The organism is Roseburia sp. AF12-17LB, assembly GCF_003479605.1.
In the GTDB taxonomy this organism is placed as follows: domain Bacteria; phylum Bacillota; class Clostridia; order Lachnospirales; family Lachnospiraceae; genus Roseburia_C; species Roseburia_C amylophila.
Genome location: NZ_QUHR01000003.1, coordinates 288,358 through 345,820, shown reverse-complemented (window position 1 = coordinate 345,820; position 57,463 = coordinate 288,358). Strand labels below are relative to the sequence as shown.

The 57,463-nt window shown below is 41.6% G+C and carries 65 protein-coding genes, 1 tRNA gene, 1 riboswitch and 1 other annotated feature (2 of these 68 running past the window's edge); of the genes, 58 read left to right on the top strand and 8 right to left on the bottom strand.

Annotated elements, in window-relative coordinates; genetic code table 11:
- From DWV68_RS06165 to DWV68_RS14370, 7 genes are all read left to right on the top strand, one after another.
- Positions 1-461: the end of a phage portal protein gene (locus DWV68_RS06165; protein ID WP_118087934.1), read on the top strand. 880 nt of this gene lie to the left of the window's left edge; 461 of the gene's 1,341 nt are visible here — the last part of the coding sequence; its start codon lies beyond the left edge, outside the window; it ends in the stop codon at positions 459-461.
- Positions 462-828: 367 nt separating this feature from the next.
- Positions 829-996 carry a hypothetical protein gene (locus tag DWV68_RS14375; protein WP_156454672.1) on the top strand — a complete coding sequence of 56 codons (168 nt, stop codon included), beginning with the start codon at positions 829-831 and terminating at the stop codon, positions 994-996.
- A 75-nt stretch (positions 997-1,071) separates the two neighbouring features.
- Positions 1,072-1,551, top strand: a complete 480-nt coding sequence (locus DWV68_RS06160; RefSeq protein WP_147326032.1) for a hypothetical protein — start codon at positions 1,072-1,074, stop codon at positions 1,549-1,551.
- An 84-nt stretch (positions 1,552-1,635) separates the two neighbouring features.
- A complete protein-coding gene (locus tag DWV68_RS06155; RefSeq protein WP_118665303.1) occupies positions 1,636-2,100 on the top strand; it encodes a GNAT family N-acetyltransferase in 465 nt (154 codons plus the stop codon).
- Between the two features lie 36 nt (positions 2,101-2,136).
- Positions 2,137-3,036 carry an NAD-dependent epimerase/dehydratase family protein gene (locus tag DWV68_RS06150; protein WP_118665301.1) on the top strand — a complete coding sequence of 300 codons (900 nt, stop codon included), beginning with the start codon at positions 2,137-2,139 and terminating at the stop codon, positions 3,034-3,036.
- A gap of 141 nt (positions 3,037-3,177) precedes the next feature.
- Positions 3,178-4,293, top strand: coding sequence for a 3-dehydroquinate synthase (gene aroB / locus DWV68_RS06145; RefSeq protein WP_118665299.1), 1,116 nt, complete (start codon positions 3,178-3,180; stop codon positions 4,291-4,293).
- A gap of 70 nt (positions 4,294-4,363) precedes the next feature.
- The gene (locus DWV68_RS14370; RefSeq protein WP_156454671.1) at positions 4,364-4,501 is read left to right on the top strand and encodes a hypothetical protein; all 138 of its coding nucleotides are present in this window, start codon (positions 4,364-4,366) and stop codon (positions 4,499-4,501) included.
- 96 nt (positions 4,502-4,597) lie between these two features.
- Here the strand turns inward: DWV68_RS14370 and DWV68_RS06140 are convergent, their stop codons facing one another.
- Positions 4,598-6,916 (bottom strand): GGDEF domain-containing protein, encoded by a 2,319-nt coding sequence (locus tag DWV68_RS06140; protein ID WP_118665297.1) that lies wholly within the window; start codon positions 6,914-6,916, stop codon positions 4,598-4,600.
- Between the two features lie 168 nt (positions 6,917-7,084).
- Here DWV68_RS06140 and DWV68_RS06135 point away from each other — a divergent pair.
- Both DWV68_RS06135 and DWV68_RS06130 read left to right on the top strand, forming a co-directional pair.
- Positions 7,085-7,158 (top strand) — tRNA-Pro (locus DWV68_RS06135).
- A 217-nt stretch (positions 7,159-7,375) separates the two neighbouring features.
- Positions 7,376-7,849: a methylglyoxal synthase gene (locus DWV68_RS06130; RefSeq protein WP_117842334.1), complete on the top strand. Its 474-nt coding sequence runs from the start codon at positions 7,376-7,378 to the stop codon at positions 7,847-7,849.
- Between the two features lie 104 nt (positions 7,850-7,953).
- Here the strand turns inward: DWV68_RS06130 and DWV68_RS06125 are convergent, their stop codons facing one another.
- From DWV68_RS06125 to DWV68_RS06120, 3 genes are read right to left on the bottom strand one after another with little or no spacing between them, the layout of a single operon-like run.
- The gene (locus tag DWV68_RS06125; protein WP_118087929.1) at positions 7,954-8,394 is read right to left on the bottom strand and encodes an Hsp20/alpha crystallin family protein; all 441 of its coding nucleotides are present in this window, start codon (positions 8,392-8,394) and stop codon (positions 7,954-7,956) included.
- 31 nt (positions 8,395-8,425) lie between these two features.
- Positions 8,426-8,551, bottom strand: a complete 126-nt coding sequence (locus DWV68_RS14865; protein WP_279222409.1) for a hypothetical protein — start codon at positions 8,549-8,551, stop codon at positions 8,426-8,428.
- A 56-nt stretch (positions 8,552-8,607) separates the two neighbouring features.
- Positions 8,608-9,075, bottom strand: a complete 468-nt coding sequence (locus DWV68_RS06120; protein ID WP_117842324.1) for an Hsp20/alpha crystallin family protein — start codon at positions 9,073-9,075, stop codon at positions 8,608-8,610.
- A 383-nt stretch (positions 9,076-9,458) separates the two neighbouring features.
- Between DWV68_RS06120 and DWV68_RS06115 the strand changes: the two genes are divergently transcribed.
- Positions 9,459-10,832, top strand: a complete 1,374-nt coding sequence (locus DWV68_RS06115) for a sodium-dependent transporter (protein WP_118665295.1) — start codon at positions 9,459-9,461, stop codon at positions 10,830-10,832.
- 181 nt (positions 10,833-11,013) lie between these two features.
- Here DWV68_RS06115 and thiT read toward each other — a convergent pair whose 3' ends face one another.
- The gene (gene thiT, locus DWV68_RS06110) at positions 11,014-11,670 is read right to left on the bottom strand and encodes an energy-coupled thiamine transporter ThiT (RefSeq protein WP_118056963.1); all 657 of its coding nucleotides are present in this window, start codon (positions 11,668-11,670) and stop codon (positions 11,014-11,016) included.
- 35 nt (positions 11,671-11,705) lie between these two features.
- Positions 11,706-11,805: riboswitch (TPP riboswitch) on the bottom strand.
- Positions 11,806-12,061: 256 nt separating this feature from the next.
- Here thiT and DWV68_RS06105 point away from each other — a divergent pair.
- The 17 genes from DWV68_RS06105 to DWV68_RS06025 all read left to right on the top strand — a co-directional run bounded on the left by DWV68_RS06105 (position 12,062) and on the right by DWV68_RS06025 (position 36,519).
- A complete protein-coding gene (locus DWV68_RS06105) occupies positions 12,062-20,185 on the top strand; it encodes a GBS Bsp-like repeat-containing protein (RefSeq protein ID WP_197420821.1) in 8,124 nt (2,707 codons plus the stop codon).
- 296 nt (positions 20,186-20,481) lie between these two features.
- Positions 20,482-20,751, top strand: a complete 270-nt coding sequence (locus DWV68_RS06100) for a TM1266 family iron-only hydrogenase system putative regulator (protein WP_022242806.1) — start codon at positions 20,482-20,484, stop codon at positions 20,749-20,751.
- Positions 20,741-21,796 (top strand): [FeFe] hydrogenase H-cluster radical SAM maturase HydE, encoded by a 1,056-nt coding sequence (gene hydE, locus DWV68_RS06095; protein ID WP_118665291.1) that lies wholly within the window; start codon positions 20,741-20,743, stop codon positions 21,794-21,796. Before DWV68_RS06100 ends, hydE begins: the two co-directional genes overlap by 11 nt.
- 85 nt (positions 21,797-21,881) lie before the next feature.
- Positions 21,882-23,300 (top strand): [FeFe] hydrogenase H-cluster radical SAM maturase HydG, encoded by a 1,419-nt coding sequence (gene hydG, locus DWV68_RS06090; protein ID WP_118665289.1) that lies wholly within the window; start codon positions 21,882-21,884, stop codon positions 23,298-23,300.
- 13 nt (positions 23,301-23,313) lie between these two features.
- A complete protein-coding gene (gene hydF / locus DWV68_RS06085; RefSeq protein ID WP_118665287.1) occupies positions 23,314-24,504 on the top strand; it encodes a [FeFe] hydrogenase H-cluster maturation GTPase HydF in 1,191 nt (396 codons plus the stop codon).
- 23 nt (positions 24,505-24,527) lie between these two features.
- A complete protein-coding gene (locus DWV68_RS06080) occupies positions 24,528-25,004 on the top strand; it encodes a YbaK/EbsC family protein (RefSeq protein WP_117698332.1) in 477 nt (158 codons plus the stop codon).
- Positions 25,001-26,179 carry an MFS transporter gene (locus tag DWV68_RS06075; protein WP_118665285.1) on the top strand — a complete coding sequence of 393 codons (1,179 nt, stop codon included), beginning with the start codon at positions 25,001-25,003 and terminating at the stop codon, positions 26,177-26,179. The genes DWV68_RS06080 and DWV68_RS06075 overlap by 4 nt, the downstream gene beginning before the upstream one ends.
- 35 nt (positions 26,180-26,214) lie before the next feature.
- Positions 26,215-26,760: an RNA polymerase sigma factor gene (locus tag DWV68_RS06070; RefSeq protein WP_118056970.1), complete on the top strand. Its 546-nt coding sequence runs from the start codon at positions 26,215-26,217 to the stop codon at positions 26,758-26,760.
- Positions 26,757-27,506 (top strand): DUF4367 domain-containing protein, encoded by a 750-nt coding sequence (locus DWV68_RS06065; RefSeq protein WP_118056971.1) that lies wholly within the window; start codon positions 26,757-26,759, stop codon positions 27,504-27,506. The genes DWV68_RS06070 and DWV68_RS06065 overlap by 4 nt, the downstream gene beginning before the upstream one ends.
- 109 nt (positions 27,507-27,615) lie before the next feature.
- On the top strand, positions 27,616-28,047 hold the full coding sequence (locus tag DWV68_RS06060) for a hypothetical protein (protein WP_118056972.1): 432 nt from the start codon (positions 27,616-27,618) through the stop codon (positions 28,045-28,047).
- 119 nt (positions 28,048-28,166) lie between these two features.
- Positions 28,167-29,069: a TraX family protein gene (locus DWV68_RS06055; protein ID WP_118056973.1), complete on the top strand. Its 903-nt coding sequence runs from the start codon at positions 28,167-28,169 to the stop codon at positions 29,067-29,069.
- Between the two features lie 337 nt (positions 29,070-29,406).
- Positions 29,407-30,570 carry a starch-binding protein gene (locus DWV68_RS06050; protein ID WP_197420820.1) on the top strand — a complete coding sequence of 388 codons (1,164 nt, stop codon included), beginning with the start codon at positions 29,407-29,409 and terminating at the stop codon, positions 30,568-30,570.
- Between the two features lie 56 nt (positions 30,571-30,626).
- Entirely contained in the window at positions 30,627-31,853 is a 1,227-nt protein-coding gene (locus tag DWV68_RS06045; RefSeq protein WP_147339162.1) for an extracellular solute-binding protein, read from the top strand.
- 4 nt (positions 31,854-31,857) lie between these two features.
- Positions 31,858-32,757 (top strand): carbohydrate ABC transporter permease, encoded by a 900-nt coding sequence (locus DWV68_RS06040; RefSeq protein WP_117947383.1) that lies wholly within the window; start codon positions 31,858-31,860, stop codon positions 32,755-32,757.
- A 1-nt stretch (position 32,758) separates the two neighbouring features.
- Positions 32,759-33,601, top strand: a complete 843-nt coding sequence (locus DWV68_RS06035; RefSeq protein WP_117698341.1) for a sugar ABC transporter permease — start codon at positions 32,759-32,761, stop codon at positions 33,599-33,601.
- A gap of 17 nt (positions 33,602-33,618) precedes the next feature.
- The gene (locus DWV68_RS06030) at positions 33,619-35,427 is read left to right on the top strand and encodes a glycoside hydrolase family 13 protein (RefSeq protein ID WP_118665281.1); all 1,809 of its coding nucleotides are present in this window, start codon (positions 33,619-33,621) and stop codon (positions 35,425-35,427) included.
- Between the two features lie 66 nt (positions 35,428-35,493).
- Positions 35,494-36,519, top strand: coding sequence for a LacI family DNA-binding transcriptional regulator (locus tag DWV68_RS06025; RefSeq protein WP_117947381.1), 1,026 nt, complete (start codon positions 35,494-35,496; stop codon positions 36,517-36,519).
- A gap of 178 nt (positions 36,520-36,697) precedes the next feature.
- On the opposite strand, the gene DWV68_RS06020 is transcribed toward DWV68_RS06025, so the two are convergent.
- The 3 genes from DWV68_RS06020 to DWV68_RS06010 all read right to left on the bottom strand — a co-directional run bounded on the left by DWV68_RS06020 (position 36,698) and on the right by DWV68_RS06010 (position 40,793).
- The gene (locus DWV68_RS06020) at positions 36,698-38,692 is read right to left on the bottom strand and encodes a 2-isopropylmalate synthase (protein WP_117698344.1); all 1,995 of its coding nucleotides are present in this window, start codon (positions 38,690-38,692) and stop codon (positions 36,698-36,700) included.
- 86 nt (positions 38,693-38,778) lie between these two features.
- Positions 38,779-39,009 (bottom strand) — a binding site (T-box leader).
- 76 nt (positions 39,010-39,085) lie between these two features.
- Positions 39,086-39,781, bottom strand: a complete 696-nt coding sequence (locus DWV68_RS06015) for a zinc ribbon domain-containing protein (RefSeq protein WP_118665279.1) — start codon at positions 39,779-39,781, stop codon at positions 39,086-39,088.
- A gap of 193 nt (positions 39,782-39,974) precedes the next feature.
- Complete coding sequence (locus DWV68_RS06010) at positions 39,975-40,793, bottom strand: hypothetical protein (RefSeq protein WP_118665277.1); 819 nt, start codon at positions 40,791-40,793, stop codon at positions 39,975-39,977.
- 159 nt (positions 40,794-40,952) lie between these two features.
- On the opposite strand from DWV68_RS06010, the gene putP reads away from it, so the two are divergent.
- From putP to rpsD, 31 genes are all read left to right on the top strand, one after another.
- Complete coding sequence (putP, locus tag DWV68_RS06005; protein ID WP_117947379.1) at positions 40,953-42,524, top strand: sodium/proline symporter PutP; 1,572 nt, start codon at positions 40,953-40,955, stop codon at positions 42,522-42,524.
- A gap of 410 nt (positions 42,525-42,934) precedes the next feature.
- A complete protein-coding gene (gene rpsJ, locus DWV68_RS06000; RefSeq protein WP_117698348.1) occupies positions 42,935-43,246 on the top strand; it encodes a 30S ribosomal protein S10 in 312 nt (103 codons plus the stop codon).
- Positions 43,247-43,337: 91 nt separating this feature from the next.
- The gene (rplC, locus tag DWV68_RS05995; RefSeq protein WP_022242791.1) at positions 43,338-44,021 is read left to right on the top strand and encodes a 50S ribosomal protein L3; all 684 of its coding nucleotides are present in this window, start codon (positions 43,338-43,340) and stop codon (positions 44,019-44,021) included.
- A 27-nt stretch (positions 44,022-44,048) separates the two neighbouring features.
- Positions 44,049-44,669, top strand: a complete 621-nt coding sequence (gene rplD / locus DWV68_RS05990; RefSeq protein ID WP_022242790.1) for a 50S ribosomal protein L4 — start codon at positions 44,049-44,051, stop codon at positions 44,667-44,669.
- Positions 44,669-44,968, top strand: a complete 300-nt coding sequence (gene rplW / locus DWV68_RS05985; RefSeq protein WP_022242789.1) for a 50S ribosomal protein L23 — start codon at positions 44,669-44,671, stop codon at positions 44,966-44,968. Before rplD ends, rplW begins: the two co-directional genes overlap by 1 nt.
- Before the next feature lie 68 nt (positions 44,969-45,036).
- Positions 45,037-45,879, top strand: a complete 843-nt coding sequence (rplB, locus tag DWV68_RS05980; protein WP_022242788.1) for a 50S ribosomal protein L2 — start codon at positions 45,037-45,039, stop codon at positions 45,877-45,879.
- Between the two features lie 18 nt (positions 45,880-45,897).
- Positions 45,898-46,179, top strand: coding sequence for a 30S ribosomal protein S19 (rpsS, locus tag DWV68_RS05975; RefSeq protein WP_022242787.1), 282 nt, complete (start codon positions 45,898-45,900; stop codon positions 46,177-46,179).
- Positions 46,180-46,206: 27 nt separating this feature from the next.
- On the top strand, positions 46,207-46,593 hold the full coding sequence (gene rplV / locus DWV68_RS05970) for a 50S ribosomal protein L22 (RefSeq protein ID WP_022242786.1): 387 nt from the start codon (positions 46,207-46,209) through the stop codon (positions 46,591-46,593).
- A 10-nt stretch (positions 46,594-46,603) separates the two neighbouring features.
- Positions 46,604-47,260 carry a 30S ribosomal protein S3 gene (rpsC, locus tag DWV68_RS05965; RefSeq protein ID WP_117698349.1) on the top strand — a complete coding sequence of 219 codons (657 nt, stop codon included), beginning with the start codon at positions 46,604-46,606 and terminating at the stop codon, positions 47,258-47,260.
- A complete protein-coding gene (gene rplP, locus DWV68_RS05960) occupies positions 47,260-47,697 on the top strand; it encodes a 50S ribosomal protein L16 (RefSeq protein WP_022242784.1) in 438 nt (145 codons plus the stop codon). Before rpsC ends, rplP begins: the two co-directional genes overlap by 1 nt.
- Positions 47,687-47,896, top strand: a complete 210-nt coding sequence (gene rpmC / locus DWV68_RS05955) for a 50S ribosomal protein L29 (protein ID WP_022242783.1) — start codon at positions 47,687-47,689, stop codon at positions 47,894-47,896. The genes rplP and rpmC overlap by 11 nt, the downstream gene beginning before the upstream one ends.
- A gap of 64 nt (positions 47,897-47,960) precedes the next feature.
- On the top strand, positions 47,961-48,218 hold the full coding sequence (rpsQ, locus tag DWV68_RS05950) for a 30S ribosomal protein S17 (RefSeq protein ID WP_022242782.1): 258 nt from the start codon (positions 47,961-47,963) through the stop codon (positions 48,216-48,218).
- Positions 48,219-48,236: 18 nt separating this feature from the next.
- Positions 48,237-48,605 carry a 50S ribosomal protein L14 gene (gene rplN / locus DWV68_RS05945; protein ID WP_022242781.1) on the top strand — a complete coding sequence of 123 codons (369 nt, stop codon included), beginning with the start codon at positions 48,237-48,239 and terminating at the stop codon, positions 48,603-48,605.
- A 13-nt stretch (positions 48,606-48,618) separates the two neighbouring features.
- Positions 48,619-48,930, top strand: a complete 312-nt coding sequence (gene rplX, locus DWV68_RS05940) for a 50S ribosomal protein L24 (RefSeq protein ID WP_022242780.1) — start codon at positions 48,619-48,621, stop codon at positions 48,928-48,930.
- Positions 48,931-48,954: 24 nt separating this feature from the next.
- Positions 48,955-49,494 (top strand): 50S ribosomal protein L5, encoded by a 540-nt coding sequence (gene rplE / locus DWV68_RS05935; RefSeq protein WP_022242779.1) that lies wholly within the window; start codon positions 48,955-48,957, stop codon positions 49,492-49,494.
- A gap of 17 nt (positions 49,495-49,511) precedes the next feature.
- Positions 49,512-49,697: a type Z 30S ribosomal protein S14 gene (locus DWV68_RS05930; protein ID WP_022242778.1), complete on the top strand. Its 186-nt coding sequence runs from the start codon at positions 49,512-49,514 to the stop codon at positions 49,695-49,697.
- Positions 49,698-49,812: 115 nt separating this feature from the next.
- On the top strand, positions 49,813-50,217 hold the full coding sequence (gene rpsH / locus DWV68_RS05925) for a 30S ribosomal protein S8 (protein WP_117698350.1): 405 nt from the start codon (positions 49,813-49,815) through the stop codon (positions 50,215-50,217).
- Positions 50,218-50,407: 190 nt separating this feature from the next.
- A complete protein-coding gene (gene rplF / locus DWV68_RS05920) occupies positions 50,408-50,947 on the top strand; it encodes a 50S ribosomal protein L6 (protein WP_022242776.1) in 540 nt (179 codons plus the stop codon).
- Between the two features lie 18 nt (positions 50,948-50,965).
- Complete coding sequence (rplR, locus tag DWV68_RS05915; RefSeq protein ID WP_117698351.1) at positions 50,966-51,334, top strand: 50S ribosomal protein L18; 369 nt, start codon at positions 50,966-50,968, stop codon at positions 51,332-51,334.
- An 18-nt stretch (positions 51,335-51,352) separates the two neighbouring features.
- Complete coding sequence (gene rpsE, locus DWV68_RS05910) at positions 51,353-51,862, top strand: 30S ribosomal protein S5 (RefSeq protein WP_022242774.1); 510 nt, start codon at positions 51,353-51,355, stop codon at positions 51,860-51,862.
- 13 nt (positions 51,863-51,875) lie between these two features.
- A complete protein-coding gene (gene rpmD, locus DWV68_RS05905) occupies positions 51,876-52,055 on the top strand; it encodes a 50S ribosomal protein L30 (protein WP_022242773.1) in 180 nt (59 codons plus the stop codon).
- Between the two features lie 25 nt (positions 52,056-52,080).
- The gene (gene rplO, locus DWV68_RS05900; protein WP_022242772.1) at positions 52,081-52,521 is read left to right on the top strand and encodes a 50S ribosomal protein L15; all 441 of its coding nucleotides are present in this window, start codon (positions 52,081-52,083) and stop codon (positions 52,519-52,521) included.
- Positions 52,521-53,837 (top strand): preprotein translocase subunit SecY, encoded by a 1,317-nt coding sequence (gene secY, locus DWV68_RS05895; protein ID WP_117698352.1) that lies wholly within the window; start codon positions 52,521-52,523, stop codon positions 53,835-53,837. Before rplO ends, secY begins: the two co-directional genes overlap by 1 nt.
- A 117-nt stretch (positions 53,838-53,954) precedes the next feature.
- Complete coding sequence (locus DWV68_RS05890; protein WP_022242770.1) at positions 53,955-54,599, top strand: adenylate kinase; 645 nt, start codon at positions 53,955-53,957, stop codon at positions 54,597-54,599.
- Positions 54,600-54,602: 3 nt separating this feature from the next.
- Entirely contained in the window at positions 54,603-55,385 is a 783-nt protein-coding gene (gene map / locus DWV68_RS05885) for a type I methionyl aminopeptidase (RefSeq protein WP_022242769.1), read from the top strand.
- Entirely contained in the window at positions 55,367-55,633 is a 267-nt protein-coding gene (locus DWV68_RS05880; RefSeq protein WP_117698353.1) for a KOW domain-containing RNA-binding protein, read from the top strand. The genes map and DWV68_RS05880 overlap by 19 nt, the downstream gene beginning before the upstream one ends.
- Positions 55,634-55,652: 19 nt before the next feature.
- The gene (infA, locus tag DWV68_RS05875; RefSeq protein ID WP_022242767.1) at positions 55,653-55,871 is read left to right on the top strand and encodes a translation initiation factor IF-1; all 219 of its coding nucleotides are present in this window, start codon (positions 55,653-55,655) and stop codon (positions 55,869-55,871) included.
- A 170-nt stretch (positions 55,872-56,041) separates the two neighbouring features.
- Positions 56,042-56,155 carry a 50S ribosomal protein L36 gene (gene rpmJ / locus DWV68_RS05870; RefSeq protein WP_003022746.1) on the top strand — a complete coding sequence of 38 codons (114 nt, stop codon included), beginning with the start codon at positions 56,042-56,044 and terminating at the stop codon, positions 56,153-56,155.
- Positions 56,156-56,417: 262 nt separating this feature from the next.
- On the top strand, positions 56,418-56,786 hold the full coding sequence (gene rpsM, locus DWV68_RS05865; RefSeq protein ID WP_022242766.1) for a 30S ribosomal protein S13: 369 nt from the start codon (positions 56,418-56,420) through the stop codon (positions 56,784-56,786).
- A 50-nt stretch (positions 56,787-56,836) separates the two neighbouring features.
- The gene (rpsK, locus tag DWV68_RS05860) at positions 56,837-57,229 is read left to right on the top strand and encodes a 30S ribosomal protein S11 (protein ID WP_022242765.1); all 393 of its coding nucleotides are present in this window, start codon (positions 56,837-56,839) and stop codon (positions 57,227-57,229) included.
- Positions 57,230-57,247: 18 nt separating this feature from the next.
- A protein-coding gene (gene rpsD, locus DWV68_RS05855) for a 30S ribosomal protein S4 (protein WP_022242764.1) crosses the window boundary here: on the top strand, positions 57,248-57,463 show its beginning. 378 nt of this gene lie beyond the right edge of the window; 216 of the gene's 594 nt are visible here — the first part of the coding sequence; the start codon lies at positions 57,248-57,250; its stop codon lies beyond the right edge, outside the window.

Below are 57,463 nucleotides of genomic sequence, written 5' to 3'. Positions count from 1 at the left end.
ATTTTAACGAGGAAAAGGACTCGTATGAATCAGAAATAGAGTTATTGATAACAAATGTTTCTCCTAAATATGGATTTATGAATACTGATATATATTCTGAGCTGAATTCATTAATCGGGACGACTATCAATAAAGAAGTAAAATTTTACACTTTTTACGAAGATTGGTCGAATGTAACAGAAGAAGAACTTAATGAATATGAGATAGAGGTGCATGAAGAGGTAAATATAAGTATTGGGGGAGAAATTACAATGAGTGGATTCATATACTATGATGAACCGATTTTGAGCAAAGGTTATCCGATGACTTGTGGATGGTTGTCACAATCTGATGATGAACAACTATATACAGGATATTCACGAACTAAAACGAAAAACACATTGAATTTAAATAAGAAAGAGAAAAAAGGAGTATGGCTATATGATGTGACACCGCAAGAAGAGGTTGAAACAACAGAATAAATGTATAGAGAAAAAGGAATGACTGCATTTTTTAATTGTAGCATTTCTTTTTCTCAGCTTTTGTTTCAATAGTTATTGTATTAAAAATTATGACATGGAGGAAAGAAACATGGGAATAACGTTTAAAAGTGTTCGGCAAAACAACATCGTGGAGTTGATATTTTGGCGTTCATCTATTTTTAACAGCATTTTTGAATCCCTTCGTCTTTATTTCATTAAAAAAAGAAAGTCAAAAAGTAATTCATAAAAGAAAGCTAAAGATAAGCTATATACATGCGAAACAATAATAAGTATAATATGATATGTAAATTGTTGTGGGCAAATAGAAGTTAAAAACAAGAAGAGCGCAAAAAACGGAGGTATTTTTATGAGAAAATTTAAAGCAGTGGATGCAGTTTGTATTATGGTACTTGCGGGAATTGTAGGTTTCTTTATGGGGGATTTTTTGGACAATTCAATGGGAGGAGCTATTTTATTTTCGATGGTTGCGGGATTTGCCTGCGTTGTTCATGCAATCGGTGATAGAGAAGAGTGAATGAAGAGGAAGAGTGAACGGAAAAGAAGAGAGAACGCAAAGGAAGTGTAAATGAAAAGGAAGATTAAAAATAGAATGAAAAACAAGATTACAGGGAAAATGAAAAGATTTGGCATAGTATGTATTTTAGTTATGGGGCTATTGCTTACTGGCTGTAATAATAAATTTGCAAAAGAGCAGTACGATTCAGATATTCAGATAGCAGAGGGTGGGGACCGGTATGCTAAAACAAATAGTGTATTGAATAATTATGGAAATAATGTGACATACACCGTTGGAAAATTTGATGGCAGGGAGACACTCTGGGAAGCGAATTGCAGCAGCGCGACGTGGGTAGATATAACGCTTGTGTTTACGCTGGATGAAGGAAAAGCAAAGCTGGTGCAGATTGATGAGGATGGAAATGTGTCAACGGTGGTGGAATGTACGCCGGATTCTGAAGTGAATGAACTGACTACCTATTCTATTCAGTTGAAAGAGGGAAAAAATCGACTGAAGTTCGTAGGATATGATTGTAAGAATGTGACATTTTATATGGAAATCAAAGAATCATAAAAAATTAAGTATTATTTCCTCCGTTCTGTGATATGATACTGCTGTACGAAGAAGACAGAAAAAATGCGACCTGGAGGAATGATTATGATAACATATATGAATGCGTCACGAAGAGATATGGAGAATCTGATGAGTACCCGGCTGGAGATGCTTCGGGAAGTAAATGATTTGTCAGAGGATGATATATTTCCGGATAATCTGGTCGACAGCAGCAGATTGTATTTTGAAGATGGCAATCAGACGACAATTCTGGCAATGGATGGAAGAAAAGTAGTTGGCTGTGCATCGGTCAGCTATATTGAGGTCATGCCGACATTTGTCCATCCTACCGGAAAACGTGGACATATTATGAATGTATATACGAAGAAGGACTATCGTGGACAGGGAATTGCCCGCCACATGATGGAACTTCTGATAAATGAAGCCAAATTGCGTGGTGTGACAGAACTGAGTCTGGATACAACGGAGAGTGGCAGAGCCTTGTATCATGCCTGCGGATTTACCGAATCCAAAGAATGTATGGTTTTAACATTAGAGCGGGGAAAATAAAAATTTCATAAAAACCCATGCACAAGGAGGAGAAGTATGAGAAAAATCTTGGTAACTGGTGGCACTGTATTTGTGAGTCGGTTTATTGCAGAGCATTATGTGGCAAAAGGTGATGAGGTTTATGTGTTAAATCGAAACACCAGACCGCAGTCGGCGGCTGTAAAACTGATTCAGGCAGACCGGCATGCAATCGGTGATGCACTGCAGGGACTGCATTTTGACCTGGTAATTGATACCGCATATACCAGGGAAGATGTGGAGGATTTGCTGAATGCATTGGAAAGTTACAAAGATTATGTTCTTATAAGTTCAAGTGCCGTATATCCGGAATATGCGCCGGCACCATTTACGGAAGAAATACAGCTTGCAGAAAATGTGCACTGGGGTGCATATGGAACAAATAAAATAGCGGCTGAGACAGCACTGATGCAGAGAAATCCGAAGGCATATATCCTTAGACCGCCTTATTTATATGGACCGATGAATAATGTATACCGGGAAGCCTTTGTATTTGACTGTGCATTGGAAAACCGGAAATTTTATCTGCCACAGGAGGGCGGCATGAAGCTGCAATTTTTTCATGTGGAGGATTTGTGTAGATTTATAGATATTCTGGTGGAAAAACAACCAAAGCAGCATATTTTCAATGTTGGAAATAAAGAAAGCATATCCATTCGTGACTGGGTAACTCTGTGCTATCAGGCGGCAGGAAAGCAGCCGGAGTTTGTGGAAGTTCCAGCGGAGGAAGAACAGCGCAATTACTTCAGCTTTTATAATTATGAATATGCACTGGATGTCAGGAAACAGCTTGCACTTATGAAAGAAACAAAGCCATTGGCGGATGGGTTAAAAGAAGCTTATGACTGGTATGTGGCAAATCAGGATAAGGTAAATAAGAAGCCATATATTACATACATAGAGGAACATCTGACATGAAATAGGATATTTCACAAACTGGGAATTTCTTTCGATTAGAGTTTCGGTGGTTGCAGAGAAAAGAGCAAAATAGTATAATAAACGAAATAAAAATCTGAGACAGACGCAGATTTACAAGACACAGGATAGAACGGAGAAAACATGAGCGTATTTCAGGTAGAATTAAAAAAAGTAGTAGATGACAGCTATGAAATAGAGATTGGCTACCAGTTGCAGGAAAAATTAATTGATGATTTAAAAAATGGACTGGTTGGGAAGATTAAGAAGTTTGCGGTAATTACAGATAGCATTGTAAAGGAACTTTATGCAGAACACATTGCTGAACTGCTGCAGGAAGCAGGTTATCAGGCAAAGGAGTTTGTCTTTGCAGCAGGAGAAACCAGTAAGACCAGAAAGACAAAGGAAGAAGTAGAAGATGCCATGCTTGAGGCTGGCTTTCGGAGAGACTGCTGCATCATTGCCGTGGGCGGCGGTGTAGTGACGGATTTGTCTGGATTTCTGGCAGGAACCTATGGCAGAGGCGTGCCATTTATTAATTATGCTACGACACTTCTGGCGGCGGCAGATGCATCGGTCGGAGGAAAGACAGCAGTAGATACGCCATTGGCAACGAATCTGATTGGGCTGTTTAATCAGCCGGAGAAGGTATATCTTGATATTGCTGCATGGAAGACATTGCCACAGCGGCAGCTCTCCAGTGGTATGGCAGAGACAATCAAGCATGCCTGCATGGCAGATAAGGAAATGTTTGAATTCCTGGAAAAACATATGGAAGATATTTTCGCGGGAGACAGAGAAGCCTGTGAATACATCGCAAAGAAGAACTGTCAGATAAAATATGCCGTGGTAATGAAGGATGAAAAAGAACAGGGCTTAAGGGAAATCTTAAATCTTGGACATACCGTAGGACGTGCCATAGAAACAGTCAGTGATTATAAACTACTTCATGGGGAAGCACTTTCCATTGGAATGATTGCACAGACGGAACTTGCCCACAGACTTGGTTATATGACAGAAGAAGAGAAGGCAGAAGTGAAGAATCTGCTGGAGAAAGCGAAGCTGCCGGTAGAGATTCCGGAATATATCGATAGAGAAGCGCTGGTTAAGAAATTATATACGGACAAGAAAGTCCGGGATGGAAAACTTCGTTTCGTAGTAGAAAAAGGAATTGGCGGAATCGTGGAATTTGAAGAGGGTGTATTTGCAACACCGGTAGAGGAAGCTGTCGCAAGAGAGATTATTATGAATATGAAATAGAAAAAGATGACATTCCGGGTGGCTTATGTTATACTTGGAAAAACAAAGTGACGCAGGGAGGGTGCTTACTATGGTTATATTTATTGGAATTCTGATATTCGCCGCAATGATTGGATTTTATGCCTGCTTCGGACGTAGAATCAATGAAAATATCGGTTCTGGATTCGGAAAAGAGTACATGAAAGATAAATGGGGAATGGATGAATAAAAGAGCGGTTTCAGAAAGCCGGATGGGTTGACCATCCGGCTTTTTTTCCGCTATTTTCATAGCGTGTGTTTCTTGCAGCTTATAGAAAAACATAGCCTACTTTTTAATACTTGCACGCCGTTTGACCTTTTCCTCGTAGAGGATTGCGTCGGAATGCTTTAATATGTCTGTTAAGTCCATCTGCGGATTACAGTAGAAGTCGTAGATGCCGACAGAGATTTCTACATAGAAAGGTTTATCGCATAAGGCATTAAAAGCATCACTCTCTGTTTTCAGATTCTTTAAAAGCTGTTCTTTGAAATCCGGTATATCTGTTAAGATAAAGGATACAAATTCATCTCCACCGAGTCTTGCAGTAATGGCATCTTTCGGCAGGCATTTCCGGAGCCGTTCAGATACGGTACGCAATGCAAAATCACCGGCAAGATGTGAGAAACAGTCATTGATTTCTTTTAAGTGGTCTAAGTCACCAAAGAGAAGATAAGCCTTTTTGCCGGAATTGGATTCAATTGCATGGGATGCCCGTTCCATAAATCCACGGCGGTTCAAAAGCTGGCTTAAATCGTCATATTCAGAGATATAACTTAAGATGCTGTTCTGCTCCTGAATGACTTTCATGGAATCCTGCAATTCTTTCTGAATCTGGCGTTCGCTGGCATTTAACTGGATAAAATGCAGGAGTGCACCAATCTGGAGGCTGCAAATCTGCATAAAGGAAATATCTTTCTGTTCCACTTCGCAAAGCAGCAGACCGAACTGTTCATCTCCGGAAAAGAGGATAAATGATGTATAGCAGTGGCTGTGTTCCTTTGGAAGAAAACTGGAAAATCCATTGGCAGTCGTTACTTTTGGACGTTTGCCCGGTTCATGGTAGACTGATTTTTCATCATGGTAATATGCTGCCAGATAGATTTCATCCGGATACTCTGCAAGCTCATTTTCCTGATGAATGACCGGTTTGTCAAAGAAGAAAAAGAAGGAACTTTTGACATTCATTAGATGCAGCCGCTCCATGATATGTGTAATCGTTTCTTTGAAATTGGCACCGGAGTTAATCAAATCTCTTGTAAAGGAAGGTACAAACCAGGCTTTCCGGTTAGAATCCATGATTTCTTTTTCCAGCCGGAAGACATCCGCAGAATGAACGTATTGCTGGGTAAAGGATAAAATGCCGGAAAGCTGTGTCTGCAGCGGTTCTTCCTCCGAGAAGTTAATCAGTGTACGGAGTAATGAAGTAAGTTGCTCTAAGAGCATTTCCCCGGAAATATGGGGATATGCAGTAAGCTTTCTCAGATAACGAATCAGAGGCTCGTTGGAGAAGTCAGTTCCCTTCCGGATAAAGATTTCTTCATATATATTTTCAAAATATGCATGTAGAACTTCGGTATAGTAATTACGATCTTTTTCGTATGAAATGGAAGAGAATAATTCCTCAGCCATAGCATCGACCTGCTGGTGTATAAAATCGTGCAGCTGCTCCATGCTGATATGACGCAGTGTGGTAAAGCCGGTGTGCAGCTGGCAGCCGCAGGAGCTTCTCTGGTGAAAAATGGCTGACATCCGGCAGGATTGTGGCTTCTTTCCCTGACAGAGCATCAGTGCATTCTGCAATGCCTGGTAGCTGAACTGGAAACTGCTGTGGGAAACACTGGTCAGTGGTGGTTCCATGGTTTTGGCGTGGTCAATGTCGTCAAAGCCGGTAATGGCAATATCGTGTCCCACCAAAAGGTCTCTTGCAGCACAGACGCGGTATCCTGCCTTTGCCATATTATCATTTGCAAAAGCAATTGCCTCTAATTCCGGGTTGTGGTCTAGAATATATTCCACCTGCTCGGTGACAAGCTCTGAGTAGTTGCCATAGACGACCATATCATTCGTGACCGGAAGCTGATGTTCCGCCATAACATCGCGGTAGGCTTTCAGCCGTTCATTGGAGTCTTTGTTGTTAGCTGGTCCTGCTACAAAAGCAATCTTACGATAGCCATGGACATTCACAAGATGCTCGATACATTGCCGCATGCCGTTGTAGTTGTCCGCAATCAGGTATGGAATGTCAGGATCGTCCGGTGTGTCCTCTAACATCAGAAATGGAATATCTTTATAATGGGAAAGAAAGTCTGCCTTTACCTGGTTGCTTTTAAAAATAGAAAGAGAACCATAGGTAATAATGAGTGCATCTGGTTTGGTAAAATGCACATAATCATAAATCGTATCAAACTGATAATTATAGTCCCCGTCAAAACTGCAGGATAAAATATCTTTACAATATTGTGGCATCTGAGGTCCCATCAGAAAAATAATATTGATATCTTCTTCTCTGGCACAGGTATAGAAGCCTCGAAGTAAGTCTTCTGAGTAGCTGGACTGGGTGTCACCTAACATAATTGCAATGGTTGGTCTCTGGTTGTTCTCCATAATGTGCCTTTCTCTGGTAAAAAAAGTTGCTTCGGCATTGTAAAAGCCGTTCTTATGATTGACTTAAGTATAACATAAAACGATTAAGTAGAAAAGAAAATAAAAATATTACTGGACAAAAAATGTGATATATGCTAATATAGTTGAGCGTGTGAAAGAACTGAATAACGATGCGTGGCTCAGCTTGGTAGAGCGCTGCGTTCGGGACGCAGAGGTCGCAGGTTCAAATCCTGTCGCATCGACGAAAAAAACGAGTACACTGTTAGGTGTGCTCGTTTTTTATATGAAGATTTCTACCCAAACATTGTCTGGAATCATCCTGTCATGTTATAATGAGCGTAAGCAAGCCAACATATAAGCGTGATTGGCGAGCTGCAATTGTTTATCAGGAGTTGATTTTCACTTGATAAATGAAATGGTTGGAAAATAATACAATAAAGGAGAAGACACAATATGAGTATGGAACCGGATTTTCTTACTTTGACAATCGGAAAACAGAAAAATATTGCATTGATTGCCCATGATGGAAAGAAAGCAGAACTGATCCAGTGGTGTAAAGACAATGCAGAGACTTTAAAGAAACATTTTCTGTGTGGAACAGGAACAACTGCAAAGATGATTACAGACCAGACGGGACTGCCGGTTAAGGGCTATAATAGTGGCCCGCTGGGTGGAGACCAGCAGATTGGTGCCAAGATAGTAGAGGGAAAAATAGACTTCGTTATTTTCTTTTCAGACCCGCTTACTGCAGCACCTCATGACCCGGATGTAAAAGCATTGCTTCGTATTGCCCAGGTCTATGACATTCCGATTGCCAATAATAAAGCGACCGCAGATTTTATGATTCATTCTGAACTGATGGATGAAGAATATAATCACAATGTGATTAATTTTAATAAGAATATCAGACAGCGGGCATCGACGATAAAGTAATGTCAGCTAAACTACGAGAAACACGCAAAGCGTGTTTCTCACATAAAAAGGAGAGGCGGTGTGAATACTCACACCGCCCCTTTTTCCTTTTAATTATCCTGGTATTATCCCTCAATGGAAATATATTTCTTTTCTTCCACAGCAGGTTTTGCTTCTTTCTTCGGAACGGTCAGAGTCAGGATACCATTTTCAAAACCGCCTTTGATGTCATCCTGAGTAACGCCATCTCCGACATAGAAACTACGCTGGTAAGAGCCATAGTAACGTTCTTTACGGATATATTTGCCATCTTTGTCTTTTTCGTCCTTGTTGTCCTGGTGTTTGGCATTGACGATGAGGTATCCGTCTTTCAGCTCAGCCTGGATATCTTCTTTCTTAAAGCCCGGAAGTTCAAATTCCAGTTCATATCTGTCGTCAAATTCCTTAACGTCAGTGTTCATGGCAGCGCGGTTGTCTGCAGCAGGAGCATTGTAAGCTCCGAATGGAAATACATCATCGAATATATCATCTACAAAGTTGTTTGAAAAAATACTTGGTACTAACATAAGTCATTCCTCCTGAAAATAATTGTTGTAATTAATAATAATGTTTTTTATTTCTGTGAGCTTCTCTGGCTTCTTCAACAGCCTCATGGTCGGCTACATTAATTTTTGTTTTTACTTTCTTCTTCTTTAATGGATGTTTTGGATTTTTATCTGACATAATAACATGCTTCCTTTCTTTTACATCATCAGATATCTGAAATACAATGTCTGAAATTATCCTTCAATTGCAATATATTTGTGGTCTTCTACTGCAGGTTTTGCTTCTTTCTTCGGAACGAAGAGTTTTAAAATACCGTGTTTAAATTCGCCCTTGATATCTTCTTCGGTAACGGCATCGCCAACATAAAAGCTTCGGCTGCAGGCTCCGGAATAACGTTCCTTACGGATGTACTTGCCGGATTTCTTATCTTTATCATCCTCATCCAAGCCTTTGGCGGCACTGATGGTCAGGTAACCATTTTCTAAGGAAGCACTTACTTCGTCTTTCTTAAATCCAGGTAAATCAATGACCAGTTCGTAACCATTGTCCTGCTCCTTTATATCTGTCTTCATCAGACGTGCGGCTCTACGACCGTAAAGTTTTTTCTCAGTTTTTTTCATATCCATGTTATCGTCCATCCATGGAAAATCCTCAAAGAAGTCATCAAATAAATTCTCTCCAAAAATACTAGGCATCAACATAAGTCATCTCTCCTTTTTTAAATAAATCTATCTATGCTTGTTTACCTTGTTTCTTTGGAACCGGGATGTTTTAGGAACCTCTTTTTGTTCCTCTCCTTTGTTCTGACTACGTTATAGCACCAATTATTAGCACTGTCAAGAGGTGAGTGCTAATAAAATTGTGAAAAATTTGTGAAAAAACACAAATTGTGCAAAAACAAAGAAAAAACATGGGAATGCACTGTAAAAACAAATGAAATATATGGAGATATAATGCAGAAATATAGGGGGAAAATAAGAGGCAGCATGATAAAAAGGAAAGAATATTGCAGGAACTATGAGACTGTGTTATGATTTCTATAACTTTGCGTCATGGAAATTATGAGTTTAGGAGAAAAAACAAAATGAAGGCACAGAATGAGAAAAGAAGTACATTTTCGGGGAAGATAGGGTTTGTATTATCAGCAGCAGGCGCTTCTGTGGGACTGGGAAACATATGGAGATTCCCATATCTTGCGGCAAAGTATGGGGGAGGAATCTTTCTGCTGATTTATATTATACTTGCACTGACTTTTGGATATACGATGATTATGGCGGAGACTTCTATCGGAAGAATGACGAAGAAGAGCCCGGTGGGAGCATATCATACCTTTGGAAAATCCCGCTGGCTCTCTTTCGGTGGCTGGATAAATGCGATTATTCCGGTTTTAATCGTGCCATATTATTCTGTAATTGGCGGCTGGGTAATGAAATATCTGGTGGAATATATCAGGGGAAATGGCAGTAAGCTTGCATCGGATGGATATTTTTCTGATTTCATTTCCAGCGGACTTTCCACAGAAATCTGCTTTGCTTTTTTTGCAGTATTTACGTTGGGGATTATCTTTGCCGGCGTCCGGAATGGTATTGAACGGGTATCCAGATTTATGATGCCGGTGCTGGTTGTTCTTTCTATATTAATAACGGTTTATTCCGTAAGCAGACCGGGAGCATTAAAAGGAGTTAAATATTTTCTGATTCCAAATTTTGAAAATTTTTCCTGGATGACGGTAGTAACAGCCATGGGACAGATGTTTTATTCCCTGTCCATTGCCATGGGAATTCTCGTTACTTTTGGTTCTTATATGAAGAAGGAAGTTTCTATTGAGGAGTCCACGAAGAACGTGGAAATCTTCGATACAGCGATTGCCATGATGGCAGGGCTGATGATTATTCCGGCAGTCTTTGCATTTTCCGGTGGAAATCCGGAAACACTGCAGGCGGGTCCATCATTGATGTTTATTACGATTCCAAAAGTATTTGACAGCATGGGACTTGGAACCGGAGTCGGAATTTTGTTTTTTGTACTGGTGCTGTTTGCAGCAATCACAAGTTCTATTGCATTAACGGAAAGTGCAGTATCGACTTTTGAAGATGAACTGGGCTGGGAAAGACGGAAAGCAACGGTAATTGTCGGCATTGTAATGCTTCTTCTGGGAAGTCTTTCCACACTGGGATATGGACCATTGGCGAACGTAAAAATTATCGGAATGCAGATTCTTGATTTCTTTGATTTCCTGACGAACTCCGTGATGATGCCGATTGCGGCTATTGCAACCTGCCTTCTGGTATCAAGAGTGGTGGGAGTGCAGCGGATTGAAGAAGAAGTAACCCGGGGCGGCAGCCCGTTCCGCAGGAAAAAGATATTTACAGTGATGATAAAATACCTTTGTCCGATCTTTGCAGCGATTATTTTAATCAGTTCCATAGCAAATGCTTTCGGCTGGATTCAGATGTAATGAATGACAAATTAAGAAAATACAGAAATGCAACTACGAGAAACACGCTTTGCGAGTTTCTCGAGTTATCGCGGTGCTCGTCAAATCTGCATGCAAGCATGCGATTTTTCTCGCTACTCGCGTAATCAAAAAGAGCGTTCTTTCCTAATTAGGAAAGACGCTCTTTTTGGACAGAATCATATTATGAATTTGCCATATCCTTAACGGCATTCAATGCCTTCTGGACTGGTGGCAGACAGATAATGATTAATGTAATAAGTGCTTCTGCACCAAGGTATGCACCGTTGTAAGCAAGAGAGTATACCACTGCATTCGGGAATTCTTCCGGAGCATACATGCCGAAGAAAATCCAGCCGGAAAGGAATGCGAAGAAGTATCGGCCTAATACACCAGCGATATAACCTTTGATAAGTCCATGTTTGGATTTGCTGAAAAGTCCGGAAAGTCCTAATGCACCAAAGGCGAAGAGGTAGTCCACTAACATCTGTGGAACACTGATGATGTAAGGGTCAACGACTAACTGCAGAATTCCGTAAGCAAAAGCTGCGGTTAAGCCGGCACCCAGACCGTACCAGTAACCAATCAGAACGATGAATAACATGCTCAGTAAAGTAACGGAACCGCCCATTGGCATATCGAAAAGTTTAATCATGGAAGTTACCATGGCAAGGGCAATTGCCATAGCCGAAAATGCAAGCTGCTTTGCACTGAATTTCTTCTTTCCACCGAAGATAGCACAGCCAATCAGAAGAATGGCAATCATGATGATAACGAGGGCTGTAAAACCTGCGGTGGTAAGCTGGTAAGATGAGCCGTCGTATGTTGCAAAAATTGACATAAAAAAATCCTCCTTAAAGATGATACTCTGCCAGGAGGTTGAACTATGTGCTTCCTTACGCCGGTATTATCCGGTTCAAGTAATAAGGGTCAACGCAGATGCGTTTCTCAGCCAAAGGCGCCCCTAGCAAAGTGATGTTTTGTTTTCAGTTTGTAATGGTAACAGTGGTAGTATAAAATGTCAAGTGTTAATTTTCTGAAAAAGATTTTCTAAAAAATGAAAAAATCCGCTGGAAAATATAAAGAAAAAGTAACTTCCGGTCGATAAAAGGTTTAGAAGTGTCTTTTTCTGCGCTTTTTTAGAAAAAAGGGTTACTCTTGAATCTGAAAAGCAAAAGGAATATAGTAAAGATAAAAAGATGAGGAAACAACAAGCAACAAGGAGAGGTTCTATGCGTAAGTACAAGGATGTTGGAAAAAGAATACTGGTATTAGTTTTAAGTGTTTGTATGATTGCAGGCGTTCTTCCGGCAATACCGGCAGAGGCGGCGGATGCATTTCCGAGCAATGGAAGCATTACATTAGGAGCGGATGCAAATGGTGCAACTGCAACCGGAAATGATACCTATACTTATACCGGACAGGAGGTTAAGCCGGCAGTTACGGTCCAGATTGCTGGAGAAACTTTGAAAGAAAAAGAGGATTACTCCGTTTATTACCGTAATAATACCAGCGCAGGAACAGCATATATTGATATCGTTGGTATCGGAGACAGCCACAGATGGCAGACCACCAAGAGCTTTACGATTGCACAGCAGAAGTTAAGCTATATCGGTGTTAATTATAAAGGGGTGGAAGGAACCGGTGAAGACGGATATGTATATTATACAGGAAGTGATGTATTACCGACGATTACAGGGGTGTATGGTATCATAAGCGGTACTCCTACCATGGTAAACCTTTCAGCAGATGATTATAACGTAGAATATACATCCGGAAGCAATACCACAGTAGGAACACATTCCTTTAAAATTGTATTAAAGAGCAGCAGTAACTATACATTTTCCGGAACAATTGCAGAGAACCGTTACAATATTTACTATAATATCGGGGCAGATTCTGTAACTGTTTCCAATGGACTGAGTGATTCTACTTATACCGGAACTGCACAGAGACCGGAATTTACACTGGTTGACAGCCAGAACTCCGCAGGAATCCAGGCGTCTGACTATACCACCAGCTGGGCAGACAATACGAATGCCGGAACAGCGAAGATGACAGTAACAGCGAATTCTTCTTCTCTGTACCGGGGCAGCAAGACCTTTAATTTCCTGATTGGCAAGGCAGATTTAAGTGCAGCAGGCATCAGTGTTTCCTTAAAGAGTGATAAATATTATTATGTAAAGAATAGTAAACCGGATATGACCAATGAGGTAGTAGTGAAGTTGAATGGCGTTGAGATTCCTGCCGGCAACTACAACGTGGCATACCGAAATGAAACTACTGCAGGACAGACCGGAACCAATAACCTGATTATTACCGGAACCGGAAATTTAACCGGAAACGCATTTATCAACTTTGAGATCTATGACAAGCTTGGCAAAGCAGTATTGGATAAAAATGAACTGGAATACAATGGCAAGAAAAATGTGCCAAACATTACCGTCTCCAATACATCCGGTGATGTCATCAGTGATTCCAGATATAAGATTACTTATTATAAAGATGCGGAGTATACCAAGACTGTATCTGAACCGACTTCTATTGGAAGATATTATGTGAAGGTAACCGGACTGGATTACTACGAAGGAGACCTTGGAACCAAGGCAGAGCCGATTTATTTTGATATTGTAGCAAAATCTTTAGATAAATGTACCTTTAAGCTGGCAATCAACGGAACAGAAGCAGGTGTCATTAATAAAGATACCAGTTATTCCAGCTTCTTTGACGGCAAGAGCAAAGTATTATCCCTGACGGCAACCGATGATGAGGGGAATGCTTTGAAAAAAGGAACGGATTTTGACTATGCTGTTTATCGTGATTCGGAATGTACTGAACCGGCAGACGATAAGGAAGACACTACGGGCATACAGGAACTGATTCATGCAGCAACCTATTATCTTAAGATAACCGGTCTGGATGGCAGTAACTATGCCGGAGGCGAAAGAGTATATACTTATATGATTAAGCCAAAGAACATCAGCCCGACAGATATTGTAATTACAGACCAGACTTATACCGGTAGTGCTGTTGTGCCGGATCCTGCAAATATTACCGTTTATTATAAAGAAGGTAGTAAAAATGTCACCTTGGACAGCCAGTATGTAGAAGTGGTTTCCTGTGAAGATAACATCGAAATTGGAACCAACAATGCAAAGGCTTATATCAGACTGACTGGAGATTATGCACTGGCAGAGGGTGGCGTGAACCGTGGAACCTTCAGTATTGTGCCAAGAAAATTAAATGAATGCGAGTGTAATATCGTTGCAGGTTCTGCAAACTATGATCCGACACAGGTTACCTTTGAATACAATGGCAGCATGCAGGTACCGGCAATCCGTATTACTGATAATAACGGCGCCAAAGGCCTGGTACAGGGCGAAGACTTTAAGGTTACTTATTTTACGGATTCTGCATACAAGAAGGTCATTGCAGAGCCGGTGGACGCAGGTACTTATTATGTATTAATCAGCGGTCTTGGAACTTATGCTAATTTAGGCGGAAGTATCCGTACTTCTTATAAAATCACACCAAAGAACATGAGCACGCTGACCGTAACTGCAAGCAACTGCGGTTATACCGGAGAAGCAGTGGAGCCGGGTATCAGTGTATCTGATGGAAACCGTGTACTGGTTGCAGGCGTGGATTATGAAGTTGAAGGATATTATGACGATGAATTATGTAAACAGGTTTCAGAACATAAGAATTCCGGAAAAGTATATGTCAGAATCAAAGCGGTAGACGGTAAGAATTATACCGGAACCGCAACAACCACATTCTTTATTGGAGCAAATATTGCGACCGTTGTGCCGGCATTTAATATTTCCGGTGGAACCTATAACCGCAATTCCCATAAGGATGAAATGATTCAGGCAATTGAGACAAAAATGATGGATGCAATTCCGGATTCGTCGTCCTATAGCATTTCCTTCTATAGTGATGCAGCACATAAGAATGTTGTAAGCTCTGAGACAAATGAGGCATTTATCAATGCGGGGACGATTTACTTCGTAGTATCCGGCAAGGGTCAGTATTATGGAGATATTTCCGGATATGCAGTCATTGCAAAGAAAGATATATCTGAACTGAATGCAAGAGTAAATGGAACTTATACATATAATGGAATTGAGCAGAAAGTTGTAATTTCTACTACCGCAGACGGAGATGGTGTTGTATTACAGTACCCTACCACCAATGGCTATATTCTGACCGATAAGGAATACAGTATTGAAAGCAGTGAAAATGCAATCAATGCGGGAATTGCAACTCTGACCTTAAAGGCGGCAGAAAACAGCAACTATACAGGAACAACAACCGTAAGCTATACCATTAATCAGAAGGATATCAACGAATTAAGCAAACTCCGGGTAGATGTAAATAGTCCGGTTTATGCCAATAAAGTACTGACTCCTTCCGTAAAAGTAAGCTATGGAGATTCTTCCAGCTTATTGTCAACGAATAAGGATTATCAGTTTGAAGTATATTCTGATGCAGATTTCCAGAATGTTGCAACAGCAGCCGAGAAGACCAATGCAGGAACAACTTATGTAAGAATCCAGGGTATCGGAAATTACACCGGTGTGCTGGAAAGTGCAGATTATACTGCAGATAAGATTGCAGGCTCTAATCAGTTTATTATTCAGCGGAAGAGTATTGATGGTGTAGGCGTATCTTTGCAGGGAATGAGTTACATTTTTAAAAAGAATATTCCGGATTTCACAGTAACACAGAGTTTTCCGAATGAGTCCGGAATTGGAGAATATTCATATACACTGCAGCCTGGCGTAGATTATACCTATACTCCGACCCAGGTAGATAAATTTAAAGTAGGACAGCAGGATATTACCATTGAAGGAACCGGTAACTTTAAGGGAACCAAGAATAGTTACTTCTACTATGATGGAGATATGAATAATTCTGCTGACCAGATTGAAGTGAAGTTAAGCTATGATACCATTGAGTATGATAAGGCACAGGCAGCATCCGGCGGAATGAAACCTACCGTTACCGTGTATGTAAAAGGCAGCGATACCCAGGAACGTCTGATAGAGGGAACACATTACAGCGTGTCTTATAGAAATAATACTGTTCCAGGGCAGGCCAGTGTACTCATTACCGGAATTGAGAAGAATCACTGGGTAGGCAGCTATGTTGCGAATTTTGCAATTACCGGTAAAATTGAAGATGCTGAGATTACGATTCCGGCACAGAAATATACTGGAAGCGAATACAATACAACCACACAGCCAATTGAAAATATGACTGTAGTATGTGATGGCAAGACTTTGGCACTTGGAACAGACTACAACATTAAGAGCATTGTAAATGGTAAATCTGTTTCACTGACTGACCCAATCGTAACGATTGAGGGAACCGGAACTTATTTCAGTGGTGAGAAATCGGCGAAGTTTGCGATTAAATACGACCTGGGCAGTGATGATTTAAGCATTGACTTAGGTGGAGATGTATTCTCCTATACCGGACAGGAAATCAGACCGGTTCCGGTTGTGAAATATGCATTAACCGGTTCTACCTTTGATACCTTGGAAGAAGGAAAAGATTATACGGTAACTTATCGTAAGAATACTGCAGTTGCAGCAGCAAATGGCGAGAACGGACCATGTGTAGTCATTCAGGCAACAGCAAACGGTAAATTGATGGGAACCACCAAGGCGAAAGCATTTACCATTGATTCCATTCATATGGAAGATTATGAGATTACCGGAATTGCGGACAGCTATGTTTATACCGGTAAGCTGATTAAGCCGGATTCTCTGGTCATTAAGAAGATTGGCGGTTCAGAAGTAATTGACCCGGCAAACTATAGTGTGTATTACCAGACGGATGCAGATAATCCATCCAGTGCACCGGCAGGTGCAACCGAAACCATTACTGTAATCGGTAAGGGCAATTACAAGGGAACACTGACTAAGACATTTACCATTACAAAACGTGATTTGTCTACGGTAAGCAAGACAATTGCTGACGTAACCTACAATGGTGAGGCGCAGGAACCTGAAATTAAATTAACATTTAATGATGAAAATAACAAAGAACAGACCCTTACGTTAGACACGGATTATGTGGTGGATGAGTATCGCAATAATATCAATGCAGCGAACGCCGGCGGGGCAAATGCGCCATATGCAGCAATCCACGGTGTGGCAAGCTGTACCGGAACTGCAACTGTAGAGTTTAACATTTTAAAGAAAAATGTTGAAGATTTAGTATACTCTAAAATAGAAGATCCACAGTATGTACCGTTAAAAACCAAGTATGAACCGGAATTAAATGTTTATATGACATCCACCAGTGCAGAACCGCTGGTTCGCAATGTGGATTATACGGCAGCTTACTTTAATAATGAAGCTGTAAAAGATGCAAATGGAACTTCCGGACCGTTTGTCCAGATTACTCCGAAGGATACCACCAACTATACCGGAAGCAAGACGATTCCGTTCTCTATTCTGGCAAGGGATCTTTCTTCTGAGAATATCAGTGCGGCGTTATCTGATGCTTCTGATACAGGCTTTGACCCGGCAAACCGGAACTATCCTTATATTCAGGGTACTACTTATACACCAAATATCAGCCTGAAAGATAATTCGGAAAATGGAATTGTAGCACTGATAAATGGAACAGACTTTACTTATGAATATTCTACCAATAACAGTCAGGTGGGAACTGCGTGGATTAAAGTAACCGGACAGGGTAATTACAGTGGAACACGAATTGAGAAGTTTACCATAGGTACCTTACTTTCCAATGATACTTTAACGGTAACTGGAATTTCCGATACTGTATATAACGGTCTTGATACCAAACCGAAGAACATTCAGGTGAAGTTCAATAAGACCGGAAGCTATCTGACAGAAAACGAAGATTACATTGTAAAATACTATATTGATAAAGATTGTACAACGGAAGCAAGTGCCATTGACCTGATTCATGCTGGAACGGTATATGTTGGAATCGTTGGTACGGAAAATGACCAGACCGGATATGTAGGAACAGCTGTATATCCATATCAGATTGCAAGAAAGTCACTTACTTCTGCAGATATTGAGATTACCGGAACCGATAACGTAGATTATACCGGAAGCGAGATTAAACCGGTACTTACTTTAAAAGATACTTCTACCGGATTAACCATTGATTCTTCCCAGTATGAAGTAACCTATGAGAACAACACAGCAATCGGAACCGCAAGTGCAACGGTAACTGCAACCGAAAGCGGTAACTACAAAGATAGCATTACGGTATACTATAAGATTACCAAACATGATATTGGAAATGCTGTGGCAGAAGCAATCCCGGATCAGAAGTATACCGGCAATTACATCCGCCCGGCACTGACGATTTATGACAACGGAAAGCTTCTGGTAGAAGGGAAGGATTATCAGGTTGTCAATGGCAACAACTTAAGGGCAGGAGAGTCATGGGTAGTAATTAAAGGACTTGGCAACTATGATGAGACCAAGCGCGTTTACTTCAATATTGTGGCAAGCCTTGAGGATGCAATTATTGACAGTGTTCCGGAACAGCTTTATACCGGAAGCCCGATATGTCCGTCTATCCATGTGGCATGTGGTGGCAATACCTTAACGCTGAATGAAGATTATGAAACAACGTATGCAAATAATGAGCTGGCAGGCGATGCATCCATTACTGTGCGTCCACTGACCCAGTATTATACCGGAACAATTGTTAAGAAATTCAAAATCAGCAACAGCTTATCCAAAGCAACAGTTACCGGAATCCCTGCTTCAGAGCAGTATACCGGACAGACTTATAAGCCGGTTCCGGTCGTTAAGATGGGAAGCAAGGTATTAACAGAAGATGTTGATTATACGGTAAGCTACAGTAACAATAGAAATGTGGGAACTGCAAGGGTAATCATTTCCGGTATTGGTGTATACTCCGGAGAAAAAGTTGTTACCTTTGTAATTAAAGAAAAGAGCATTGAAAATTGTACGGTTCTGGCAGTTGCATCACAGACTTATAATGGAAGACTGCTGACTCCGCCGGTTGTTGTCAAAGATGGGACAACAATGTTGAAAGAAAATGTAGACTACAAGCTTTCTTATCGTGACAATTATTCTGTAGGAACAGCTTATGTAACCATTACAGGAATTGGAGACTATAAGGGCAGCGTGACAAAGTCCTTTGCTATCACAGAACCAGTGCTGACTTCTGACGTAATCGTTCAGAGCAGGAATGCAGCAGCAGGAACCTTTGATATTGTTGTGGATGGAGTTCCAAGTTATGTGACTTCTGTTAGTGTTCCGGTCTGGACAAAGGCTGATCAGAGCGATATTGTATGGTATAACGCATCCAGAGTAGATGCAGATACCTTTATCGTGCATGCCAATATTGCAAATCATAAGAATAATGTGGGTGTATATAATATCCATGTATATGTAAGTGGTGGCGGATATAAAATGCGGTGTGCATATGCAACGACTACCGTATTTGGTGCAGGCTATGAAAGGGTCTTTGACTTAAATTATTACATAAAGAATAACCCTGATGTAGCAAAAGCATTTGGCGGCAATACAGAAGCAATTTTTGCACATTTTGTAAATAATGGTGAGGCAGAAGGCCGTCAGGCAATTGCAAACTTCAATGTTGCATCTTATCGTGCCCGGTATGCGGATTTAAGAAGTGCATTTGGAAATAATCTGAGAGCATATTATGATCATTATCGCATCAATGGATATGCAGAGGGACGAGTAGCAACCGGAAGTACAGAACTGCAGAATCCGACAACCGTATACAATGGCGTGGATTACAAGCTGGTATATGACTACAATTACTACATCAACAAATATCCGGATATTAAAGCGGCATTTAATGGTGATGAAAATGCAACCTTACGTCACTTTGTGGAATGTGGTATGAATGAGGGGCGTCAGGGAAAAGCATCCTTTAATGTAGCAGCTTACCGTGCTAATTATGCAGACTTAAGAAGTGCATTTGGAAGAAATCTGAAAGCATATTATATGCATTATATTGGCAGTGGCTATCGGGAAGGACGTAAAGCAACAGGAAATGGCGTGCTTAAGAATCCTGTAACCGTATACAATGGAGTGGATTACAGTCTGGTATATGACTACAATTATTACATCAGCAAATATTCTGACCTTAAGGCAGCGTTTTATGGTGATGATACAGCCGCATTGAGACATTTTGTGGAGTGTGGTATGAATGAAGGAAGACAGGCAAAAGACTCCTTTAATGTAAAAAAATATAAGAATAGATATAATGATCTTCAAAACGCCTTTGGAAATGATTTAAAATCCTATTATATGCATTATATTGGAAGTGGTTATAAAGAAGGACGTAAAGGAAATTAAAAAGTGTGAAAGAAAAGGGATTCTGTTTCGGATGAAAGGAAGGAGCAGAATCCCTTTTTGCTTTACAGGAAATTGCTTTCCTATAAAGTAAAAAACTCGCAAAGCGTATTTCTTGTAGATTGCAGCCGGTCATACATAAAAAGCTGCCGGCAACAGGTCTGGTATGTAAAAAAATACAATAAATACGCATAAAACCAGAGCTTAACAATTGTAATCCAAAAATAAATCTCTTATACTAGAAACGTAAAATAAGCGTTGAAATTGTATTGATTCAGAGAAACAAGAGGAACGAAGATATGGCAGCAGATACCAGAGTGGCTGTAATCGGCATTGTAATAGAAAAGGACGAATCTGTCGGAGCATTAAATGAAATTTTACATGAATATGCAGCTTATATTATCGGAAGAATGGGAATTCCATACCGGGAGAGAGGCATAAATATCGTAAGTATAGCAATCGATGCACCGCAGGATACCATCAGTGCACTGACCGGTAAAATCGGAAAATTACCGGGAATCAGTGTAAAAACAGCATATTCCAGTGTGGTGACCAGACATGAAGAATAGAGGGAAAGAATTATTTGATAAGCTGTATGAGGATACACGGCTTACAGAGACAGAATATAAAGAATTATTAGAACTGCATACCGATAAAGAAATTGCAGAGTACGGCTTTGAACTGGCGAGAAAAAGACAGAAAGAGACCTTTGGAAATGAAGTCTATACCAGAGGACTGATTGAAATATCCAATTACTGTAAGAATGACTGCATCTATTGCGGCATCCGAAGAAGCAATCAGAATGCAGAACGCTACCGCCTGAGGGAAGAAGAAATCTTATCCTGCTGTGAAAGCGGTTATGCATTAGGCTTTCGTACCTTTGTCCTGCAGGGGGGCGAAGACGGCTATTATACAGATGATTTACTGGAAGATTTACTTCATAAGATAAAAGCTGCTTACCCGGACTGTGCCATTACACTGTCCTTAGGAGAGCGGAGCCGGGAAAGCTATGAAAGACTTTACACGGCAGGAGCAGACCGCTATTTATTGCGTCATGAGACCGCGAATGAAGCCCATTATGGGAAGCTCCATCCGGCAGAAATGTCTCTTAAAAACCGCAAGCAGTGCCTGTATACCTTAAAGGAAATCGGTTATCAGGTGGGGTGTGGCATTATGGTAGGTTCTCCTTATCAGACCATAGATAATCTGGTGGAAGACCTTGCTTTTATGAAAGCATTCAATCCGCATATGGTAGGAATCGGCCCGTTTATTCCACAAAAGGATACGCCGTTTGGAGAGATGGAACCGGGAAGTCTTGAAATGACGCTGTTTTTACTGGCAGTTATCCGCCTGATGCTGCCGAAGGTATTGCTTCCGGCAACTACAGCATTGGGAACTATCCATTCAAGGGGCAGGGAGCTTGGCATTTTAGCAGGAGGAAATGTGGTAATGCCGAATCTGTCACCGGTAAAGGTGCGGAAGAAGTATGCCCTTTACGATAATAAAATCTGTACCGGGGAAGAGGCAGCGGAATGCCGTGGATGTCTTGGCAACCGTATGGAATCCATTGGATATAAACTGGTGGTCTCAAGAGGAGATTCACCATTTATATAAATAAAGGAAATACAAGAGGTATTTCTTAAATCACCATATAATAACCAACGGGAAAGAGCTTCTGACCCGGAAGAAAGGAAACATTATGTATAACAAAGCATCATTAAAGGCAGAAGAATTTATCTGCCACGAAGAGATTGAAGAGACTCTGGCATATGCCGAGGCAAATAAGGACAATCTTGCCCTTATTAACGAAATCATTGCAAAGGCAAAATTACGGAAAGGGCTTACTCACAGAGAAGCATCAGTATTGCTGGCCTGCGAGAACGAAGAAAAAATCCAGGAAGTATATGACCTTGCAGAACAGATTAAGAAAGATTTCTATGGAAATCGTATTGTAATGTTTGCACCATTGTATCTGTCCAATTACTGTATCAATGGATGTGTGTATTGCCCGTACCATGGAAAAAATAAGCATATTGCCCGTAAGAAGCTGACACAGGATGAAGTGCGTCAGGAAGTAACGGCATTACAGGATATGGGACACAAGCGTCTGGCAATTGAAGCAGGCGAAGACCCGGTGAATAATCCAATCGAATATATCTTAGAGTGTATTAAGACCATTTACAGCATTAAGCACAAAAACGGCGCAATTCGTCGTGTTAATGTAAATATTGCTGCAACAACCGTAGAAAATTACCGGAAATTAAAAGAGGCCGGAATCGGAACTTATATCCTTTTTCAGGAAACTTATCATAAAGAAAGCTATGAAAAATTACATCCAACCGGACCAAAGCATGATTATGCATATCATACCGAAGCCATGGACCGTGCCATGGAAGGCGGCATCGATGATGTTGGCTTAGGTGTACTTTTTGGACTGGAACTTTACAAATACGAATTTGCAGGACTTCTGATGCATGCAGAACATTTGGAGGCAGTGCATGGAGTAGGACCACATACCATCAGCGTGCCACGAATCAAACGTGCCGATGACATTGATCCGGATGTATTCGACAACGGCATCAGTGATGATATTTTTGCAAAAATCTGTGCATGTATCCGTGTGGCAGTTCCGTATACCGGAATGATTATTTCTACCAGAGAGAGCCAGGCGGTACGTGAGAAAGTTATCCGCCTTGGTGTATCCCAGATTAGTGGTGGTTCCAAGACTTCCGTAGGTGGCTATGATCATCCGGAGCCGGAAGACGAGCGTTCCGAGCAGTTTGATGTCAGCGATACCAGAACTCTGGATGAGGTAGTACACTGGCTGATGGATATGGGTTATATCCCAAGCTTCTGTACCGCATGCTATCGAGAGGGAAGAACGGGAGACCGTTTCATGAGTCTGTGCAAGAACCAGCAGATTTTAAACTGCTGTCATCCGAATGCACTGATGACATTGAAGGAATATTTGATTGATTATGCTTCTGAAGATACCAGAAAAATCGGAGAAGCGTTGATTGCTAAGGAGATAGAGAAAGTACCAAATGAAAAAACAAGAGAAATTGCAAAACGTCATCTGAAAGAAATTGAGGAAGGACAGCGCGATTTCAGATTCTAGGAGGTCTTTAGCGATGTCATTGAATGAAACACCAAGTGCAAACCGGATACATATCGGTTTTTATGGCAAAAGAAACAGCGGAAAATCTTCTCTGATTAATGCATTTACCGGACAACAGGTAGCAATTGTATCGGATGTGGCGGGAACGACAACGGATCCCGTCTACAAGCCGATGGAGGTGCACGGTATCGGTCCGTGTGTATTTATTGACACGGCGGGAGTGGATGATGTAGGCGAACTGGGGAAAATGCGTGTAGAGAAGACGGAAAAAGCCGCAGAGAAAACGGATATTGCAGTATTGCTGTTTTCAGGAGAAGAATATAGCGCAGAGTTAGAATGGTTCCGTTATTTTAAAGAGAAACATACGCCGATTTTGTGTGTATTGAGCAAGGCGGATACTCTGACCGGTTCAGATGCTATAGCAGCACAGCTTAAGGAAGAGACAAAACAGGAAATTCTTGTTATCAGCTCGAAAAGCAAGGAAGATATAGAAAAGTTTAAAGAAGAATTAATAAGACTTGTGCCGGATGATTATGGTGAAGAAACCATAACCGGAGCACTGGTAGAAGAAGGAGATTTGGTCCTTCTTGTTATGCCGCAGGATATCCAGGCACCAAAGGGCAGACTGATTCTGCCACAGGTACAGACCATCCGTGATTTGCTGGATCATAAATGTCTGGTAATGAGCTGCACAACGGATAAGTTAGAGGATACGCTGGCGGCGCTGGCACGACCACCGAAGCTTATTATTACTGACTCCCAGGTTTTCCGCACAGTATATGATAAGAAGCCGCAGGAAAGTCTTCTGACCTCATTTTCCGTATTGTTTGCAGAGTACAAGGGAGATTTCGCTTACTACAAAGAGAGCGCAGCAGCCATTAGCAGTCTTACGGAAGAATCAAAGGTACTGATTGCAGAATGCTGCACCCATGCACCACTGAAAGAGGATATCGGCAGGGAGAAAATTCCGAATATGCTGAGAAAACGTATCGGAGCAGGACTGACAGTGGATATCGTCAGCGGAACAGATTTCCCAAAAGACTTATCTAATTATGATTTAATAATTCAGTGCGGAGCCTGTATGTTTAATAAAAAATATGTCATGACGAGAATTGAACGTGCAAAAGAACAGAAAGTTCCAATGAGCAACTATGGTGTTGCCATTGCATATCTGTCTGGAATTCTTGATAAAATCAGCTATTAGAAATGATGAAAGGAAGCGTAACTATGTCAATCGAACGCGCGCGAGCATATTTAAAAGAATTTGGAATGGAGGAGCGGATTATGGAGCTGGCAGAATCCAGTGCGACAGTGGAACTGGCAGCAGAAGCACTTCATTGTGAGCCGGAGCGTATTGCAAAGACGCTTTCTTTTCTGGTGGGAGAACAGCCGATTCTGATTGTAGCTGCAGGAGATGCCAGAATCGACAACCACAAATATAAGACAACCTTCGGAACCAAAGCAAAAATGATTCCGGCAGCGGCAGTGGAAGACTATATCGGACACGCCGTTGGCGGAGTCTGCCCTTTTGGAATCAAAGAGGGTATAAAAGTATATCTCGATGAAAGCCTGAAAAAATTTGAAACAGTATTTCCGGCATGTGGCAGTGGAAACAGCGCCATTGAGCTGACAATCCCGGAACTGGAACAGTGTTCCGGATATCAGGAATGGGTGAATATCTGCAAGGAGGAACAGCAAGCATGACACAATTATTACTGGCAATTATTTATCTCGCATTTATCAGTCTGGGACTGCCGGATTCCCTTCTTGGTTCCGCCTGGCCGACCATGTATCAGCAGTTTGGCGTGCCGATTTCCTATGCGGGAATTATTTCCATGATTATATCCGCCGGAACAATTGTATCCAGCCTGCAAAGTGACAGACTTACGAAGAAGCTTGGAACCGGAAAAGTAACTGCAATCAGCGTAGCTGCAACGGCGGTGGCTTTGTTTGGATTCTCTTTTTCCCACTCCTTCTGGGCATTGTGTCTGTGGGCAATTCCCTATGGTCTTGGTGCAGGAAGTGTAGATGCGTCTTTAAACAATTATGTGGCATTACATTATGAAAGCCGCCATATGAGCTGGCTCCATTGTATGTGGGGTGTTGGAGCAACGGCAGGTCCTTACATCATGGGAATCGCGCTTTCCATGGGGCAGGGCTGGAATATGGGCTATCGATATATTGGTATTATACAGGTGATATTAACTTCTGTTTTAATATTTAGTCTTCCGTTGTGGAAAGGAAGGACAGAAGAGACTGAGGTGGAAGAACTACAGACAGACCAGGCAGAAAACGGAAAGAAGGTTTTATCGGTTCGCGAAATACTAAAGATTAGCGGAGCCAGGGAAGTAATGCTCTGTTTCTTCTGCTACTGTGCATTGGAACAGACTACCGGATTATGGGCAAGCAGTTATCTGAGCTTACATAAAGGGATACCGGCGGAGACTGCGGCAGCATTTGCAAGCTTATTTTTTATTGGAATTACTGTAGGGCGGGCTATAAGCGGCTTTGTTACGATGAAGTTAAATGATATACAGATGATACGACTGGGGCAGGGAATCATCGTAGCTGGAATCGTGGCAATGATATTGCCGGGAAGCAATATACTGGCAATGGCAGGATTGGTTCTTATCGGATTGGGATGTGCACCGATTTATCCATGCGTCATTCATTCTACTCCGGCTCATTTTGGGGCAGACAAATCCCAGGCAATTATAGGTGTGCAGATGGCATTTGCTTATATCGGAACCATGCTTATGCCGCCGCTGTTTGGGATGATTGCCCGTGGAATTTCGGTGGCACTGCTGCCGTTTTATTTATTTGCAATACTGGTTGTAATGATAATCATGCATGAACTTTTAACAAAGAAAACGGCATAAGCGTCGGAAAAGTACAGCAGAGGAAATGGGAGAGTATGATGTTTCAGTTACTTGAACTAATCGAAAATGAAGAGGACAGGGAATTTTGCAGAAAGCTGAGTGAGCAGTTTGACTCTGCAATGTACCATGTGGCATATGGAATTTTAAAGAATTCTGCAGATGCGGAAGATGCTGTGCAGGAAAGCTATATTGCAATTATAAATAATTTAGATAAAATTTCTCGTGAAAACTGTCATAAAGCGTGGAACTATATTGTTACTATAGTTAGGAGCAGAGCAATTAATGTATATCGTAGGCGGAACCGCGAAAGCAAAATGGACGAGGATACGATTGAAAATCTGCTGCAGGAGTCTCAGGGAGACGGAGAAATCTTTGAACTTCCGGATGGCAGCAGCATGTCAGAACTTATCGGCAGAATGAAATATCCATATAAGGACGTATTATATTTACGATATTATAATGAATTGAGCTATGAAGAAATTGCAACTGCTCTTGACACAACAGTTGACAATGCAAGACACATTTCCAGCAGGGCAAGGAAGAAACTGCAGGAAAAGTTAGAGAAGGGGAATTCATTATGACAGAACAGGAACTGAAGGATGCCATCACATCGGCGTGTGAGGCAGATTATAAGCACGCAATGGCTGCACCAAAGCATCGCTTTTCAAGGATATTTCGAAAGAAAATAAAAGTGCTGCTGCAACCGGGCATGGGAAAACGCACGATACCGGCACTTTATCCGGTGCATGGCAGACGGCGCGTCATTGTGGTTGTGGCAGTACTGGTATTGCTTCTCGGAACAACTGTAGCGGGCAGAAGCTTTTTCCAGAGCCTGCTTGGAAAATATATTCTGACTGGCTATACTGACCATGTGCAACTGAATCTGGGTGAACCGGAGAATCTGGAAATGGTGGCAATAGAGGACAACGCAAAGAACACAGCGGAGATTGGAGCTGAACCGGATTCGGAGGAAAATTTCGAATTTGTCTGCAAGAAACCGCAGTGGGTGCCAGAAGGGTATACACTGGAAAGGGAGGCATATTACGAAGATATAGGAGAATGTGTACAATGTTATATGGGGAACAGGGGAAAATCTCTGTGGTATCAGCAAATGCGCAATGATAGAGTGGATAATATAGGAATCAGTTCTAGTGGAAGTGAGCAGCAGGAAGTTATGATTGAGGATGTCAAAGGATACTTTATTCCAGATGACGCATTGAATGAAGAAAGAGGAAATCTTGTTTGGAAAGATGGAAAGTATCTTTATCTGATTGCAGGAGGTTTGACGAAAGAAGAGTTAATCAGGATGGCAGAAACAATAAAATAGTAAGTGAAATGAAATATTATTACAAAAAATAAAAAAATTGGAAAAAACTGTCATAAAACCTCTTTGTCATTTGTTACATAAGTAGAACAGGTGGAAAGGAGGTTTTGTAATGGAAAGAAAAACATTAAAAAAGAAAATCCTGGGTATTTTTTGCACGCTATGCCTTTGTATATGTATGGCAAGCAGCAGTGCGATAGTGTATGGTGCAGATTTGGATAGCTGTGTGGACAGAATCGCAGAAGCAAGATATGCCAATATTTCATCCTATAATACGGGATTAAGGCTGGATGGCTCTATGTTTAAGGCACATGCGGCTGTGTATGCAAAAGCAAAAGCATCCATATCAGTTACCATGACATTACAGAGACAGTCCGGTACAAGATGGTCGGATGTAACAAGCTGGTTTGATTCAACAACAGGTTATGATTTGGTTTTGTCCAAGAGTTACGTCGCTGGCACAAGAGGAAATTATCGTGTGCGTGCAGTTTATACTGTGAATGGTGAAACAATAACAACATATAGCAGTACAGTCACCTATTAGCAGCAAAGGGAGAAAGTTATTTCGAGATATAAGAATGAACAGAAAATACGGGAGAAAAGCACGAGAGGCATGAGCAATATTTATATCGACGGTAAAATCGGTATATCAGAGGATGAAAAATGAACATATTCACAATCAAAATCATAGCATTAATCTTGATGCTGATGGACCATATAGGCGAGTTCTTTCCGGACTCGCCTATATGGTTTCGGTGGCTGGGAAGATTAGCAGCACCGCTGTTTTTCTATGCACTGGCGGTGGGGTTCCGTCATACAAGAAATCGAAAGAAATATCTGTTGCGCCTGTATCTGGCGAATGTCGGAATGGTATTTTTTAATCAGATTATGTGTATGCTGCAGAGAAAACTGGACTATGTGGCGTATCAACCGAAAAATCATAATATATTTACAACCCTGTTTTGTGCGGGAGTGCTTATCTGTATATGGGAAAGCCGGAAAGAGAAGAAAAAGTTTTTTACATACATTGGAATATATATCTTCTGGCAGGCTATGGTAATGGGACTTGCAATTCTGGCAGAGGCGTTTGATTACGTATGGCGCGGTAATGCACTGTTGCAAACAGTCTTGCGGACAAATTATATTTTCCCACTACTGGGTGGAATCTGGGATGCGGAAGGCGGCGTGTTCTTTATTGTGCTGGGAATATGGCTGTATTGTGCAGTAGAGAAAAAGGGGAAGCTTGCGCTGCATTATATCCTGTTCTGTGGGGCATATATGTTTATGTGTCAGGGAGATATTCTGTATCGGATTATGAGCAGGTTTTCTTTTTGGGGCTATCATAAATTAGCGGATGTCATATATTTTGGCAGTTCGTTTGTGGGTATTCCTCTTGGAACATCGGATTTATCCCTACTTACGGAGTTCTATCAATGGATGATGATAGGCGCATTGCCAATTATGCTGGCGTGCAACGGAGAGCGTGGCAAAAGCCTTAAATGGCTGTTTTATGCGGCATATCCGCTGCAATTTCTGGTATTGTATGGTATAAGTTATTATAAATAAGAAAGGTATATCGGCTGCTGCCGGTATACCTTTTTTGCGGGAAATTCGCAAAGCGTATTTCTTACATTTTCCGGTATCTGGTAAGGAAACCACAGGGAAACTGTTTCGTTAATAATTCACAAAATTTTCCTCTTTATGCACATTGATAAGAAATCACTGTGAAACATCTACAAAAAATCCAAAACAAATTAGTAAAAATCACCATAAAATAAAGGAAAACGATTACCTAAATAAGAATTGACCGACAATTTCGGGTGAAATATAATCAGCTTATCAAACAAAAAGCGCGCAGATTGTTTTGGAAGATACTGATGAAGGATGTATAGGAGGAATGTTTATGAGTAAAGTGATGAAAAAAATAATCGCATTTTGCTTTATGGCAGTATTGACGATAGCCATGATACCGCAGACAATAAAAGCAGATGAAGCAACGGATGCAAAGAAAGCAGTATATGTACAGGTGCCACAGGACTGGGAAAATCCATGTGTCTGGGCATGGGATGATGATGGAAATAATGCATTTGAGGCGTGGCCGGGCGAAGAGATGGAAGCAGACAGCGCAAATGAAGGCTGGTATTACATCTGGGTTCCAACCTGGGTAAATCATGTGATTGTAAATGCCAATGATGGAAATGTCCAGACTGCAGAGCAGGTACTGGATGGAGAAAAAGACTGCTGGATTACCGTAACAGATGCAGATAATGCAGAAGTAACCTATGACAAGCAGACCACCGGTGAGACACCGGAATATGTGGAGAAATTTGCAATCCATGCAAAAGTAGATGCAGGCTGGGAAAATCCTTGCCTCTGGGCATGGTCAGCACCGGATGGAACTAACGCATTTGAAGCATGGCCGGGCATGGAAATGAAGCAGGATGACAACGGCTGGTATACCGCCAAAGCTCCAATCTGGGTAAATTCTATCATTATCAATGCCAACGAAGGAAGTGTTCAGACCGATGACATTTCTATTGATGCCGCAGAAGTCTGGGTTACAGTAGATGCAGACGGAAAAGCAGATTTTAGTTATACAGACCCGGATAAAGCAGAGGTGGCAAATATAACCGTACATGTAATCACACCGTCTGACTGGGATGCACCTTGCCTTTGGGCATGGTCGGCACCGGACGGAACCAATGCATTTGCATCCTGGCCGGGCGAAGCCTTAGAAGAAGGCGAAAATGGATGGCTCATAAAAGAAGTACCGGGCTGGGTAAATTCCATTATTGTCAATGGAAATGAAGGAAGTGTTCAGACCAGTGATATTTCTGTGGATACAGGAAAGGATATCTGGCTTGTGGTAAAAGATGCCGATAACTTTGAAGTAAGCTATGAAGAGCCACAGGTAGATGAGGCAGCAGAACCGGCAACCGAAGCTCCGGCAGAAACAGCAGAGGCAGGAAACAATAATAGTGCTCCGATTGTAATCGGCATTGTGGTTATTGCGGTAGCAGTTGTAATTATAGTGGTTGTAGCAAAGAAAAATGCAAAAAATAAATAAAGATTAAACAAATAAGAACCAAGAAAAAGTCACAAGTAAAAGACAGGAGGACAGAAGTGAGAAGAAGAGTTAGAAGTAAATTGATGTCAATGGCGCTTACACTTACCATGGCAGCAGGATTGTTAAGCGGCTGTGGAGGAAACAGCGTGTCAGAGACGGATAAGACTACCATAACAATCTGGCATGATAAAGAAGATGCAGTGGCGGAAGTCCTTCAGAAGAAACTGGAGGAACTGGAACCGGATGTGCATGTTGTGCTGGAGAAGAAAAGTGATTTGACAGAAAGCCTTAAGATGGTGGGAAGTGACCCGAAAGCAGCACCGGATATGTATTTCTTTGCCCATGATAAAATTGGAGTATATGCAGAGATGGACATTCTTGCACCGATTACAGACATTATCCCGGAAGAGGAGCTGGATGTATATATGGATAATACCTTAGAGGCAGCAACCTACAAGGGAAAAATCTATCAGCTTCCTGTCTATTACGAGACTTTGTTATTCATGTATAACCGGCTTTATATGAAGGATGATGAAGTGCCGCAGACTACGGAAGAACTGTATCAATATATGCAGGATAACACTGCCGGCGGACATTATGGCTTTGTGGAACAGCACAGTACGCCATACTATGCAGCAGGCTGGATCAATGGCTTTAACGGTACGATTCTCTCAGCTGATGGCACACCGGGGCTGGATTCCAAAGAAACCATTGCAGCCCTGGAATATCACAAGAAATTTGTGGATTTGATGCCGGGCGAGACGGAGTATGCAACGGTAAATACCCTGTTTAAAGAAGGTATGGCACATTCTACCATTGCAGGGCCTTGGCTGGTGCCAACCGTAAGAGAAAGCGGAATGGACGTTGGTGTGGCAGCAATGCCGGTAATTGACGAGACCGGAAATCCGATTTCTCCATATATGGGAGTGCAGGGAATTCATGTGCTGAAAAATGCTGCAGAAAATAAGAAGGATGCGGTAGAAAAAGTACTTCGTGCCCTGATGGATCCGGAAGTAGAGGTGGATCTTGCAAAAGCAAGCGGCTGTGCACCGGCGATGGAAAGCTGCTATGAAATGGATGAAATCACATCAGATGAAGTGGTTATGGCAATGCACGATACCGCAGAACATGCAGTACCGATGCCGAATATTCCGGAAATGGATGTAATGTGGACGGTGGTTGGTAATCTTTTAACCGATGTCAACATGAGTGGAAAAGATGTGACGGAAAGTGCAGAGGCGGCGCAGCAGGAGGCGTTGCAGTTGATTGAAAGTATGAGGTAACAAATTGAAGAAAAATAAGAAAAAAGAAATCCTGTTTGCCTATTCCTGGTCGGCACCATCCCTGATACTGATTTTGCTCATCGTAATCTTTCCAATCCTGTATACCGGGTACATTTCACTGACCAATATGAATGTGTATCACTGGAATAATTATGAACTGATTGGACTGAAAAATTATAAGGATGCCCTGCTGGTGCTGGATAATGGCTTTATACAGGCATTTCTGGTAACGATTTTATGGACAATTATAAACATGGTGTTGCAGCTTATCATAGCATTCTTGCTGGCAAATCTGCTGAACCTAAAGCGGCTCCGCCTGAGAAATCTATATAAGACGCTGCTGATTTTCCCCTGGGCAATGCCGGGTTATGTATCCATTCTTCTGTGGAAAACAGGAATGTTTAACTCCCAGTTCGGTTTGCTCAATCAGTGGCTGGCAAAGTACAACATCGGGCCGGTAAAATGGCTGGGCAGCGATGGTATGGCATTTTTATGCTGTACCACCGTAAACCTCTGGCTGGCACTTCCATTTATGATAACGATTATGGACGGTGCATTGCAGAGTATTGAAAAGAGCTTTTACGAAAGTGCTGTTTTGGACGGAGCAACCTGGTTACAAAAAATGTGGTATATTACGATTCCCATGATCAAGCCAATCATTGCACCATCGGTCGTAATTACAACATTCACCACCTTTAAGCAGTTTGATATCCTGTTCCTGCTGACGCAGCAGGTGGGTGCCAAGACCGGGTCGAATCTGCAGACAATCCTGACCTATGCCTATGAAAAGGCATTTATAACGAACAATTACGGCTACAGTTCTGCAATTTCCATGATAATATTTGTCATTCTGATTGTATTTTCTGTGCTGACCAATATGAAGCCAAAGGAGGAGACGGACTAACATGAAGAAACGAACCAGAGAAAATATTGGACTCGTCTTTGCAAATATCTTTCTTATCCTGCTTTGCTTTGTGGTATTGGTGCCGGTATTGTATGCATTTTCCGTGTCCCTAAATGCGGATAACAGCTTATTGAGTACAAATTTTTCTTTCCTTCCGAAGCATTTCACCCTGGCAAATTATAAAGCAGTATTTACGGAAAAACCGATTATGCTGTGGCTGAAAAACAGTCTGATATTAGCAGTAGTAACCCTTGGAATTTCCCTTGGAACAGGAATTCCGGCGGCATATGTTTTCTCCAGAAAGGAATTTCCGGGCAGAAAAGCAATCCTTCGGACACTGATACTGCTCTATGCATTTCCATCCCTGCTTTCCATGACAGCGCTGTATAAGCTGCTGTCACCCATGGGACTGATTAATACCAGAACAGGTCTGATTATTGTATACACGGGAACCATGGCAGTATTTGCCCTGTGGAATATGAAAGGATATTTTGACACGATTCCGGTAGAAATTGAAGAGGCGGCAATGATTGACGGTACAACGCCTGTGCAGCTTGTGACGAGAATTGTACTGCCGCTTGCAAAGCCGACCATCGCAGTAACAGCCATGATGGTGCTTATCTATGTATGGAATGAATACATTTTTGCAATCAATTTTATGACAGGTTCCGATACCTATACGTTAGCAGCAGGCTTATATTCCCTGCAGGCAACGGAAATGAGCGGAAGCTGGCCGATATTTGCGGCAGCGTCCATTGTGGTATCGATACCAATTCTGATTGTGTTCTTTGCACTTCAGAAAAATATGACAACCGGACTGACCTCCGGAGGTGTAAAAGGTTAAGAAAGGCTGGACAGAGAATGAACAAAAGTGCAATTTTACATATACCCATGTCACAGTATGCATATGGAACAGACGAAGAGCATGTGACAATCCGGCTCCGTACAGCCAAAGATGATATCAAACGCTGCAGGTTGTATTTCGGAGACCGGGCATGCCGCCTGACACCGGTAATTTTCACGGAAGCAGAAATGCATGTGGTGGCAGGCAGTGAATTATTTGACTATTATGAGGTGAAGCTGGTGCGCCCCTATAAGCGGCTGTGCTATTATTTCAGGCTGGAAAGTGGGACGGAAGAAATTTATTATTACGGAGACTGCTTCAGTGCAAAACTGGTGGATGACCGCTCCGAATATTACCAGCTTCCCTTTAATCACAGAGCAGACATCGTAAGACCACCGGAGTGGGCGAAGGATGCCGTTATTTACAACATTTTTCCGGACAGCTTTGCTACAGGAAAAACGTATATCAGCGGCAGGCCAACAGAAGCCACCTTTGAAGGAAATGTGGTAAGGGGAAAGCTGGGAGGCTGTCTTAAGGGCATTACCGAAAATGTGGATTACCTGAAAAACCTTGGCGTCAATGCCATCTACATTAATCCGATATTTGCAGCAGGCGAATATCATAAATATGATTTGCTGGATTATTTTCACATTGACCCATGCTTTGGAACAAATGATGATTTTAAAGAGCTGGTGGACACCTTCCATGCCAACGGAATCCGGGTGATTATTGATGGCGTATTTAACCATTGCGGCTGGCATTTTCCGGCTTTTGAGGATGTGGTGCAGAAAGGCGAAGCATCCGATAAAAAGGGCTGGTTCTATGGATTGCAATTCCCGGTTATCCGCCCCAAAGACCCGGAGGAGTATCCGAATTACGAATGCTTCGGTTACGAGCGGATGATGCCAAAGCTTGATACGGCAAACCCGGAAGTGGCAGATTTTATCTGCAAAGTAGGGCGATACTGGGTGGAAGAATTTCACACAGATGGCTGGCGGTTAGATGTGGCAAGTGAGATTAATGATGCCCTGTGGCGCAGATTCTACCGGGAAGTAAAAGAAGTCAACCCGGAGGCAATCTTAATCGGTGAAGTCTGGGAGACTGCCAATCACTGGCTGGATGGAACCATATTTGATTCAACGATGAATTATGATTTCCGGAAACACTGTAAACGCTTCTTTGGAGAAGAGAGCATCAGCAGCGCAGCATTTGACAGCCGGGTTACAAATATGCGGATGCGTTACCGGGAACAGACGGTATTTGCACAGTTAAATCTCTTAGACAGCCATGATGTGAGCCGGTTCTATTCCCTTTGTAATGAACATGAATGGCAGTACCGGCTGGCACTGATTTTCCAGATGACATTTCCGGGCATGCCGTCCGTTTTCTATGGTGATGAGCTTGGCATAACCGGAATTGAAGAGGCGGACTACCGGCAGGCAATGCCATGGAAAAAGGCATGCAAAGCAAAAACAATGGAAGAAAAGGGACTCCGGGAAAAATCTGGTGAACAGAATTCGGGCGATACTCTTTTTGACTTTATGCAAAGCCTGATTCGGTTGCGCCTGCATGAAGAACTGCTGCGAAGAGGTGATTTCCGCACGGTTTATACCCAGAAAAAAGGCGGGTTCTATATTTATGAAAGATATAGTGACACAGAACGGATTCGTGTTATGATAAACAGGAATGAAGAACCGATGGACGTTGCGGCATTTCTGGCAGAGTCGGGCAGTGGACAGAGTGAGATTCTGTTGGTGCATGGACTGCTGGGAAGCAAATTAGACGGCTACGGTTATGTAATAATGAAAGGCAGAGTGGAAGAGTGATAGCACGCATTGCATGGTAACAGGATATCGGGCAATAGCATGCAGATATGATGGCGGAAAATTATTTTGGCGCAGAAAGGACAGAAAATGGCGGTTACGATTAAGGATGTGGCAAAGCAGGCAGGAGTGTCTACGGCAACGGTCTCAAAGGTTATGAATGGCTCTTATTCCATTTCTCAGGAGACCATAGACCGGGTGAAAAAGGTTATGCAGGAACTGGATTACCATCCGAATCTCCGGGCGAGAAATTTTGTCACACAGTCTACAAAGACCATTGTCTTTGTGACCTCGCTGGGGAAGAATGCAGGATTTGCCAACCCGCATATGTTTGAAATGGTGTGTGGGATGGAGCATGTCTTAACGGAAAAAGGCTATAGCCTGGTGATAAAGAATATGTCATCTGTAGAAGCGAGGGATTATATCCACAAAGCAGCAGAAGAGAAGGCGGCAGACGGCTATATCATTCATGCGGCTGTTATTTCTAAAGAACTGGATGAAATGATTTTTCAGGAATCCATTCCTCATCTGGTGATTGGCAATCCTAACTTTACCAGCCATTTCTGCTGGATTGATATTGATAACCGCCTGGCGGGTGAGCTGGCAGCGAAACATCTGCTGGAGCAGGGCTGTCAGTCCCTTGCATTTATTGGCGGAACGGAAGAGGATAAGATTTCCATGCACCGTCTGGACGGCGTGTTGTCGGTTCTGAATGAGCATGATGTGCTGGTGCCGAAAGATTATGTGCAGCGAGGGGAATCCCAATGTGACAGTGGATATGAGATGACCAAAGAGATTCTTTCCAATAAAGTAAGACCGGATGGCATTATCTGTGCCAACAATTACATTGCCTATGGCTGCGTCAATGCATTACATCATGCCGGAATAGAGATACCTTCGGATATCAGGGTCATTACTTTTGATGATTATCCATTTTCACAGATATTGAAGCCGCAGCTGACCGTAGTAAATATTGATATGTATGACATGGGAATACAGGCGGGAAAATACATCCTCCAGAAAATCAGAAAACCGAATCTGTATGCCCAGTCTTATATTACAATCCCGACATTGATTGTAAGGCAGTCGACCTGATATCGCAGCTGACTGATATCGCAGCAATCAGATACGGCAGTTAATCAGACCTGATGGCCGGTTGGAAATAACAGTTTTCCGGGAAGATAGAAACTACGGAAAAACGCTTAGTCCGAGTACTTTTACAGTACAAAGCCTAAGCGTTTTTTAAATTTGAATTAAATTCTTAAATCAGGATTTATTTACTACAGGAATTGCGGTACTGTACCGGTGTCATCTCGTATTTCTTTTTAAAGAGGCGGTTGAAATGTTCTACATTCTGATAACCCACGGAGTATGCAATGTTTTCAACAGTCATATTTCCGTTCTTTAAAAGAGTTCTTGCTTTTTTCATGCGGACACCCTGAACCAGTTCAACGAATGTCTGACCGGATTTTTCCTTAATATATTTGGAAATGTACGGCTCAGAGAGGTGGAACTGTTTTGCCATATCCTCTAAGGTAACGGTCTGGTAGTTTGTCTGAATGTAATTCTTCATTTCCATTAAGCGCTTATCCTGAATCTCAACACTGGATTTTATGGAAGGAACCTGATTTACTGCAACAACCAGTGCGCTGATAGAGGATTTGATGATATCGTCGTCGATACCAACACCCCAGTACATCTGACCATAGCAGGTGATTCCTACATAGGACATAGCCTTGGAAGAAGAACCATGGCTCAAAGCGTGTTCTTCGTATATGGACAGCTCATAGCTGATGCCGAAGTACTGTTTGATAATGTTGCTGACAGCATCCAGACGGCCATTTCCGTTGGCACTTACCAGGCGGTTCTGCCCACCATGAACAATCGTAGCTTCTGCCATAATACCATCCACCTGTTTGAAGTGACATTCTTCAATCTGGAAGTAAGGCTGGCGTTTTACATACTTATCTTCAAAGATTTCATATACCCACTGTGGAGACAGCTCTTTGTGCTCTTCATCGGAAACATGTTTTACCAGATAGCCGACTTCCTCACGCATTTTCTCTGGCAGAGAAATGCCAAAGTTCTGTTTCAAAATGTAGTTTACGCCACCTTTACCGGACTGGCTGTTGATACGGATAACGTCAGAATCGTAAGTTCTGCCCACATCCATTGGGTCAACCGGAAGATAAGGGACAGACCACTCGTTGAGCTTTTTCTCTTCACGCCATGCCATACCTTTGGCAATGGCATCCTGATGGGAACCGGAGAAAGCGGTAAATACCAGATCACCGGCATATGGCTGACGTTCGTAAACGTGCATTCTGGTAAAATTTTCATATTTCTCACGGATTGCAGGCAGGTTGGAGAAGTTAAGCTTCGGATCAACGCCGTGTGAGAACATGTTCATGGCAAGTGTGATGATATCTACATTACCGGTACGCTCACCATTACCGAAAAGAGTTCCTTCGATACGGTCGGCTCCGGCAAGAATGCCAAGCTCTGCGTCACAGACACCGCAGCCACGGTCGTTGTGTGGATGCAGGGAAAGTGTTACGGCATCACGATATTTCAAATGCTTGTGAATGTATTCTACCTGAGTGGCAAATACATGCGGCATTGCATTTTCAACAGTGGTTGGAATATTAATGATTGCTTTATTAGAAGCCTTTGGCTGCCATACATCAAGTACTGCGTTGCAGACTTCCACGGCATAGTCCACTTCAGTTCCCGGGAAACTTTCCGGGCTGTATTCGAAGGAGAAGTTACCTTCGGTCTCAGAAGCCAGTTTATTCAAAAGCTTTGCCCCGTCAATGGCGATCTGTTTTACTTCCTCTTTGCTCTTTTTAAATACCTGCTCACGCTGTGCAACAGAGGTAGAATTGTAAAGATGAATGACTGCGTGCGGAGCACCTTTTACCGCTTCAAAGGTTTTCTTGATGATATGCTCTCTTGCCTGGGTCAGAACCTGGACGGTAACATCGTCCGGAATCATATTGCGGTCGATTAAGGCGCGCATAAAGTTGTATTCTGTCTCGGAAGCAGCAGGGAAACCAACTTCAATTTCTTTGAAACCGATTTTAACCAGCATTTCAAAGAACTGCAGCTTTTCCTCTAAGCTCATCGGCTCAATCAGAGCCTGGTTGCCATCACGTAAATCAACGGAGCACCAGATAGGCGGCTTGTCGATATAATCCTTCTTTACCCAGTCATAAGTACATTCAGGCGGCATAAAATATGCACGCTGATATTTTTCGTATCCTTTCATATTGAACCTCCAAAAAAATATTCTGATTATGTTGCAGCGTAACCTGCGTAAAAAAAATCTTCCGTCTCTATCATTCGAAGATGAATCATAGAGACGAAAGAAAACCTTCGCGGTACCACTCTGTTTCATGTTGTTACATGCACTCATTAGCACTATCATGCTATTCCCGGGTAACGGTGGGAGTCCGTCGCGACCTACTATAGGGTTCAGCCGGCAGCTTCAAGGCGAGTTCACTGTATTCCTTCTGCCGTCTTGCATCAACCGGCGGCTTTCTGAGAGAATTCCTGACAGTTACTATTCCTTTTCATAGCCTTTTTCAAATGTCTTTGGTAATACTAACACAAAAAAGTACATTTGTGTATGATTAAATTTAATCACTTATATTGATATATTTTAATAAGGAATCTGACCATTCCTGTTATATTTATTCCAAGCACCCTGATACTGGAAAGTTGCCACAATAGCATAAATTGCTGCCACAAGAATCAGCCATCCGCCAAACTCTCCCGACGAAAGGAATACGAAAATGGTATTAATGACGCCATAGACACAAAGTAAAATGGAGCATACACGGCTCTGCGCAAGATGAATAGCAAGTCCGAGTCCGAGCATAATTGCAGCATCAATCAGTGAGGTATAATTATGTAAAAAAGCAATAAGAAGCAGATTAATTCCTACACATATATAAATGATAACAGAAGAAGCAATAATATTTCCTCTGTATTTCTTGCAGAGTGGAGAATGATAGAAATCGTGTTTACTCATTCCCGGTGGAACCTGATTCGGTGCAGCGTATGGATTGCCATAAGGATATTGCTGAGCATTGTTAAACTGAGGCTGTCCATTATAAGGGTTCTGCTGAGCATTGTTAAACTGAGGCTGTCCATTATAAGGGTTCTGCTGAGCATTGTTAAACTGAGGCTGTCCATTATAAGGGTTCTGCTGAGCGTTATTAAATTGGGGCTGTCCATTATAAGGATTTGGCTGTCCGTTGTATGGACGCTGGTTTGGCATTGGAGCCGGTGCACCGCAGTTCGGGCAGGTTCTAAAGTTATCTGGATATTGTGTTCCGCATGATTGACATTGCATAAAATGTCTCCCCCTTTTGTATTCATTATATTATATAAGGTAATGCAGATGTATTGTATTCAGGTCGTTGACAGAATGAAATCATCTTTCTCTCAAAAACCTTAAAAATATCATCGAATCACCTATATCATATCATTCTATCTGTTTTCCTGATATCTGTAAACAATAAAATAAGAAGAAATCCCCATCTGCCTTACACGCTGGCATCAATATGAGCTGCTTTTTTACGGAGTCCGGAAAGATGGATACTAATTTCGCGTCGTACAGACTGAGCAGTGACAGGTTCTTCACCAGACTTATCGTCATGCTCTGCTTTGACCAAATCGGCAGTGTGCTTATCTGAGCCATTATCCGCTGCACCAACAGACTCTTCGGTAGAATCTGAACCGGAAGAGATTTCTGCATTATCGGTAGAATCGGATGTCGTTGCATCGGTTGAATCGGCAGAACTTTTATCCTTATCGGCTGGACTTACATCTTCGTAAGGCTCTTTGTCCGGTTTTGTCTGATATTCCGGCGTCTTGGTATAATCATTGTGTTCTTTTTCAATGGCATAGGTACGCTTTAAAATCTGCTCTAACATAGCCTTTTTCTTGGCTTTTGGAATGTGGGGGTCATTGGAAACTGTCTTAACTTCAGACATAAACTGCCCCATTTTATAGAGTTTTAGCTTTTCAACGTCCTTTTTGGTACGGCAGTTTTGAAGCTGTTTGCGGTAAGCTGCCACTTCTTCCTTTAGCTTTTCATGTTCCTTTAAAGCATCCGGATTGACTTTTTCTAAATACTGTTCTTCCTCCGGAGTTAATTCCTGACCGGAATCTAATTTTGCCTGAAGCTCCTGCTGGAAATTACTTTCGTGCATCTGGGAAATCTGTTCCTGATAATGCTGTAACAGGCGTTCCTCCCGGGTCAGCTCCTGGTTCCGTTCTTTTTTGGTAGGCCGCTGCGGGAGCCCCTGTTCCTTTTTCCGTTGGGAAAGAACCACAAGTGAATTTTCGAGTTTGAGATTCATATCTTTTCCTCCTTGAAAAGTTCTGTGAAAATCCATTTTCACATATGCCGTTTATGAGAATCTACTATATAAATAATATCGGCAAAATAAAATAAGACTTTACAACAAAACAAACAATTGCTATTCTAAATATTAAGTAATTTAAGAGGAGGACATTTTATGTTTAACAGTAACGTGCTGTGGATTCTTGCAGCATTTGTGGTATATATGGGTGTGATGATTGCCATAGGTGCGAAATATATGAAAAGTACAAAGAATTCAGAAGATTATTTTCTTGGAGGAAGAGGCTTAAGCGGCTGGGTGGCAGCATTAAGTGCACAGGCATCTGATATGAGCGGATGGCTTCTGATGGGACTTCCGGGTGCGGTATATGCATTTGGAACCGGTCAGGCATGGATTGCTATTGGACTGTTTATTGGAACGGTCTGCAACTGGATATTTATTTCCGGAAGACTGCGCAGATATACCATCCGTGCCAATAACTCCCTGACTTTACCGGAGTATTTCCAGAATCGTTTCCATGATAAGAAGAATGTGTTGTTGTGTATTTCTTCTATAGTAATAGTCGTATTCTTCCTGGTATATACTGCATCTGCATTTGCAGCAGGCGGAAAATTGTTCCATGCAGTAACCGGTGTTGATTATACCGTAGCTTTAACCATCGGTGCAGTTGTTATTTTACTGTATACCTTCATGGGAGGTTTTATGGCAGTATGTGTAACAGACTTTATCCAGGGAATGCTGATGCTGGTTGCACTTCTTGCAGTGCCTCTGATGGCATATGCGGTGGTAAGTGGCAATGGCGGATTAAGAGAACTTTTAGATGCCAGCGGAGTAGCAGGAGGAAGCGATTCCTATATGAGCCTCTGGCAGAATGGTGGAGAGCCATATCGCGCCATCGATATTATTTCACAGCTCGCATGGGGATTGGGATATTGCGGAATGCCTCATATCCTGACCAGATTTATGGCGGTAAAGAGCCAGAAAGAATTAAATAAATCCAAAGGTATTGCAATTGTCTGGGTAGCATTATCCTTAACTTTTGCCTGCATCATCGGTGTGGTTGGAAGGGCGTACCTGTATCCGGAAGTGCTTGGAAGCGCCGGGGCAGATTCTGCGGAAAATGTATTCATTAATATGATTACACATTTGTTTACGAAGCAGTATGCATTGCCGTTTGTTGCAGGAATCTTCCTGTGCGGAATCCTTGCAGCAATTATGTCTACTGCAGATTCACAGCTTTTAGTAACTGCATCTTCCGTATCAGAAGATATATACAAAGGTGTAGTAAATAAAGAAGCAAGTGATAAAAAGGTTCTTATGGTCAGCCGTATTACCGTAGTGGTAGTTGCGATTATTGCTTATATCATTGCACTGAATCCGAACAACTCCATCATGGGACTGGTATCCAATGCATGGGCAGGCTTTGGCGCCGCATTTGGACCACTGGTAGTATTATCCCTGTTCTGGAAGCGTACGAACAAACCGGGAGCAATTGCAGGAATTATATCCGGCGGTCTGGCAGTTATCATCTGGGATTATATTCCTTTGATGAAAAACGCAGACGGTGCCATGGTAACACTTGGAACCGGAACCGGAATCTATTCCCTTCTGGTAGGATTCTTCTTAAGTTTAATCTGTATCGTAATTGTGAGTCTTTGCACCAAAGCACCAAGCGAGGAAATGCAGAAAGAATTTGCAGATGTTGCTGACAAGAGCATAGAATTATAATAGAAAAGAAAAGCTGTTTATTTGCAATGGCAAAAGGATGCCGGCAAGTAAACAGCTTTTTATAATGAAAAAACAAGGCAGAAGTGAAAAATACCGTAAAAAAGATAGGAAATGGATTGTACACAAAAAAATACAATTTTTCTAAAAAAAGTATTGCAAAAGCGTAACCTGTCGTGTATACTAATCCTTGCTGTGACATTGATAGCGTAGAAGCGTGAGGTTGCTGCCCACTGTGGCAGGTTTTCCGTGGAGCGAATGTCAAGTTAGGAAACTGGCGACAAGTCACTGTATCACGAATATGGTCTACAGAGGTAGAAACAACGTGTGTAAAGCTTATGACACACACGGAGAAGTGTACAGTCACCGCTTGTCGTACTGAATTAAAGTGCGAAAAGGAGGCGACTTTTTTTATGGCAAGTCAAGTAATGAGAATCACATTGAAAGCTTATGATCACGAATTAGTAGATTCATCAGCAAAAAAAATCATCGAGACTGTAAAGAAAAACGGATCACAGGTGAGCGGACCGGTGCCGCTGCCAACTAAGAAAGAGGTAGTTACCATTCTTAGAGCAGTACACAAGTACAAAGATTCCAGAGAACAGTTCGAGCAGAGAACTCATAAGAGACTGATTGATATCATTGCTCCGACACAGAAAACAGTTGATGCATTATCAAGATTAGAAATGCCGGCTGGTGTCTACATCGATATCAAAATGAAATAAAGTCAAAACAAGTAGTAAATCCTGAGGGGCCGCAAGGCTTTCTAGGATGAACGGGAAACCGTTCCGCTGTAGAAAAACAGGAGGAAAGATAATGAAGAAAGCAATTTTAGCAACAAAAGTCGGAATGACTCAAATCTTCAATGCAGACGGCGTATTAGTGCCGGTAACTGTATTACAGGCTGGTCCTTGTGTAGTAACACAGATTAAAACTGTTGAAAACGACGGATACAGTGCAGTACAGGTTGGTTTTGTTGACAAGAAAGAAAAAGTTGTGAACAAAGATGCCAACGGTAAGAAAGAAATCAGAAACAGACATGGCGTAAACAAAGCTGAAATGGGACATTTCAAAAAAGCTGGTGTGTCTGGAAAGAGATTTGTAAGAGAGTTCAAGCTTGAAAATGCAGCTGATTATAATCTTGCAGATGAAATCAAAGCAGATATCTTTGCAGAAGGCGATCATGTAGACGCAACTGCAATTTCTAAAGGTAAAGGATTCCAGGGCGCTATTAAGAGACTTGGTCAGCATAGAGGACCTATGGCTCACGGTTCTAAATTCCATCGTCATCAGGGTTCCAATGGTTCCTGTTCTACACCTAGCCGTGTATTCAAGGGCAAAGGAATGCCAGGACATATGGGAAGCGTTAAGATTACAACTCAGAACCTTGAAGTTGTAAGAGTAGACGCAGAGAACAACCTGCTTTTAATCAAAGGTGCTGTTCCAGGACCTAAGAAAGCTTTAGTAACAATCAAAGAATCAGTAAAAGCAGCAAAATAGTGCATTTAAGAAAGGAGGAACACACAGATGGCTAAAGTATCTGTTTATAATATGGAAGGCAAAGAAGTTGGCAATATGGACTTAAACGATGCTGTATTCGGTGTAGAAATTAACGAACATCTGGTACACATGGCAGTAGTTCAGCAGTTAGCTAACAATCGTCAGGGAACTCAGAAAGCTAAGACACGTTCTGAAGTATCCGGTGGCGGAAGAAAACCTTGGAGACAGAAAGGAACTGGTCATGCAAGACAGGGTTCAACAAGATCTCCACAGTGGACTGGCGGTGGTACAGTATTCGCTCCAGTACCAAGAGACTATTCTTTCAAATTAAACAAGAAAGAAAAGAGAGCAGCTTTAAAATCTGTTTTAACATCTAAAGTTCAGGAGAATAAATTCATCGTTGTTGATGAGCTGAAATTAGACGAAATCAAAACAAAGAAATTCGCAGAGGTTATGAACAATCTGAAAGCAGACAAAGCATTAGTTATTTTAGGCGACATGGATACAAACGTAATCAAATCCGCTGCAAACATTGCAACTGTTAAGACAACACAGACCAGCGAAATGAACGTATTTGATGTATTGAAATATGACACAGTAGTAGCAACAAAGGCTGCTGTTGAAAAAATCGAGGAGGTGTATGCATAATGGCAAACGTACAGTATTATGATGTAATCCTCAAACCAGTAGTAACTGAGAAGAGTATGGCAGCTATGGGAGAAAAGAAATATACTTTCTTAGTACATCCGGAAGCTAACAAGACCATGATTAAAGAAGCAGTTGAGAAAATGTTCGAAGGCGCTAAGGTTGCCAAGGTTAACACAATGAACCAGGAGGGCAAGAACAAAAGACGTGGTGCTGTAGTTGGAAAAACTGCGAAAACAAAGAAAGCTATCGTTCAGTTAACAGAAGATAGTGCAGATATCGAGATTTTCTCCGGACTGTAAAATCCGGGAAACTCAGCTAGGCACAGAAAAGTGCGATAATAAACTTATTTATTGAAAGGAGAAAAACAATGGGAATTAAGACATACAACCCATATACACCTTCCAGAAGAAATATGACTGGATCTGATTTCTCTGAAATCACAAAGAAGACTCCTGAGAAATCCCTTACAACTTCTTTAAAGAAGAACTCCGGTCGTAACAATCAGGGTAAAATTACAGTAAGACACCAGGGTGGTGGAAACAGAAGAAAATACAGAATCATCGACTTCAAGAGAAGAAAAGATGGTATCCCGGCAACTGTAATCGGAATCGAGTACGATCCAAACAGAACAGCTAACATCGCTTTAATTAGTTATGCAGATGGCGAGAAAGCATATATCCTTGCTCCAGAAGGATTAACAGATGGAATGACTGTTATGAACGGAGCAGAAGCAGAAGTAAGAGTTGGAAACTGCTTACCACTGGAGAACATCCCGGTAGGTACCCAGGTACACAACATTGAGTTATACGCTGGCAAGGGCGGACAGTTAGTACGTTCTGCAGGTAACAGCGCACAGTTGATGGCTAAAGAAGGAAAATACGCAACACTTCGTCTTCCTTCAGGAGAAATGAGAATGGTTCCTCTGAACTGCCGTGCATCCATTGGTGTAATCGGTAACGGTGACCACAACCTTGTAAATATCGGTAAAGCAGGACGTAAACGTCACATGGGTATCCGCCCGACAGTCCGCGGTTCTGTTATGAACCCGAATGACCATCCACACGGTGGTGGAGAAGGTAAGGCACCAGTTGGACGTCCAGGCCCATGTACACCTTGGGGCAAACCTGCTCTTGGACTTAAGACACGTAAGAAGAAAAAAGCTTCTAACAAGTTAATCGTAAGAAGAAGAGACGGCAGAGCTATTAAATAGTAGATAGGAGGAAATAAAATGGCAAGATCACTTAAAAAAGGACCATTTGCAGACGAAAGCTTACTGAAAAAAGTAGATGCTATGAACGCAGCAAATGATAAATCAGTTATCAAGACATGGTCACGTCGTTCCACAATTTTCCCATCCTTCGTTGGACATACAATTGCTGTTCATGACGGAAGAAAACATGTTCCTGTATATGTCACAGAGGATATGGTTGGACACAAACTCGGTGAGTTCGTAGCAACAAGAACTTACAGAGGCCATGGAAAAGACGAGAAGAAATCAGGCGTTAGATAAATAGAATTTTGAAAGGAGGTTTCACTCATGGCAAAAGGACATAGAAGTCAGATTAAGAGAGAAAGAAATGCAGTAAAAGATACTAGACCTTCCGCAAAGTTGTCTTATGCAAGAATGTCAGTTCAGAAAGCTTGTTTCGTATTAGATGCTATCCGCGGTAAAGACGTTGAGACAGCACTTGCAATTGTAACTTACAATCCAAGATACGCATCAAGCGTAATAGAGAAGTTATTAAAATCTGCTATTGCAAATGCAGAGAACAATAACGGAATGAGCACAGAAAACCTTTATGTTGAGGAGTGCTACGCAAACAAAGGACCAACAATGAAGAGAATCAGACCAAGAGCACAGGGTAGAGCTTACAGAATCGAGAAGAGAACAAGCCACTTAACAATTGTGCTGAATGAAAGATAGGAGGGCAAACATGGGACAGAAGGTTAATCCTCATGGCTTAAGAGTCGGCGTTATCAAAGACTGGGATTCCAAATGGTACGCAGAATCTGATTTTGCTGATTTCTTAGTAGAAGACTATAACATCAGAACATTTCTGAAAAAGAAATTATATGCTGCAGGTGTTTCTAAGATTGAAATCGAAAGAGCATCCGACAGAGTAAAGGTTATCCTTTACACAGCTAAGCCGGGCGTTGTAATCGGTAAAGGCGGAGCTGAAATCGAGAAAGTAAAAGCTGAATTACAGAAATTTACAGACAAGAAACTTGTTGTAGATATCAAAGAAGTAAAGAGACCAGACAAAGATGCTCAGTTAGTAGCTGAGAACATTGCACTTCAGTTAGAGAACCGTGTTTCCTTCCGTAGAGCAATGAAATCCTGTATGGGAAGATGTATGAAAGCTGGAGCAAAGGGTATTAAGGCATCCGTATCCGGACGTCTTGGCGGAGCTGATATGGCTCGTACCGAGTTTTATTCAGAAGGAACTATTCCACTTCAGACATTAAGAGCAGATATCGAGTATGGATTTGCTGAAGCAGACACCACATACGGTAAAGTTGGTGTTAAAGTTTGGATTTATAAAGGAGAAGTACTTCCTACAAAAGGAAATAAGGAAGGAGGAGTTCAGTAATGTTAATGCCTAAGAGAGTAAAACATCGTAAACAGTTCCGTGGTTCTATGGCCGGAAAAGCGATGAGAGGAAATAAAATTACAAATGGTTCCTACGGTATCGTAGCACTTGAACCATGCTGGATTCGTTCCAATCAGATTGAGGCAGCCCGTATTGCTATGACAAGATATATTAAGCGTGGTGGCCGTGTCTGGATTAAAATTTTCCCAGACAAACCAGTAACTGCAAAACCAGCAGAAACCCGTATGGGTTCCGGAAAAGGAACTTTAGAGTACTGGGTAGCTGTAGTAAAACCAGGACGTGTATTATTTGAAATCTCTGATGTATCTGATGAGGTTGCAAAAGAGGCATTACGTCTTGCTACACACAAATTACCTTGTAAATGCAAAGTGGTTTCTCGTGCAGACTTAGAAGGCGGTGAATCAAATGAAAACTAGTAAATATTTAGAAGAATTAAACACACAGTCCGCTGCTGATTTAAAAATGCAGTTGGTTGAAGCTAAAAAAGAACTTTTCAATTTGAGATTCCAGAACGCAACAAATCAGCTGGATAACACGAGCAGAATCAAAGAAGTTAGAAAGAATATTGCCAGAATCCAGACCGTTATTACTCAGAAAGAAAAAGTTGCTGAATAATTTCAAAAGAATCATACCTGCTTAAGCAGGCAAACAGGCAATCATAAATGAAAGGAGATTCGTCGTGGAAGAAAGAAATCTTAGAAAAACACGTGTAGGCGTTGTTGTAAGTGATAAAATGGATAAGACCATTGTTGTTGCTGTTAAAGATAACGTAAGACATGCATTATATAACAAGATCGTAAAGAAGACATACAAATTAAAAGCTCATGATGAGAACAACGAGTGTAAAATCGGTGATACCGTCAGAGTAATGGAAACAAGACCACTCTCTAAAGATAAGAGATGGAGACTTGTAGAGATTATGGAAAGAGCAAAATAATAGAAGGAGGCTACCGGCATGGTACAACAGGAAACCAGACTTAAGGTTGCTGATAACACTGGAGCAAAAGAATTGCTGTGCATCCGTGTTATGGGCGGTTCAACCAGAAGATATGCAAATATTGGTGATGTAATTACAGCTACTGTTAAAGATGCAACACCAGGCGGCGTTGTTAAAAAAGGTGACGTTGTAAAGGCAGTCGTTGTTCGTACAGTAAAAGGTGCTCGTCGTAAAGATGGCTCTTATATCAAATTCGATGAAAACGCTGCAGTTATTATCAAAGATGATAAAACCCCAAGAGGAACTCGTATTTTTGGACCAGTAGCAAGAGAGCTTCGTGAAAAACAGTTTATGAAAATTGTTTCTCTGGCTCCGGAAGTATTGTAGGAGGTACCCGAAAATGGCAAGCTTGAAAATTAAAAAAGGTGATACTGTAAAGGTAATCGCTGGAAAAGACAAAGACAAAGAAGGCAAAGTAATTGCTGTAAATAAGAAAAACAATACTTTACTTGTTGAAGGTATCAATATGGTAACAAAACATGCAAAACCAAGCATGGCTAACCAGCAGGGTGGAATCATCCATCAGGAAGGACCTATTGATGCTTCTAACGTAATGTATCTTCACAAAGGAAAAGCTACCCGTGTAGGTTTCAAAATGGATGGAGATAAGAAAGTACGTTATGCAAAATCTACAGGTGATGTAATCGATTAATCGTAAGAGAGGAGGAGCAGCAAGTTGAGTAGACTTAAAGATCAGTACCAGAACGAGATCATTGATGCAATGACCAAAAAGTTCGGCTATAAAAACATTATGGAAGTACCAAAGCTTTCTAAGATTGTTATCAACATGGGTGTTGGTGAAGCAAAAGAAAACGCTAAAATCTTAGAGTCAGCTATGAAAGATATGGAAACAATTTCCGGTCAGAAACCAGTTACTACAAAGGCAAAGAATTCCATCGCTAACTTCAAGTTAAGAGAAGGAATGCCGATCGGATGTAAAGTTACTTTAAGAGGCGAGAAGATGTATGAGTTCGTAGACCGTCTGGTAAACTTAGCTTTACCACGAGTACGTGACTTCAGAGGAGTTAATCCGAACGCTTTCGACGGTAGAGGTAACTACGCTCTTGGTATCAAAGAGCAGATCATTTTCCCTGAAATTGAATTCGATAAGGTTGATAAAGTAAGAGGAATGGATATTATTTTCGTAACAACTGCAAAGACAGACGAAGAAGCACGCGAATTATTGACATTATTCAATATGCCATTCGCTAAATAAGACAGGAGGGAATTTAAATGGCAAAGACTTCTATGAAAGTAAAACAGCAGCGTAAACAGAAATTCTCTTCTAGAGAATACAATCGTTGCAGAATCTGTGGTCGTCCACATGCATATTTAAGAAAATATGGAATCTGTAGAGTTTGCTTCCGTGAACTGGCTTACAAAGGTCAGATTCCGGGCGTAAAGAAAGCAAGCTGGTAGGCTGTAAAGCCATTCTCTTAAATTGAGTGAGACCGAAGCCCTTGTGGCGTAGGTCGAACTTGACGGAGAACATCTACAACAAAGAAAGAGAAGAATAATAGGAGGCAGACACATCATGACAATGACAAGTGATCCAATTGCAGATATGCTTACAAGAATCCGTAATGCAAACACTGCAAAACATGATACAGTTGATATCCCGGCTTCTAAAATCAAAGTGGCAATCGCAGACATTTTAGTAAGAGAAGGATACATTGCAAAATATGACATCATTGAAGATGGAATCTTTAAGACCATTCGTGTAACCTTAAAATATGGTGCAGATAAGAATGAAAAGATTATTACCGGACTGAAGAGAATTTCTAAACCAGGACTTCGTGTATACGCTGGTAAAGATAATCTTCCTAAGGTACTTGGTGGACTTGGAATCGCAATTCTTTCCACAAACCAGGGAATCATCACTGACAAAGAGGCTAGAAAGCTTCAGGTTGGTGGCGAAGTATTAGCATTTGTTTGGTAGGCATTGAACACTTGATGAAATCGAGCCGCAGGCGAAGATTGAGGCTAGTGTGAAAGCCGTTCTGTGAGATTACTGAGCGCAAGCCCTTTGGGGTGCGGCGCGGAGTGAGCGAGCAGAACTACCTTAAGAGTATATTCTTAAGGCATAGCGCAGGTAACAATAAACCACAAATTATACAGGAGGTACGGGCATGTCACGAATTGGAAGAATGCCAATCGCAATTCCAGCAGGTGTTACTGTGGAATTAGCAGAAAATAATCAGGTGACTGTAAAGGGTCCAAAAGGAACATTAAGCAGAGTATTACCATCCGAGATGGAAATCAAAGTAGAAGGTTCTGAAGTAACCGTTACAAGACCAAATGATTTGAAGAAAATGAAATCCTTACACGGATTAACAAGAACACTGATTCACAACATGGTTGTTGGTGTAACAGATGGATTTACCAAAGAACTTGAAGTAAATGGTGTAGGTTACAGAGCATCTAAAGCAGGAAAGAAACTTACATTAAACCTTGGATATTCTCATCCGGTAGAGATGGAAGATCCAGAAGGATTAGAGTCTACAGTAGATGGTAACAAGATTATCATCAAAGGTATCGATAAAGAAAAAGTTGGCCAGTACGCAGCTGAAATCAGAGATAAGAGAAGACCTGAACCTTACAAAGGAAAAGGTATCAAATATGCTGATGAAGTTATTAGACGTAAAGTTGGTAAAACTGGTAAGAAATAATTAAAGGAGTGACGAGAGATGGTTAATAAAGAATCAAGAACAGCAGCTCGTGAAAATAAACATAGAAGACTGCGTAATCGCCTGGCTGGAACAGCAGAGAGACCACGTTTAGCTGTGTTTAGAAGTAATAATCATATGTACGCTCAGATTATTGACGATACAGTTGGCAATACCCTCGTAGCAGCATCTACAATGGATAAAGATGTAAAAGCAGCTTGCGAGAAGACTAATAACGTTGATGCAGCGGCACAGGTTGGTACTGCAATTGCAAAGAAAGCATTAGAAAAAGGTATTACAACAGTTGTCTTTGATAGAGGCGGTTTCATATATTCCGGAAAAGTAAAAGCATTAGCTGACGCAGCAAGAGAAGCTGGATTAGAATTCTAATAAGGAGGAAAACAGTACATGAAACGTACAATTATTGATGCTAGTCAATTAGAATTAACAGAAAAAGTGGTATCAATCAAGCGCGTTACGAAAGTTGTAAAAGGTGGACGTAACATGCGTTTCACAGCTCTTGTTGTTGTTGGTGACGGCAATGGTCATGTGGGCGCAGGACTTGGAAAAGCAACTGAAATTCCTGAAGCAATCCGCAAAGGAAAAGAAGATGCTATGAAAAAACTTATCACTGTAAAATTAGATGAGAACAATAGTATTACTCATGATATCAGCGGAAAACATACTGGTGCATCTGTTTTATTAAAGAGAGCTCCAGAAGGTACCGGTGTTATCGCAGGCGGTCCGGCTCGTAACGTATGTGAGCTGGCAGGAATCGAGAATATTCGTACAAAATCTCTTGGTTCCAACAATAAGCAGAACGTAGTACTTGCTACTATCGATGCTTTAAGCAAACTGAAATCCCCGGAAGAAGTTGCAAAACTTCGTGGATTATCTGTAGAAGAAGTAGTAGGTTAAGGAGGAATAAGAAATGGCAAATTTAAAAATTACACTCGTAAAATCTACTATCGGTGCAGTGCCAAAGAATAAAAAGACAGTAGAAGCATTAGGTCTTAAGAAAATTGGCGCATCAGTTGAACGTCCGGATAACAAAGCTGTTAGAGGAATGATTCAGCAGGTAAGACATTTAGTGAAAGTAGAAGAAATCTAATTATAGAGATAAGGAGGTGCCAGAAATGGATTTATCCAATTTACAGCCGGCATTAGGTTCTAAGCATAGTGATAATTTCAGAAGAGGCCGTGGTCACGGTTCAGGAAACGGTAAGACCGCTGGTAAAGGACACAAGGGACAGAAAGCTCGTTCCGGAGCTCCAAGACCAGGCTTTGAAGGTGGCCAGATGCCTTTATACAGAAGATTACCGAAGAGAGGTTTCAAATGTATTAATTCCAAGACTATCGTTGGAATCAATGTATCTGCTCTTGAAGTATTTGACAACGATGCAGTAGTATCTGTTGAAACTTTACTGGAAAAAGGTATCGTAAAGAATCCAAGAGATGGAGTTAAGATCCTTGGAAACGGCGAACTTACTAAGAAGCTCACAGTTCAGGCTAATGCATTCAGCGCAAGCGCAAAAGAAAAAATCGAGGCTCTTGGTGGAAAAGCTGAGGTGATCTAATGTTTGATACAGTTCGTAACGCATTTAAAGTAAAAGATATTAGAAATAGAATTTTATTTACCTTTTTTATGCTGATTATCATCCGAATCGGTTCACAGTTACCGATTCCGGGTGTTGACCGGAATGTGTTTGCAGACTGGTTTGCTAATCAGAGTAGTGATGCGTTTAACTTTTTCGATGCAGTAACAGGCGGTTCATTCTTACAGATGTCCGTCTTTGCATTGAATATCACACCATATATCACATCTTCCATCATCATGCAGCTGTTGACGATTGCAATTCCAAAACTGGAAGAGATGCAGCGTGACGGCGAAGAGGGAAGAAAGAAAATTGCAGAGATTACACGTTATGTGACTGTTGCTCTGGCTTTAATCGAAGCAATTGCAATGGCAATCGGATTCTCCAGAAGCGGTTATCTGACCGATAAAGGATGGCTTACGGTTCTTCAGGTAATTGTAACCTTGACAGCAGGTTCTGCAGTACTTATGTGGATTGGTGAGAGAATTACGGAAAAGGGTGTTGGAAACGGTATTTCTATCGTACTTGTAATCAACATTATTTCACGAATTCCTAGCGATTTTGGAACACTGTATGAGCAGTTTGTAAAAGGAAAGATTCCTGCAAAAGCAGTTCTTGCAGTAGTAATTATCGCAGCAATCATTTTAGTAACCGTTGTCTTTGTCGTTGTCCTTCAGGCAGCTCAGAGAAAGATTCCGGTACAATATTCGAAGAAAATTCAGGGAAGAAAACAGGTAGGCGGTCAGTCTACGCATATTCCTCTGAAAGTAAATACCGGTGGAGTTATTCCGGTTATCTTCGCACAGTCTTTAATGCAGTTCCCGGTTGTTATTGCGTCTCTCTTAGGAAAGGGCAATGGAACAGGAATTGGCAGTAAGATTTTAAAGGGATTATCCCAGTCTAACTGGTGCAACCCACAGGAGCCAATCTACAGCATTGGTTTGGCTGTATATCTTGTATTGATTATTGCATTTGCATACTTCTATACATCCATTACATTCAATCCGCTGGAGATTGCGAACAACATGAAGAGACAGGGTGGATTTATCCCGGGTATCAGACCTGGAAAACCAACCAGCGATTATCTGAATCGGATTTTAAATTACATTGTCTTTATCGGTGCGGCAGGCTTATCCATTGTTGCAGTTATTCCAATCTTCTTCAATGGAGTATTTAAAGCAAACGTATCTTTCGGTGGAACATCTATCATCATTATCGTAGGTGTTGTTATCGAGACAATTAAACAGATCGAATCCCAGATGTTAGTTCGTTACTATAAAGGATTTTTGAATGACTAATGTGTACCAGAAGGGGGTGCTGCAAATGCAGCGTCTCCTGTGGTGCACTAAAGTTGTTTATAGAAGAAAAAGCAGATTAGCTTGCAAAGAAGAAGGTAAACAGGAGGTTTTCTTTATATGAAAATTATTATGTTAGGAGCGCCGGGTGCTGGTAAAGGTACACAGGCAAAACAGATTGCAGATAAATATTCTATTCCACACATCTCAACAGGAGATATTTTCCGTGCAAATATCAAAAACGGAACAGAATTAGGCAAGAAAGCAAAACAGTATATGGACCAGGGAGCTTTAGTTCCGGATGAATTAACCTGTGATCTGGTAATGGACAGAATACAGCAGGATGACTGCAAGAACGGCTTCGTACTGGACGGTTTTCCAAGAACCATTCCTCAGGCAGAAGCATTGGATGCAGCACTTGGTAAAATAAACGAGAAGATGGACTATGCAATTGATGTAGATGTTCCAGACGAAAATATCGTAAATCGTATGAGCGGCAGAAGAGCCTGCTTAAATTGTGGAGCAACCTATCATCTTATTTCCATTCCACCAAAGGTAGAAGGAATCTGTGACCGTTGTGGCAGCGAAATCGTATTGCGTGAAGATGATAAGCCAGAGACAGTTCAGAAGAGATTAAAAGTATATCATGAGCAGACACAGCCATTGATTGATTATTATAAGAATCAGGGCATTTTAAAATCTGTAGACGGAACACAGCCGATGGATGAAGTATTCAAAGCCATCGTTACAATCTTAGGAGCGTAAATAATGTCGGTTACGATTAAATCAGCAGAAGAAATAGAGCTGATGCGTCAGGCAGGAAAGTATCTTGCTAAAGTACATCAGGAACTGGAACGTGCAATCAAACCTGGAATCAGCACATGGGAGATTGATAAAATCGGAGAAGAGACCATCCGCAGCCTTGGCTGCGAACCGAATTTCCTGAATTATCAGGGCTATCCGGCATCCGTCTGTGTATCGGTCAACGACGAAGTTGTTCATGGAATTCCAAGAAAAGACCATATTATTAAGGAAGGCGATATCGTAAGCCTTGATACCGGTCTTATCTATAAGGGATATCATTCCGATGCGGCAAGAACCCATGGAGTTGGTGAAATCAGTAAAGAGGCTGCTCTTTTAATAGAAAGAACCCGGGAAAGCTTTTTCCAGGGAATGCAGTATGCAAGAGCCGGAAGAAGGCTTTATGAAATCTCAGGAGCAATCGGAGATTATGCAGAAAGCTACGGCTACGGAGTTGTATATGATCTGGTAGGGCATGGCATTGGAACCCATCTTCATGAGGAACCGGAGATTCCGAATTTCCGTCAGTGGAGAAGAGGACTGAAGCTGAAGGCAGGAATGACATTGGCAGTTGAGCCGATGATAAATGCCGGAAGCCCGGATGTGGAATGGATGGATGATGAATGGACAGTAGTAACCTACGATGGTTCCTTATCTGCACATTATGAAAACACCATTTTGATTACAGAAGGAAGACCGGAAATCCTTACATTGACAGAGGAGGAAAGAGAATGTATCTGGCAAGAGTAAAGGCAGGTCACGACCGGAATCAGTACTATGTAGTGCAGTCACAGGATGAAAAATTCGTCTATCTTGTAAATGGAACCACAAGAACCTGTGACCGGCCGAGAAAGAAAAGCTACAAACATGTACAGCTTGTAAAAAAGCTTCCGCAGGAAGTCTTAGAAGCAGTAAATAACCCGGGGCTTACAGAAAATGCAAAAGCAGCAAAGCTGATTAAGGCTTATGAGCAATATATATTAACCAGAAAAGATTGATTTAGCAGGAGGAAAGAAAATGTCAAAGGCAGATGTAATTGAAGTAGAAGGAACAATTTTGGAAAAGCTTCCAAACGCAATGTTTCAGGTGCAGCTTGAGAATGGCCATCAGGTACTGGCGCATATCAGCGGCAAATTAAGAATGAATTTCATTCGTATCTTACCAGGTGATAAGGTTACGATTGAGATGTCTCCATATGATCTGACAAAGGGCAGAATTATCTGGAGAGATAAATAAGGAGAAAATTCGAGAAAAGTAGTTGATTTTTCGGAATTTCTATGCTAAAATGCTAAATGGACGCTTTTGTGAAAACAAGGGCATATTATGCTGTTTAGCAGAAAGAAAAGAGAAATACCCATGGAAACAGGTTTTCCGGGGCGCAGGCAAGTAGAAAGGAGGATTATGCTGTGAAGGTAAGATCATCAGTTAAACCTATTTGCGAGAAGTGCAAAGTTATCAAAAGAAAGGGAAGCATCAGAATCATCTGTGAAAACCCTAAGCACAAACAGAGACAGGGTTAATTTCCACTTTGTTTGAAAAATTATGTGCGGCTGCAGCGCATGAGAATGTGCTGTTCATAATATAACGCGAACGCGCGTGGTCTGTTGCGCAGTCCTTACATACCGAGAGGATGCAGCAGATTGTGGCTGGGATTGCTAAGCAATCATTACTATAGGAAGAAAAAGGTGTATGCACACATTTCAGGGCGGGAAACCGCAGCTGCATGGGTCTTTGGAATTCCTTACTATTAACAAAGAAATCTATATGGAGGTGTAAACACACATGGCTCGTATTGCAGGTGTAGATTTACCAAGAGAAAAACGTGTTGAGATTGGTTTGACTTATATCTATGGAATCGGCAGAGTTAGTGCTGACCGTATCCTTGCTGAGGCAAACGTTAATCCTGATACCCGTTGCAGAGACTTAACTGACGACGAGGTAAAAAGAATTAGTGCAGTAATCGATGAGACTCAGGTTGTAGAAGGTGACTTAAGACGTCAGACAGCTCTTGATATCAAGAGATTACAGGAAATCGGATGCTATCGTGGAATCCGTCATAGAAAAGGACTTCCGGTTCGTGGTCAGAAAACAAAGACCAATGCAAGAACAAGAAAAGGTCCTAAGAGAACTGTTGCAAACAAGAAAAAATAATTCTTGGCAACTTTATAATTTTAAATTTAAGAAAGTAGGTTAGTTTAGATATGGCTAAAGTTACAAAAAAAGTGACAAAAAAGCGTGTAAGAAAAAACGTTGAACATGGACAGGCACATATTCAGGCATCCTTCAATAACACCATCGTTACATTAACAGATGCTGAAGGTAATGCATTATCATGGGCAAGTGCCGGTGGTCTTGGATTTAGAGGTTCAAAGAAATCTACTCCATATGCTGCACAGATGGCAGCAGAAACTGCTACAAAAGCAGCTCTTATACATGGATTAAAAACAGTTGATGTTATGGTTAAAGGACCAGGATCAGGAAGAGAAGCAGCAATCCGTGCCCTTCAGGCAGCCGGACTTGAAGTTCTTTCTATTCGTGACGTAACTCCAGTTCCTCATAATGGATGTCGTCCACCAAAACGTCGTAGAGTATAATTAGGAGGGATATCTAAAATGGCAGTAAATAAAGTTCCTGTTCTGAAAAGATGCAGATCTCTTGGTTTAGAGCCAAGTTATTTGGGATATGATAAAAAATCTAACAGAGAATTAAAGAGAGCGAACAAGAAGGTATCTGAGTATGGCCTTCAGCTTCGCGAAAAACAGAAAGCAAAATTCATTTACGGAGTATTAGAGAAACCATTCCGTAACTATTATGATAAAGCAGACCAG

Bases quoted from the DNA above. Each gene is read 5' to 3' on its own strand.
- DWV68_RS06080 (WP_117698332.1), top strand. From the start codon at position 24,528: ATGTCAATCGAACGCGCGCGAGCATATTTAAAAGAATTTGGAATGGAG.
- secY (WP_117698352.1), top strand. From the start codon at position 52,521: ATGTTTGATACAGTTCGTAACGCATTTAAAGTAAAAGATATTAGAAAT.
- DWV68_RS06150 (WP_118665301.1), top strand. From the start codon at position 2,137: ATGAGAAAAATCTTGGTAACTGGTGGCACTGTATTTGTGAGTCGGTTT.
- rpsE (WP_022242774.1), top strand. From the start codon at position 51,353: ATGAAACGTACAATTATTGATGCTAGTCAATTAGAATTAACAGAAAAA.
- DWV68_RS06015 (WP_118665279.1), bottom strand. From the start codon at position 39,781: ATGCAATGTCAATCATGCGGAACACAATATCCAGATAACTTTAGAACC.
- DWV68_RS06130 (WP_117842334.1), top strand. From the start codon at position 7,376: ATGGAACCGGATTTTCTTACTTTGACAATCGGAAAACAGAAAAATATT.
- infA (WP_022242767.1), top strand. From the start codon at position 55,653: ATGTCAAAGGCAGATGTAATTGAAGTAGAAGGAACAATTTTGGAAAAG.
- rplX (WP_022242780.1), top strand. From the start codon at position 48,619: ATGGCAAGCTTGAAAATTAAAAAAGGTGATACTGTAAAGGTAATCGCT.
- rpsS (WP_022242787.1), top strand. From the start codon at position 45,898: ATGGCAAGATCACTTAAAAAAGGACCATTTGCAGACGAAAGCTTACTG.
- DWV68_RS06050 (WP_197420820.1), top strand. From the start codon at position 29,407: ATGAGTAAAGTGATGAAAAAAATAATCGCATTTTGCTTTATGGCAGTA.
- DWV68_RS06070 (WP_118056970.1), top strand. From the start codon at position 26,215: ATGATGTTTCAGTTACTTGAACTAATCGAAAATGAAGAGGACAGGGAA.
- rpsJ (WP_117698348.1), top strand. From the start codon at position 42,935: ATGGCAAGTCAAGTAATGAGAATCACATTGAAAGCTTATGATCACGAA.
- DWV68_RS06125 (WP_118087929.1), bottom strand. From the start codon at position 8,394: ATGTTAGTACCAAGTATTTTTTCAAACAACTTTGTAGATGATATATTC.
- rplO (WP_022242772.1), top strand. From the start codon at position 52,081: ATGGATTTATCCAATTTACAGCCGGCATTAGGTTCTAAGCATAGTGAT.
- DWV68_RS06055 (WP_118056973.1), top strand. From the start codon at position 28,167: ATGAACATATTCACAATCAAAATCATAGCATTAATCTTGATGCTGATG.
- DWV68_RS06010 (WP_118665277.1), bottom strand. From the start codon at position 40,793: ATGAATCTCAAACTCGAAAATTCACTTGTGGTTCTTTCCCAACGGAAA.
- DWV68_RS05880 (WP_117698353.1), top strand. From the start codon at position 55,367: ATGTATCTGGCAAGAGTAAAGGCAGGTCACGACCGGAATCAGTACTAT.
- DWV68_RS14865 (WP_279222409.1), bottom strand. From the start codon at position 8,551: ATGTCAGATAAAAATCCAAAACATCCATTAAAGAAGAAGAAAGTAAAA.
- rplR (WP_117698351.1), top strand. From the start codon at position 50,966: ATGGTTAATAAAGAATCAAGAACAGCAGCTCGTGAAAATAAACATAGA.
- rplF (WP_022242776.1), top strand. From the start codon at position 50,408: ATGTCACGAATTGGAAGAATGCCAATCGCAATTCCAGCAGGTGTTACT.
- rpsC (WP_117698349.1), top strand. From the start codon at position 46,604: ATGGGACAGAAGGTTAATCCTCATGGCTTAAGAGTCGGCGTTATCAAA.
- DWV68_RS06035 (WP_117698341.1), top strand. From the start codon at position 32,759: ATGAAGAAACGAACCAGAGAAAATATTGGACTCGTCTTTGCAAATATC.
- hydG (WP_118665289.1), top strand. From the start codon at position 21,882: ATGTATAACAAAGCATCATTAAAGGCAGAAGAATTTATCTGCCACGAA.
- putP (WP_117947379.1), top strand. From the start codon at position 40,953: ATGTTTAACAGTAACGTGCTGTGGATTCTTGCAGCATTTGTGGTATAT.
- DWV68_RS06030 (WP_118665281.1), top strand. From the start codon at position 33,619: ATGAACAAAAGTGCAATTTTACATATACCCATGTCACAGTATGCATAT.
- DWV68_RS06020 (WP_117698344.1), bottom strand. From the start codon at position 38,692: ATGAAAGGATACGAAAAATATCAGCGTGCATATTTTATGCCGCCTGAA.
- rpmC (WP_022242783.1), top strand. From the start codon at position 47,687: ATGAAAACTAGTAAATATTTAGAAGAATTAAACACACAGTCCGCTGCT.
- rplD (WP_022242790.1), top strand. From the start codon at position 44,049: ATGGCTAAAGTATCTGTTTATAATATGGAAGGCAAAGAAGTTGGCAAT.
- rplP (WP_022242784.1), top strand. From the start codon at position 47,260: ATGTTAATGCCTAAGAGAGTAAAACATCGTAAACAGTTCCGTGGTTCT.
- aroB (WP_118665299.1), top strand. From the start codon at position 3,178: ATGAGCGTATTTCAGGTAGAATTAAAAAAAGTAGTAGATGACAGCTAT.
- rpsK (WP_022242765.1), top strand. From the start codon at position 56,837: ATGGCTAAAGTTACAAAAAAAGTGACAAAAAAGCGTGTAAGAAAAAAC.
- rplW (WP_022242789.1), top strand. From the start codon at position 44,669: ATGGCAAACGTACAGTATTATGATGTAATCCTCAAACCAGTAGTAACT.
- rplC (WP_022242791.1), top strand. From the start codon at position 43,338: ATGAAGAAAGCAATTTTAGCAACAAAAGTCGGAATGACTCAAATCTTC.
- DWV68_RS06100 (WP_022242806.1), top strand. From the start codon at position 20,482: ATGGCAGCAGATACCAGAGTGGCTGTAATCGGCATTGTAATAGAAAAG.
- thiT (WP_118056963.1), bottom strand. From the start codon at position 11,670: ATGTCAATTTTTGCAACATACGACGGCTCATCTTACCAGCTTACCACC.
- DWV68_RS06140 (WP_118665297.1), bottom strand. From the start codon at position 6,916: ATGGAGAACAACCAGAGACCAACCATTGCAATTATGTTAGGTGACACC.
- rplV (WP_022242786.1), top strand. From the start codon at position 46,207: ATGGCAAAAGGACATAGAAGTCAGATTAAGAGAGAAAGAAATGCAGTA.
- DWV68_RS06065 (WP_118056971.1), top strand. From the start codon at position 26,757: ATGACAGAACAGGAACTGAAGGATGCCATCACATCGGCGTGTGAGGCA.
- DWV68_RS06120 (WP_117842324.1), bottom strand. From the start codon at position 9,075: ATGTTGATGCCTAGTATTTTTGGAGAGAATTTATTTGATGACTTCTTT.
- DWV68_RS06160 (WP_147326032.1), top strand. From the start codon at position 1,072: ATGAAAAACAAGATTACAGGGAAAATGAAAAGATTTGGCATAGTATGT.
- rpmD (WP_022242773.1), top strand. From the start codon at position 51,876: ATGGCAAATTTAAAAATTACACTCGTAAAATCTACTATCGGTGCAGTG.
- DWV68_RS06060 (WP_118056972.1), top strand. From the start codon at position 27,616: ATGGAAAGAAAAACATTAAAAAAGAAAATCCTGGGTATTTTTTGCACG.
- DWV68_RS05890 (WP_022242770.1), top strand. From the start codon at position 53,955: ATGAAAATTATTATGTTAGGAGCGCCGGGTGCTGGTAAAGGTACACAG.
- DWV68_RS06115 (WP_118665295.1), top strand. From the start codon at position 9,459: ATGAAGGCACAGAATGAGAAAAGAAGTACATTTTCGGGGAAGATAGGG.
- hydF (WP_118665287.1), top strand. From the start codon at position 23,314: ATGTCATTGAATGAAACACCAAGTGCAAACCGGATACATATCGGTTTT.
- rpsH (WP_117698350.1), top strand. From the start codon at position 49,813: ATGACAATGACAAGTGATCCAATTGCAGATATGCTTACAAGAATCCGT.
- rplB (WP_022242788.1), top strand. From the start codon at position 45,037: ATGGGAATTAAGACATACAACCCATATACACCTTCCAGAAGAAATATG.
- DWV68_RS14370 (WP_156454671.1), top strand. From the start codon at position 4,364: ATGGTTATATTTATTGGAATTCTGATATTCGCCGCAATGATTGGATTT.
- DWV68_RS14375 (WP_156454672.1), top strand. From the start codon at position 829: ATGAGAAAATTTAAAGCAGTGGATGCAGTTTGTATTATGGTACTTGCG.
- hydE (WP_118665291.1), top strand. From the start codon at position 20,741: ATGAAGAATAGAGGGAAAGAATTATTTGATAAGCTGTATGAGGATACA.
- DWV68_RS06075 (WP_118665285.1), top strand. From the start codon at position 25,001: ATGACACAATTATTACTGGCAATTATTTATCTCGCATTTATCAGTCTG.
- DWV68_RS06155 (WP_118665303.1), top strand. From the start codon at position 1,636: ATGATAACATATATGAATGCGTCACGAAGAGATATGGAGAATCTGATG.
- map (WP_022242769.1), top strand. From the start codon at position 54,603: ATGTCGGTTACGATTAAATCAGCAGAAGAAATAGAGCTGATGCGTCAG.
- rplN (WP_022242781.1), top strand. From the start codon at position 48,237: ATGGTACAACAGGAAACCAGACTTAAGGTTGCTGATAACACTGGAGCA.
- rpsM (WP_022242766.1), top strand. From the start codon at position 56,418: ATGGCTCGTATTGCAGGTGTAGATTTACCAAGAGAAAAACGTGTTGAG.
- DWV68_RS06105 (WP_197420821.1), top strand. From the start codon at position 12,062: ATGCGTAAGTACAAGGATGTTGGAAAAAGAATACTGGTATTAGTTTTA.
- DWV68_RS05930 (WP_022242778.1), top strand. From the start codon at position 49,512: ATGGCAAAGACTTCTATGAAAGTAAAACAGCAGCGTAAACAGAAATTC.